Annotated in this window: 44 protein-coding genes and 2 pseudogenes (2 of these 46 cut by a window edge); 34 read left to right on the top strand and 12 right to left on the bottom strand. The window is 70.6% G+C overall.

Translation table 11 applies throughout. From position 1 onward, the window contains the following. The 6 genes and pseudogenes from ACWD4G_RS12695 to ACWD4G_RS12720 all read left to right on the top strand — a co-directional run. A protein-coding gene (locus tag ACWD4G_RS12695; protein WP_451292701.1) for an ABC transporter substrate-binding protein crosses the window boundary here: on the top strand, nt 1-1,616 show its 3' portion. It extends 139 nt beyond the left edge of the window; only the last 1,616 of its 1,755 coding nucleotides appear in the window; the start codon falls outside the window, past its left edge; its stop codon occupies nt 1,614-1,616. A 68-nt stretch (nt 1,617-1,684) separates the two neighbouring features. Then, on the top strand, nt 1,685-2,692 hold the full coding sequence (locus ACWD4G_RS12700; RefSeq protein WP_451292702.1) for an ABC transporter permease: 1,008 nt from the start codon (nt 1,685-1,687) through the stop codon (nt 2,690-2,692). After that, nucleotides 2,689-3,783, top strand: coding sequence for an ABC transporter ATP-binding protein (locus ACWD4G_RS12705; RefSeq protein ID WP_451292703.1), 1,095 nt, complete (start codon nt 2,689-2,691; stop codon nt 3,781-3,783). The genes ACWD4G_RS12700 and ACWD4G_RS12705 overlap by 4 nt, the downstream gene beginning before the upstream one ends. 32 nt (nt 3,784-3,815) lie before the next feature. Further along, nucleotides 3,816-4,904, top strand: coding sequence for an ABC transporter ATP-binding protein (locus ACWD4G_RS12710; RefSeq protein ID WP_451292924.1), 1,089 nt, complete (start codon nt 3,816-3,818; stop codon nt 4,902-4,904). A 39-nt stretch (nt 4,905-4,943) separates the two neighbouring features. Further along, nucleotides 4,944-5,594: pseudogene (locus ACWD4G_RS12715) on the top strand (trimeric intracellular cation channel family protein); the annotation flags it as partial. Between the two features lie 164 nt (nt 5,595-5,758). Next, nucleotides 5,759-6,631, top strand: a complete 873-nt coding sequence (locus ACWD4G_RS12720; protein WP_451292704.1) for a thioesterase family protein — start codon at nt 5,759-5,761, stop codon at nt 6,629-6,631. Between the two features lie 128 nt (nt 6,632-6,759). Here ACWD4G_RS12720 and ACWD4G_RS12725 read toward each other — a convergent pair whose 3' ends face one another. Further along, nucleotides 6,760-7,362 (bottom strand): TIGR03086 family metal-binding protein, encoded by a 603-nt coding sequence (locus tag ACWD4G_RS12725; RefSeq protein ID WP_451292705.1) that lies wholly within the window; start codon nt 7,360-7,362, stop codon nt 6,760-6,762. 342 nt (nt 7,363-7,704) lie between these two features. Here ACWD4G_RS12725 and ACWD4G_RS12730 point away from each other — a divergent pair, with 342 nt between their 5' ends. Then, nucleotides 7,705-8,121, top strand: coding sequence for a hypothetical protein (locus ACWD4G_RS12730; protein WP_451292706.1), 417 nt, complete (start codon nt 7,705-7,707; stop codon nt 8,119-8,121). Between the two features lie 169 nt (nt 8,122-8,290). Here ACWD4G_RS12730 and ACWD4G_RS12735 read toward each other — a convergent pair whose 3' ends face one another. Next, nucleotides 8,291-8,917 carry a TetR family transcriptional regulator gene (locus ACWD4G_RS12735; protein ID WP_451292707.1) on the bottom strand — a complete coding sequence of 209 codons (627 nt, stop codon included), beginning with the start codon at nt 8,915-8,917 and terminating at the stop codon, nt 8,291-8,293. A 132-nt stretch (nt 8,918-9,049) separates the two neighbouring features. On the opposite strand from ACWD4G_RS12735, the gene ACWD4G_RS12740 reads away from it, so the two are divergent. The 3 genes from ACWD4G_RS12740 (at nt 9,050) to ACWD4G_RS12750 (ending at nt 10,953) form a co-directional block, all read left to right on the top strand. Continuing rightward, the gene (locus ACWD4G_RS12740; protein WP_451292708.1) at nt 9,050-9,214 is read left to right on the top strand and encodes a hypothetical protein; all 165 of its coding nucleotides are present in this window, start codon (nt 9,050-9,052) and stop codon (nt 9,212-9,214) included. Nucleotides 9,215-9,248: 34 nt separating this feature from the next. Continuing rightward, a complete protein-coding gene (locus ACWD4G_RS12745; protein WP_451292709.1) occupies nt 9,249-9,530 on the top strand; it encodes a DUF4190 domain-containing protein in 282 nt (93 codons plus the stop codon). A gap of 253 nt (nt 9,531-9,783) precedes the next feature. Next, nucleotides 9,784-10,953 (top strand): cysteine desulfurase family protein, encoded by a 1,170-nt coding sequence (locus ACWD4G_RS12750; RefSeq protein WP_451292710.1) that lies wholly within the window; start codon nt 9,784-9,786, stop codon nt 10,951-10,953. 204 nt (nt 10,954-11,157) lie between these two features. On the opposite strand, the gene ACWD4G_RS12755 is transcribed toward ACWD4G_RS12750, so the two are convergent. The 3 genes from ACWD4G_RS12755 to ACWD4G_RS12765 form a co-directional block, all read right to left on the bottom strand. After that, the gene (locus tag ACWD4G_RS12755) at nt 11,158-12,729 is read right to left on the bottom strand and encodes a multicopper oxidase family protein (protein WP_451292711.1); all 1,572 of its coding nucleotides are present in this window, start codon (nt 12,727-12,729) and stop codon (nt 11,158-11,160) included. Nucleotides 12,730-12,982: 253 nt separating this feature from the next. After that, nucleotides 12,983-14,587 (bottom strand): alpha/beta hydrolase, encoded by a 1,605-nt coding sequence (locus tag ACWD4G_RS12760; protein WP_451292712.1) that lies wholly within the window; start codon nt 14,585-14,587, stop codon nt 12,983-12,985. 140 nt (nt 14,588-14,727) lie between these two features. Further along, entirely contained in the window at nt 14,728-15,444 is a 717-nt protein-coding gene (locus tag ACWD4G_RS12765; RefSeq protein WP_451292713.1) for an N-acetylmuramoyl-L-alanine amidase, read from the bottom strand. A gap of 60 nt (nt 15,445-15,504) precedes the next feature. Here ACWD4G_RS12765 and mnmA point away from each other — a divergent pair, with 60 nt between their 5' ends. From mnmA to ACWD4G_RS12850, 17 genes and pseudogenes are all read left to right on the top strand, one after another. After that, complete coding sequence (gene mnmA, locus ACWD4G_RS12770; protein WP_451292714.1) at nt 15,505-16,644, top strand: tRNA 2-thiouridine(34) synthase MnmA; 1,140 nt, start codon at nt 15,505-15,507, stop codon at nt 16,642-16,644. Nucleotides 16,645-16,814: 170 nt separating this feature from the next. Further along, nucleotides 16,815-17,762: a methyltransferase gene (locus ACWD4G_RS12775; RefSeq protein WP_451292715.1), complete on the top strand. Its 948-nt coding sequence runs from the start codon at nt 16,815-16,817 to the stop codon at nt 17,760-17,762. A gap of 74 nt (nt 17,763-17,836) precedes the next feature. After that, nucleotides 17,837-18,376, top strand: a complete 540-nt coding sequence (locus ACWD4G_RS12780; RefSeq protein ID WP_451292716.1) for an LOG family protein — start codon at nt 17,837-17,839, stop codon at nt 18,374-18,376. A gap of 42 nt (nt 18,377-18,418) precedes the next feature. After that, nucleotides 18,419-19,108 carry an SDR family oxidoreductase gene (locus tag ACWD4G_RS12785; RefSeq protein WP_451292717.1) on the top strand — a complete coding sequence of 230 codons (690 nt, stop codon included), beginning with the start codon at nt 18,419-18,421 and terminating at the stop codon, nt 19,106-19,108. Between the two features lie 313 nt (nt 19,109-19,421). Next, nucleotides 19,422-20,441: a methionine synthase gene (locus ACWD4G_RS12790; protein ID WP_451292718.1), complete on the top strand. Its 1,020-nt coding sequence runs from the start codon at nt 19,422-19,424 to the stop codon at nt 20,439-20,441. 15 nt (nt 20,442-20,456) lie between these two features. Then, on the top strand, nt 20,457-22,673 hold the full coding sequence (ligA, locus tag ACWD4G_RS12795; RefSeq protein ID WP_451292719.1) for an NAD-dependent DNA ligase LigA: 2,217 nt from the start codon (nt 20,457-20,459) through the stop codon (nt 22,671-22,673). Nucleotides 22,674-22,901: 228 nt separating this feature from the next. Next, nucleotides 22,902-25,343, top strand: a complete 2,442-nt coding sequence (locus ACWD4G_RS12800) for an EAL domain-containing protein (RefSeq protein ID WP_451292720.1) — start codon at nt 22,902-22,904, stop codon at nt 25,341-25,343. A 384-nt stretch (nt 25,344-25,727) separates the two neighbouring features. Beyond that, nucleotides 25,728-26,024: an Asp-tRNA(Asn)/Glu-tRNA(Gln) amidotransferase subunit GatC gene (gene gatC / locus ACWD4G_RS12805; RefSeq protein ID WP_007384860.1), complete on the top strand. Its 297-nt coding sequence runs from the start codon at nt 25,728-25,730 to the stop codon at nt 26,022-26,024. 7 nt (nt 26,025-26,031) lie between these two features. Next, nucleotides 26,032-27,528 carry an Asp-tRNA(Asn)/Glu-tRNA(Gln) amidotransferase subunit GatA gene (gene gatA / locus ACWD4G_RS12810; protein WP_451292721.1) on the top strand — a complete coding sequence of 499 codons (1,497 nt, stop codon included), beginning with the start codon at nt 26,032-26,034 and terminating at the stop codon, nt 27,526-27,528. Further along, the gene (locus ACWD4G_RS12815; RefSeq protein ID WP_451292722.1) at nt 27,525-27,764 is read left to right on the top strand and encodes a hypothetical protein; all 240 of its coding nucleotides are present in this window, start codon (nt 27,525-27,527) and stop codon (nt 27,762-27,764) included. The genes gatA and ACWD4G_RS12815 overlap by 4 nt, the downstream gene beginning before the upstream one ends. A gap of 15 nt (nt 27,765-27,779) precedes the next feature. After that, nucleotides 27,780-29,294 (top strand): Asp-tRNA(Asn)/Glu-tRNA(Gln) amidotransferase subunit GatB, encoded by a 1,515-nt coding sequence (gene gatB / locus ACWD4G_RS12820; RefSeq protein ID WP_451292723.1) that lies wholly within the window; start codon nt 27,780-27,782, stop codon nt 29,292-29,294. 393 nt (nt 29,295-29,687) lie between these two features. Next, nucleotides 29,688-31,961, top strand: coding sequence for an MMPL family transporter (locus tag ACWD4G_RS12825; protein WP_451292724.1), 2,274 nt, complete (start codon nt 29,688-29,690; stop codon nt 31,959-31,961). Next, the gene (locus ACWD4G_RS12830) at nt 31,939-32,511 is read left to right on the top strand and encodes a GNAT family N-acetyltransferase (protein ID WP_451292725.1); all 573 of its coding nucleotides are present in this window, start codon (nt 31,939-31,941) and stop codon (nt 32,509-32,511) included. Before ACWD4G_RS12825 ends, ACWD4G_RS12830 begins: the two co-directional genes overlap by 23 nt. A gap of 35 nt (nt 32,512-32,546) precedes the next feature. Continuing rightward, nucleotides 32,547-33,176, top strand: coding sequence for a hypothetical protein (locus tag ACWD4G_RS12835; protein ID WP_451292726.1), 630 nt, complete (start codon nt 32,547-32,549; stop codon nt 33,174-33,176). Nucleotides 33,177-33,368: 192 nt separating this feature from the next. Continuing rightward, on the top strand, nt 33,369-33,647 hold the full coding sequence (locus ACWD4G_RS12840) for a hypothetical protein (RefSeq protein WP_451292727.1): 279 nt from the start codon (nt 33,369-33,371) through the stop codon (nt 33,645-33,647). 95 nt (nt 33,648-33,742) lie between these two features. Continuing rightward, nucleotides 33,743-36,825 (top strand): annotated as a pseudogene (locus tag ACWD4G_RS12845) (helix-turn-helix transcriptional regulator). Nucleotides 36,826-36,888: 63 nt separating this feature from the next. Next, entirely contained in the window at nt 36,889-37,149 is a 261-nt protein-coding gene (locus ACWD4G_RS12850; protein WP_451292728.1) for a type II toxin-antitoxin system RelE family toxin, read from the top strand. Between the two features lie 9 nt (nt 37,150-37,158). Here the strand turns inward: ACWD4G_RS12850 and ACWD4G_RS12855 are convergent, their stop codons facing one another. Both ACWD4G_RS12855 and ACWD4G_RS12860 read right to left on the bottom strand, forming a co-directional pair. Then, complete coding sequence (locus ACWD4G_RS12855) at nt 37,159-38,319, bottom strand: PQQ-dependent sugar dehydrogenase (RefSeq protein ID WP_451292729.1); 1,161 nt, start codon at nt 38,317-38,319, stop codon at nt 37,159-37,161. Nucleotides 38,320-38,670: 351 nt separating this feature from the next. Next, nucleotides 38,671-39,669, bottom strand: coding sequence for an aldo/keto reductase (locus tag ACWD4G_RS12860; protein ID WP_451292730.1), 999 nt, complete (start codon nt 39,667-39,669; stop codon nt 38,671-38,673). Nucleotides 39,670-39,813: 144 nt separating this feature from the next. Between ACWD4G_RS12860 and ACWD4G_RS12865 the strand changes: the two genes are divergently transcribed. The 6 genes from ACWD4G_RS12865 to serA all read left to right on the top strand — a co-directional run bounded on the left by ACWD4G_RS12865 (nt 39,814) and on the right by serA (nt 50,017). Beyond that, nucleotides 39,814-40,767 (top strand): 2-hydroxyacid dehydrogenase, encoded by a 954-nt coding sequence (locus ACWD4G_RS12865; RefSeq protein ID WP_451292925.1) that lies wholly within the window; start codon nt 39,814-39,816, stop codon nt 40,765-40,767. A gap of 424 nt (nt 40,768-41,191) precedes the next feature. After that, nucleotides 41,192-44,230, top strand: a complete 3,039-nt coding sequence (locus tag ACWD4G_RS12870) for a putative bifunctional diguanylate cyclase/phosphodiesterase (RefSeq protein ID WP_451292731.1) — start codon at nt 41,192-41,194, stop codon at nt 44,228-44,230. A 367-nt stretch (nt 44,231-44,597) separates the two neighbouring features. Beyond that, entirely contained in the window at nt 44,598-46,445 is a 1,848-nt protein-coding gene (locus ACWD4G_RS12875) for an acetolactate synthase large subunit (protein ID WP_451292732.1), read from the top strand. A 25-nt stretch (nt 46,446-46,470) separates the two neighbouring features. Continuing rightward, entirely contained in the window at nt 46,471-46,998 is a 528-nt protein-coding gene (ilvN, locus tag ACWD4G_RS12880; protein WP_451292733.1) for an acetolactate synthase small subunit, read from the top strand. A 150-nt stretch (nt 46,999-47,148) separates the two neighbouring features. Next, a complete protein-coding gene (gene ilvC, locus ACWD4G_RS12885) occupies nt 47,149-48,150 on the top strand; it encodes a ketol-acid reductoisomerase (RefSeq protein WP_451292734.1) in 1,002 nt (333 codons plus the stop codon). Nucleotides 48,151-48,427: 277 nt separating this feature from the next. After that, on the top strand, nt 48,428-50,017 hold the full coding sequence (gene serA, locus ACWD4G_RS12890; RefSeq protein ID WP_451292735.1) for a phosphoglycerate dehydrogenase: 1,590 nt from the start codon (nt 48,428-48,430) through the stop codon (nt 50,015-50,017). Nucleotides 50,018-50,322: 305 nt separating this feature from the next. On the opposite strand, the gene ACWD4G_RS12895 is transcribed toward serA, so the two are convergent. Next, nucleotides 50,323-51,879 carry an MFS transporter gene (locus ACWD4G_RS12895; RefSeq protein WP_451292736.1) on the bottom strand — a complete coding sequence of 519 codons (1,557 nt, stop codon included), beginning with the start codon at nt 51,877-51,879 and terminating at the stop codon, nt 50,323-50,325. Nucleotides 51,880-52,008: 129 nt separating this feature from the next. Between ACWD4G_RS12895 and ACWD4G_RS12900 the strand changes: the two genes are divergently transcribed. Next, nucleotides 52,009-52,599, top strand: a complete 591-nt coding sequence (locus ACWD4G_RS12900) for a TetR/AcrR family transcriptional regulator (RefSeq protein WP_451292737.1) — start codon at nt 52,009-52,011, stop codon at nt 52,597-52,599. A 45-nt stretch (nt 52,600-52,644) separates the two neighbouring features. On the opposite strand, the gene ACWD4G_RS12905 is transcribed toward ACWD4G_RS12900, so the two are convergent. From ACWD4G_RS12905 to ACWD4G_RS12920, 4 genes are all read right to left on the bottom strand, one after another. After that, entirely contained in the window at nt 52,645-53,322 is a 678-nt protein-coding gene (locus ACWD4G_RS12905) for an ATP-binding cassette domain-containing protein (protein ID WP_451292738.1), read from the bottom strand. Then, entirely contained in the window at nt 53,319-54,338 is a 1,020-nt protein-coding gene (locus ACWD4G_RS12910; RefSeq protein ID WP_451292926.1) for an ABC transporter ATP-binding protein, read from the bottom strand. The genes ACWD4G_RS12905 and ACWD4G_RS12910 overlap by 4 nt, the downstream gene beginning before the upstream one ends. 76 nt (nt 54,339-54,414) lie before the next feature. Further along, nucleotides 54,415-56,298: an ABC transporter permease subunit gene (locus ACWD4G_RS12915; protein ID WP_451292739.1), complete on the bottom strand. Its 1,884-nt coding sequence runs from the start codon at nt 56,296-56,298 to the stop codon at nt 54,415-54,417. Beyond that, nucleotides 56,295-57,671, bottom strand: partial view of an ABC transporter substrate-binding protein gene (locus ACWD4G_RS12920; RefSeq protein ID WP_451292740.1) — the 3' portion only. The gene runs 117 nt beyond the window's last position; only the last 1,377 of its 1,494 coding nucleotides appear in the window; its start codon lies off the right edge, out of view; the stop codon is at nt 56,295-56,297. The genes ACWD4G_RS12915 and ACWD4G_RS12920 overlap by 4 nt, the downstream gene beginning before the upstream one ends.

Consider the following 57,671-nt stretch of genomic DNA (forward strand, 5'->3'; position numbering starts at 1 on the left):
AGTCCACGACGAAGGGCGGCACGGTCACCTACGCCAGCGCCGACGCCCCCGAGTCCCTCGACCCGGGCAACATGTACTACGCGTACGGCTTCAACTTCAGCCGCCTCTACGCGCGTCCGCTGATGACGTTCAAGCCCGGCGCCGGTGAGGCGGGCAACGAACTCGTCCCGGACCTGGCGGAGAGCGCGGGCACGCCGAGCGACGGCGGCAAGACCTGGACGTACAAGATCCGTCAGGGCGTCAAGTACGAGGACGGCACCGCTGTCACCTCCAAGGACGTCAAGTACGCGGTGGAGCGCTCGAACTTCGCGCGTGACGTGCTCTCCCTCGGCCCCAACTACTTCCAGCAGATGCTGGACGACCCGGACAAGTACAAGGGCCCCTACGAGGACAAGAGCGACGAGGGCATCTCGTCCATCGAGACCCCGGACGACCACACCATCGTCTTCAAGCTGAACAAGCCGTTCGCCGAGTTCGACTACCTGGCGAGCATGCCGCAGACGGCTCCGGTGCCCAAGGCCAAGGACACCGGCGTCGACTACACCAAGAGCGTCGTCTCCAGCGGCTCGTACAAGTTCGAGAAGTACGAGGAGGGCAAGCAGATCGTCCTCGTCCGCAACGACCAGTGGGACGCCAAGACGGACCCGCTGCGCAAGCAGTACCCGGACAAGATCGTGGTGAACCTCAAGGTCAACAAGGCCACCATCGACAAGGACGTGATGGCCGGCGACACCATGATCGACATCCAGGGCACCGGTGTCGACGCCCAGACCCAGGCCCAGGTCCTCAAGGACAAGGACCAGATGGCCAACACCGACAACGCGCTCGGCGGCCGTCTCGTCTACACGGCGATCAACACCAAGGTGGCGCCGTTCGACAACATCGAGTGCCGCAAGGCCGTCGAGTACGCGATCGACAAGACCGCCGTGCAGACCGCCATGGGCGGCCCGATCCGCGGTGACATCGCCTCCACCGTCCTGCCGACCGACGTCTCGGGTTACGAGAAGGCCGACCTGTACGCCACCGAGGGCAACAAGGGTGACATCGCCAAGGCCAAGGAGCACCTGAAGGCCTGTGGCAAGGAGAACGGCTTCAAGACCTCCATCACCGCCCGTACCGACCGTCAGGGCGAGGTCGACGCGGCCACCGCGATCGTCGAGGCGCTGAAGGAGATCGGCATCGACGCCGAGATCAAGCAGTTCCCGTCCGGCAAGTACTTCTCCGACTACGCGGGTGTCCCGGAGTTCAACAAGAAGAACAACGTCGGCCTCATCATGATGCAGTGGGGTGCCGACTGGCCGACCGGCTACGGCTTCCTGCAGCAGATCGTCAATGGCAAGGCCATCGGCCAGTCCGGCAACACCAACCTGTCCGAGCTGGACGACCCCGCGATCAACAAGCTGCTGGACGACGCGATCGGCAACACCGACGAGGCCGCCCGCACCGCCGCGTACACCGAGGTCGACAAGTTGGTCATGGAGCAGGCCGCCATAGTTCCGCTGACCTACTTCAAGGTGCTGCTGTACCGCTCGCCGTACGCCACCAACCTGGTGTCGTCCTCGGCCTTCAGCGGTCAGTACGACTACCTCAACGTCGGCACCACGGAAAAGAAGTAGCCCCGGAAGGCAGGTGAAGGCATTGGCGCCCGCGGGGAGAACACCCGCGGGCGCCGGCGCCGGTCCTCGTGATCTCGTACATCATCCGCCGGACGATCGCGGCGGTGATCCTGCTGCTCGTCGTCACCGCGGTCACCTTCGGCATCTTCTTCATCCTGCCGAAGATCGCCGGACAGACCACCGATCAGCTGGCACAGCAGTACATCGGCAAGAACCCCACGCCCGAGGACATCGCGGCGGTCAAGCGGAACCTCGGCCTGGACCAGCCGGTCTACGAGCAGTACTGGAACTTCCTCAAGGGGATCGTCTCCGGTGCCACGTACGACCTCGGTCCGACCACGATCCGCTGCGACGCGCCCTGCTTCGGCTACTCCTTCAAGGACCACCTGGAGGTCTGGCCGCAGCTCACCAGCCGGCTGCCGGTGACCATCTCGCTCGCCGCCGGTGCCGCCGTGCTGTGGCTGCTGGGCGGTATCACGGCCGGTGTCATCTCGGCCCTGAAGCCCGGCTCGTTCTTCGACCGGGCCGCGATGGGCGTCGCCCTCGCGGGCGTCTCCCTGCCCATGTTCTTCACCGGTCAGCTGGCCCTGCTGCTGTTCAGCTACCAGCTGGAGATCTTCGGCAGAACCTATGTCCCCTTCACCGAGAACCCCTCGCAGTGGGCCAACACCCTCTTCCTGCCCTGGTGTTCACTGGCGCTCCTCTACTCCGCCATCTACGCCCGGCTCACCCGCTCGGGCATGCTGGAGACGATGAACGAGGACTACATCCGCACCGCGCGGGCCAAGGGTCTGCGGGAGCGCAAGGTGGTCGTGAAGCACGGTCTGCGGGCCGCGCTGACGCCGCTGGTGACGGTCTTCGGCATGGACGTCGGTCTGCTCCTCGGCGGTGCCCTCATCACCGAGACCGTGTTCTCCCTGCACGGCATCGGCGAGTACGCGGTCCAGTCGATCAGCGCCAACGACCTGCCCCCGATCCTCGGGGTGACCCTGCTCGCGGCGTTCTTCGTCGTCTTCATGAACCTTCTGGTGGACCTGCTGTACGCCACGATCGACCCGCGGGTGAGGCTCTCGTGACCGAACTGTCCAAGACCGGGGCCGCCGTCGGCGAGCCCGCACGCGCCGGTGACGCCCCCGAGGCGTTCCTCGAAGTACGCGACCTCAAGGTGCACTTCCCCACCGACGACGGCCTGGTCAAGTCCGTCGACGGCCTCTCCTTCCAGCTGGAGAAGGGCAAGACCCTCGGCATCGTCGGCGAGTCCGGCTCCGGCAAGTCCGTGACCTCGCTGGCCATCATGGGTCTGCACCGGCTCGGGGCGCGCGGCAAGAACGTGCGGATGTCCGGTGAGATCTGGCTCGACGGCAAGGAGTTGGTCGGCGCCGACCCCGACGAGGTGCGCCGGCTGCGCGGCCGCGAGATGGCGATGATCTTCCAGGACCCGCTGTCCGCGATGCACCCGTACTACACGGTCGGCAACCAGATCGTCGAGGCGTACCGCGTCCACCACGACGTCAGCAAGAAGGCGGCCCGCACCCGTGCCGTCGAACTCCTCGACCGCGTCGGCATCCCGGAGCCGAACAAGCGGGTCGACATGTACCCGCATGAGTTCTCCGGCGGTATGCGCCAGCGCGCCATGATCGCCATGGCCCTGGTCAACAACCCCGAACTGCTGATCGCCGACGAGCCCACCACCGCCCTGGACGTGACCGTCCAGGCGCAGATCCTCGATCTCATCCGGGATCTGCAGAAGGAGTTCGGCTCCGCCGTCATCATCATCACGCACGACCTCGGCGTGGTCGCCGAGATCGCCGACGACATCCTCGTGATGTACGGCGGCCGCTGTGTGGAGCGCGGACCGGTCGACGACATCTTCTACCAGCCCGGACACCCCTACACCTGGGGCCTGCTGGGCTCGATGCCGCGTATCGACCGCGAGCAGACCGACCGGCTCATCCCGGTCAAGGGCCAGCCGCCCAGCCTCATCAACGTCCCCTCGGGCTGCGCCTTCAACCCGCGCTGCCCCTACGCGGACGTCCCCAAGGACGGGATCACCCGCACCGAGCGCCCCGAGCTGCGCGAGGTCGGCGGCCGGCACTTCACCGCCTGCCACCTGCCGCAGCAGGAGCGCACGCGGATCTGGAACGAAGAGATTGCGCCGAAGCTGTGAGCGAGACCGATACCCAGGACGGGGCGACGGCTGTGAAGAAGGCGTCGGCCGACGACGAGAAACCCCTGCTCAAGGTCGAGGGCCTGGTCAAGCACTTCCCCATCAAGAAGGGCCTGCTCCAGCGGCAGGTCGGGGCGGTCAAGGCCGTGGACGGCATCGACTTCGAGGTCCGCCGGGGCGAGACCCTCGGCGTCGTCGGCGAGTCCGGCTGCGGCAAGTCGACCATGGGCCGGCTCATCACCCGCCTGCTCGAACCCTCCGGCGGGAAGATCGAGTTCGACGGCACGGACATCACCCACCTGGGCACCGCGGGCATGCGCCCGCTGCGCCGCGACGTCCAGATGATCTTCCAGGACCCGTACGGCTCCCTGAACCCCCGGCACACCATCGGCACCATCGTCTCGGCGCCGTTCAAGCTCCAGGGCGTGGAGCCCGAGGGCGGGGTGAAGAAGGAGGTCCAGCGCCTCCTGGAGCTGGTGGGCCTGAGTCCCGAGCACTACAACCGCTACCCGCACGAGTTCTCCGGCGGCCAGCGCCAGCGCATCGGTATCGCCCGCGCGCTCGCCCTCAAGCCCCGCATGGTCGTCGCCGACGAGCCGGTCTCCGCGCTCGACGTGTCCATCCAGGCCCAGGTCGTCAACCTCATGGACGACCTCCAGGACGAGCTGGGCCTGACGTATGTGATCATCGCGCACGACCTGTCGGTGGTGCGCCATGTGTCGGACCGTATCGCGGTGATGTACCTCGGCAAGATCGTCGAACTCGCCGACCGGGACTCCCTGTACGCGTCGCCGATGCACCCGTACACCAAGGCCCTGCTCTCGGCCGTGCCGATCCCGGACCCCCGGCGGCGCGGCGCCAAGAGCGAGCGCATCCTGCTCAAGGGCGATGTCCCCTCGCCGATCGCGCCACCGAGCGGCTGCCGCTTCCACACCCGGTGCTGGAAGGCGACGGAGGTCTGCGGGACCACAGAGCCACCTCTGGCGGAACTGAGGCCGGGCCGGCGGGTCGCCTGCCACCACCCCGAGGCTGCGTCCGAGCCCGCCGGTGAGCGGGACGAGCCCGTCGGTGAGCCGGAGCGGACCGTGGAGAAGTCGGTCGACGAGTCCACGGACAAGTAGCCCTCAGAGCGTGTGCGCCTTGCATTGCAAGGCGCACACGTGTTTGTGGGTGAGAATGTACGAGTGTTCCCGTACGCACTCGATCTGATCGGCATCTTCGTCTTCGCGATATCCGGCGCGCTGCTGGGCGTCCGCAAGAACTTCGACGTCTTCGGCATCGCCGTCCTCGCCGAGGTCACCGCCCTCGGCGGCGGCCTGTTCCGCGACCTGATCATCGGGGCCGTCCCGCCGGCGGCCTTCACCGACCTCGGCTACTTCCTGACCCCGCTGCTCGCCACCCTCCTGGTCTTCTTCCTGCATCCGGAGGTCGAGCGCATCCAACTCGGCGTGAACGTCTTCGACGCGGCCGGCCTCGGCCTCTTCTGTGTCGCGGGCACGATCAAGGCGTACGAGCACGGTCTCGGACTGACCGCCTCCGCCACCCTCGGCCTCGCCACGGCGGTCGGCGGCGGTGTGCTGCGGGACATCCTGGCGGGCGAGGTGCCGTCGCTGCTGCGCTGGGACCGCGATCTGTACGCGGTACCCGCGATGGCCGGCTCCGGACTGGTCGTGCTGTGCGTCCACTTCGACGCCCTGACCACGACGACCGCCACCTTCGCCGCGCTCACCGCCTTCGTCCTGCGACTGATGGCGATGCGCTACCACTGGCGGGCGCCGAGGGCCTGGAACCGCCGCTCCTCGGCCAGCGAGCCGATCGAGCCGATCGAGCCGATCGAGCCGATCGAGGCGACCGGCGGGGTGACCGAGGCGGGTGGGGCCGCCGAGGTGGCCGAGGTGGCCGAGAAGGTGCCCCAGGCTGCCGGGGCAATCCGATAAAGCTACCGCTTAGTAGTTGCCTGTTGTACCGTACCGGCATGTCTCAGGCATCCCAGGCGACCATAGGCGACAGCGAGTTCGACCGTGACACCGCGGTCACGCGACGCGAGGAGGGCGTCTACGACGCCGGCCTCTCCGCCGGCTGGACGATCATCAGCGCGGTCAACGGCGGTTACCTCCTGGCCATCCTGGGCCGCGCCCTCGCCGACGCGCTGCCGCATGGCGACCCGTTCACGATCTCCGCGCACTATCTGACCGCGTCCGTGCCGGGCCCGGCAGTCGTCCGCACCGACGTCGTCCGCACCGGCCGCACCCTGTCGACCGGTCAGGCCTCCCTCTTCCAGTACGACGAGCAGGGCCGCGAGATCGAACGCATCCGTGTCCTCGCCTCCTACGGCGACCTGAACTCCCTCCCCGACGACGTCCGTACGACGGCGAAGCCGCCCGCGATGCCGCCGATCGAGCAGTGCTTCGGCCGCGAGGACGCCCTGAGCCTGAACCCCGGCCACAACGACAACCCCGTCCCCGGCAGCTCCGCGCTCACCGAGCGGCTGATGATCAAGCTGGACCCGGCGACCCTGGGCTGGGCGGTCGGCGCACCCTCCGGCAAGGGGGAGATGCGGGCCTGGTTCGGGCTCGCCGACGGCCGGGACGCCGACCCCTTCTCGCTGCTCCTCGCGGTGGACGCGCTGCCGCCGACCGCCTTCGACCTGGGTATCTCCGGCTGGGTCCCGACCGTCGAACTGACCGTCCACATCCGCTGCCGCCCCGCGCCCGGCCCGCTCCGGGTCGCCGTCACCACCCGTAACCTCGCCGGTGGCTTCCTGGAGGAGGACGCCGAGGTCTGGGACAGCGCCGACCGGCTGGTGGCCCAGTCACGGCAGTTGGCCCGAGTACGGCTGGCGGGCTGAGGTACGGGGCAGGGCCGACGGGGCGCGGGGTCGGCGGGTCGCGGCTCAGGTGGGACCGGGCCGGCTGCGGCTGGGGGAAGGACCGGTCGGCTGCGGCTCGGGTGGGCCGGAGCCGTTGACGGCCGCGCTCACATGGGTGTGCCGTTGAGCGGTCTGCGGCCCAGCCACGCCGCCAACCGGCCGTAGGCGTCGGCTCCCTCGGGCGCCGGCACCGCCCGCTCGAACGGGCGGCCCTCGCGCGGGTCGTCCGGGAGGGCGATCCGGGCCGCGGCGAGCGAGTACTCGGCGAGTTCCGGGTCCAGGGCGAGCGGACGGCCGAGCCCCTCGGAGAGGTCCCAGGTGTGGGCCACGATCTCCATCACATACGCCGGCAGCGCCTCCCGCCCGGGGATCTCACCCCACGGCACCCGTACCGGCCCCGCCATGCGCTCGTCACTCGACCACGCCCGGAGCACCCGGGGTCTGACCTCGTCGTACGCCTCCGACCAACTGTCGTCGGGCACCCCGTCCACGAACATCCGTACGTGCAGCCCGTCCCCCTCCTCACCGCAGACCGCGACCCGGAGGGTGCCCCCGACGATGTGGCTGAGCAGCGTGCGTACGTCGTACTCGGCGCACGGTGTCGGACCGTCCAACTGCTCGGGCCGTACGGTCGCGATGAGCTGGGCGGCCTGGGCGGTGGCCCGGGTGTGGAGGGGGCGGGGGTCGACGGAGTGCGGGGTGGTGGTCATGGCGGGGCCTCGCAAGGGGTGGGGTCGTGGGGCTGTGCTGCTGGGGGTCGTGCGCTGTGCTGCTCGGAGGGTTCCCGCCGGACGGGGTGGACGCCGCTCACGCCGGTACGGACAACCCGCATGAGGGACCGTCTCCTGGCGCCCGGGGGCGCCCTCTGTCACGAAGCTGTACCAGCGCCGACTTGCGGAGGAGGCGTGAAAGTCCAGGTCAGCGGGGGTGGGTTGGTGATCGCTTTGCCGTTCGCACAGGGATGGCACAGCGCGAACTCAAGGAAGGCCCAAGCTGCGTTGGTTCGATTCCCGAGCCTTTGAACTCCCTCATCATTCCTGGAGTTGTTTCTCATGAAGCGTGCACGTCTCGTCCCTGCGGTGGCCCTCCTCGCGGTCGCACCCCTCTTCCTGGTGGCGTGCGGCTCCGGCGACTCCTCGTCGTCCACCTCGGACTCCAACGGCAACTCGGGCCAGCAGTCCTGCCAGGCCCCCTCCGGCGCCCCGTCCGGCGCCCCCTCGGCGGGCGGCGCGGCCCCCTCGGGCGCCCCCTCCGGTGCGCCGTCCGCCAATGGTGAGGCCCCGTCCGGCGCGCCCTCGGGCGCCCCCAGCGGTGCCCCGTCCGGTGCACCCGGCGGTGGCGGCCAGGGTGGCCCCGGCGGCGCCCAGGGTGGCGGCTGCGGTGGCCCCGGCGGTGGCGGCCAGGGCGGCCAGGCCCCGTCCGGCGCCCCCAGCGCGGCGGCCTCGGCGGAGGCCTCCGAGGAGAGCTGACCGGAGAAGGGCCCCTGTTCGGGCCCGTACGTACGCGGAGGGCGCACCCGGAATCCACCGGGTGCGCCCTCCGCGCATGCGAGGCGACGCTGTGGCAGCCGACCGGGAAGGGGTCCCGCCGCGACGGGCAGGGGTCCGGTCGCGACGGGAAGGTGTCCGGCCGCGACGGTCATTCCAGCCAGTTGAGGCGGCCGATGCTGATCAGGCGCATCCGGCGGGTGGCGAGGCGGGTGACCTCGGCGCGTCTCTCCTCCGGCTCGTCCTGGGACTCCAGGAAGAGGGAGGCGGTCATCAGCATCTGGTCGACGTAGAGCCCGGCGAGCATCAGCAGATCGTCGGCGCTCCACCCGTCCGCCTCGGGGTGCTTGGCCAACTCGGCGCTCACCTCCTCGGCGAACCGGACCAGTTGCTCCCGGATGGCGTCCCGTACGGGCTTGACGCCGCCGTGTCGTTCGCGGGCGATGAAGCGGACGTGGGCGGGGTACGCGTCCACGTGGCGGGCGATCAGGTCGACGGCGCGTTCGATGAGTTCGTCGTTGTCGCCGACCGCCGCCATCAGATCCCGGACCACCGGGTGCAGACTGCCCAGCGCCTCTTCGACCAGGGCGACACCGAGGTCGGCGGTCGAGTGGAAGTGCCGGTAGAAGGCGGTGGGGGCGACGCCCACGGCCCGGGTGACCTCGCGCAGACCCAGACTGCTCAGGCTCTGCTCCTCCAGCAGACCGAGCGCGGCGTCCAGGAGCGCCTGCCGGGTCCTCTGCTTCTGGGCCTGCCGGACGCCGAGAGTGTGACTCATGCCATGCAGTTAACAACTGTTCTCCGTCATTGCAAAGCCGGGCGGCGCGCTAGACTCAGAAGTCAGTGAACAACTGTAACCACAATTGTTTACCCAACCGTTCACCCCATCGTCACGAGAGGCGGGCCCACGATGCTGTTCCTCGTCGCCGCACTTCTGCTGCTGGGTGTCGTCATGGGCACCGTGGCCCATGTGCCGCTCGACGTCTCCCTCGCCGCCGCGACCGCCATCGGCGCCTGGCTGGCGATCTTCGCCTACCGCGAGCGCCACCGCCGCGGTACGCGAACCACCGACTGACCGTCCCCGAGAGCCCGCCCGGAGCAGACCGACCATGCAACTCACCGCAGCGCCACAGCCCCGTACGACCATGGCCCGCACCCGGCCCCGGGACGCCGACGGCATGGCCGTCGCCTCCTTCGTCCTCGGCCTTCTCGGCCTCCTGGTCCTCAACCTCTTCCTCGGCCCGATAGCCATAGCCCTGGCCACGATCTCCCTGAAGCGCGGCACGAACAGGCGAGGCCGAGCGTTCCTGGGCCTGGGCCTGGGCATCGCGGACCTGGCGATCCTGGCCGCACTGATCCAGACGACGGGCACGGTGTCCTGGAGCTTCTGAGGCGAGGACGGCGGTGACTCGTTACCGCTACCGCTGTGGGCAATCGTTCCGCAGGGCGATGGGGGTACCTCCCGCGCGAGCGAAGCCGAGCGTGGGGGAGGGTGGGCACAGCCGACAGCGCCGGGTGCGTCGCCCGAGAGCCCAGGCGCACCTCGGGCAAGGCGCAAAACCACCCCCGGGTACCAAGCCCGCGAGAGCCCCACTGAAGCCGACCCCAGGCCAAGGACACCGGCCCCGTAAAATCGGGCCCACTATGGCTTACCTCGACCACGCGGCGACCACCCCCATGCTCCCCGAGGCGGCACACGCCCTGACCGCCCAGCTGAGCATCACCGGCAACGCCTCGTCCCTCCACGCCTCCGGCCGCCGAGCCCGCCGTACCGTCGAGGAGGCCCGCGAAACCCTCGGCGAAGCCCTCGGGGCCCGCCCCAGCGAGGTGGTGTTCACCTCCGGCGGCACCGAGGCCGACAACCTCGCCGTGAAGGGCCTGTACTGGTCCCGCCGCGACGCCGACCCGGCCCGCACCCGCGTCCTGGCCAGCCCCGTCGAGCATCACGCGGTTCTCGACGCCGTCCACTGGCTCGGCGAGCACGAGGGCGCCACCGTCGAGTACCTCCCCGTCGACTCCTACGGCCGGGTCCACCCCGAAGCCCTGCGCGAGGCCATCGCCCGCAACCCCGACGACGTGGCCCTCGCCACCGTGATGTGGGCCAACAACGAGATCGGCACGATCATGCCGGTCCGTGAACTCGCGGACACGGCAAGGGAATTCGACGTTCCCCTGCACGCCGACGCGGTGCAGGCGTTCGGTCAGATTCCGGTCGACTTCGGCGCCTCCGGCCTCGCCGCGATGACGGTGTCCGGCCACAAGATCGGCGGCCCGTACGGCATCGGCGCGCTGCTCCTCGGCCGCGAGTACAGCCCCGTACCGGTGCTGCACGGTGGCGGCCAGGAGCGTCATGTCCGCTCCGGCACCCTCGACGTCCCCGCCATCGCCTCGTTCGCGGTCGCGGGCCGGCTCGCCGCCGAGCAGCGCGAGTGGTTCGCCCGGGAGATCGGCGCCCTGCGGGACGACCTGGTCACGGCGGTCCGTACGGCCGTACCGGACGCGATCCTCGGCGGGGACCCGGCCCCGGAGGGACGCCTCCCGGCCAACGCGCACTTCACGTTCCCCGGCTGTGAGGGCGACTCCCTGCTTCTGCTGCTGGACGCCCAGGGCATCGAGTGCTCCACCGGCTCCGCCTGCACCGCCGGGGTCGCCCAGCCCAGCCATGTCCTGCTCGCCACCGGCACCGATCCCGACCTGGCCCGTGGCACCCTGCGTTTCTCCCTGGGCCACACCTCCACGGAGGCCGATGTCGAGGCGGTCGCCAAGGCCATCGGCCCGGTGGTGGAACGGGCCCGCACCGCCGGCCTGAGCTGAAACCCCTGCCCGGCACGTGAATTGACGGCGGGGCCGGGTAACCGAGTCCGCGGACACCCGACCCCGCCGTCCGTCCCGGGGGCTCTCCGACCGGCAGACGACCGGCCCTGGGCAGCGCCCCAAAGGGGCGCGGGGAACTGCGCGACCAGCCACGACGGCGTCGCAGATGGCGGACGGCCTATCGCGGCACTTCCAGCGGAGCGCCTAGCTCTCCATCACCATCAGGGCGGCCATCATGCCCTCGTCCTCGTGCTGGAGGAGATGGCAGTGGAGCATGTACATGTACGTGTCGTCCGCGAAGTCGGTGAACTCCATGGCGATCTTGATCGAACCGCCACCGACGACCTCGTAGGTGTCGAACCAGCCGAGATCGACGCCGGTCGGCTCCTCGCCGTTGATCTCGATCAGCTGGAACGGCACATCATGCAGATGGAACGAGTGTTCCAACATCGTGTTGTTGGTGATCGTCCAGATCTCCTTGGAGCCCAGCGTCGTCATGATCGTCGCCATGGAGTCCATGGTGGTGCCGACCGCCCCGTTGATCGCCATCTCCAGACCGTCCTGGTCGAGGGTGATCTCGCGCGCAGTGAAGCTCGACGTGTCGTACCGCTCGATCGTGTTGAGCGAGGACGGCAGATCGTCGGGGGTGTCCGAGGCGTCCGGGGTGATGGTGAGGAAGTCGTACGTACCGCTGCCGCCACGGACCCATCCGGTGGTGATGACGGCCTGGAGCGTGACCGCGTCGCTGAGGTCCATGACGAACTCCGCGCGCCCGCCCGCCACCAGCCGGATGGACGCCACCTCGGTGGCCTCGGTGAGATAGCCCTGCTCGGTGGCGATCTGGGTGAGCGTGCCGCCGTCGCTCCGCTGGACGGTGATGATGTCGGACGGTGAGGCGTTGAGGACCCGGAAGCGGGTGCGGGTCTTGGTGGCGGTGAGGGTGAGCGTGGTGTCGTCGACGTTGGTGCCGTTGCACAGCACCGGGTAGCTGAGCGTGTTCTGCAGATAGCCCGTCAGGTTGTACTTGATGTCGCCGGCGCTGTCGGTGGCCAGGCACTGCAGGACGAGCGGGATGTCGTCGACGCCGTACTCGCTGGGCAGCGCGGCGGACGCGTCCGAGTCGTCCTCGACGATGATCAGCCCGGCCAGGCCGTGCACGACCTGCTCGGCCGTGGTGCCGAGCGCGTGCGGGTGGTACCAGAGCGTCTTGGCCTCGTCGAGGATCTCGAAGGTGGGGGACCAGGTCTTTCCGGAGGCGAAGGCGTTCTGCGGGCCGCCGTCCATCTCGGCCGGGATGTGCGCGCCGTGGAAGTGGACGCTGGTGTCGGCGTCGAGGCTGTTGGTGATGTTCAGCAGGACCGTGGAGCCGGTGGTCCACTTCATGGTGGGGCCGAGGTAGGACCCGTTGTAGCCGGCGGAGTCGCTGGTGACGCCGCTGAGCACCTCATGGGTGCCGGTCTGCGCGGCCAGTGTGAACGTGGTGGTGCCGTCGGAGGTGGTGCCCTCCAGGAGCTCCGGGATGTTCAGCGTGGCGGTGTTGGTCGCGGCACCCGCCTTGTTGCCCTTCGCGTCGGTCAGCAGCGAGAACGTCGTACCGGCCGCCGCGACCGCCGCAAGTCCGGCGCCCGCCATCCCGCCGAGGAACTTGCGCCGGTGCAGACCCTTGCCGCCCCGGGAGTTCTTGGCGTGACCGCCTCCGCCGCTGCCGCCGACCTTGCGGTGCTCGCCCTTGTGGTGCCTGCCCGTGCCGGAACCGGAATCCATGTTGTTCGTCATGGGCCGGGAGCTTTGACCTAAGGGCTGTGTGAGGACTGGGGCGAATTTAGGAGCGGACCGAGCGGGCTGTGAGACCGCCGTGCGCCTGTCCGCTCTCCAACTCCCCTTTTATGGCTGAGAGTTGAAGCGTCCGCAGGTCGAGTCCGGGGCGAAGGGCATAACGGGCGGGCGCGGGGCGGGAAGTGCTTACTGAATCCTGTTTCTGTGATGCGCGTCACATTTTCCGGAGGCTGTGCCGGTCCTGTCCCGGCACCTACGCGCCCCTGTGGCCCGACTGTCCGGACAGCGGGTCGACGAGACCGTCCTGCTGCGAGCGCTGCCGCGCCTGACCGTCGCCCGGCCAGATCGCGGGGCAGTGCGCGCCCCTCGCCGGGGTCGCCAGATACGCGTCGGTCGCCTCGCGCATACAGGGGCTCCGCCAGTAGGTGATGTGCCCGACACCGTCGTACGTCAGCAGCCTCGCCTCCCGCCCGATCTGGCGCGCCGCGTTCGCGCCCCAGGCGTGCGGGGTCGCCACGTCGTAGCGGCTGTTGGTCACCAGGATCGGCGCCGCGGTGTGCACCCGGAGCCGGTGCTGGGGGTTGGCTACCTCGTCGGTCCAGTTCTGGCAACTGGTCATGTACGACCGGCCCAGCGAGGACTGCCGGGTGAGCGGCGCCATCCGGGCCAGCTCCGCCTCCATGCGCGCGATCGCCGCGTACGAGGGCACGTCGAGGTCGTAGTCCTGGCACAGGACGAGGTCGTACGCGTACTTCACGGGCCTGGCGGCGGCGCTCACGGCGGCCGAGTCGGCCTCGGCGGTCCCGGTGCTCTCGGCGGTGTCGGTGGCGCCCGTGGCCTCGGCGGTCGTGCTCATGTTGGTGAGGAGCTGGGCGAACTCGGGCCAGTCGGTGTCCGGGTCGTTCATGTGCGAGTAGGTGATGCTCCGGAACGTCCCGACGGTCATGGGGTTGCCGTAGTACCGCAGTCGGCCTTCCTCGGCCGCCGCGTCCAGCGAGGCGTAGAAGGCGCGCACGTCGCGGCCGTGCAGCTCGCAGGTGGACGTACGGTCGCACCAGTCGGCGAACTCACCGAACGCCGCCTCCAGGGTCTCGGTCCGGGTCTTCTGGATGCCCCATGTGTCGAGGCTGTGGTCCATGTTGGAGTCCAGCACCATCGCGCGGATGCGGCGGGGGAAGAGCTCGGCGTACATCTGGCCGATCAGGGTGCCGTACGAGCCGCCCCAGTAGCTGATCTGCCGCTCGCCGAGCCCGGCGCGTATCGCGTCCATGTCGCGGGCGACGCTCACGGAGTCCATGTGCTCGGCGAGCGGTCCGGACAGCGCGCGGCAGCTGTCGGCGTAGGTGCGGTTGGCTGAGCGCAGGACGTCGAGCCCGGCGTCGTCCGCCGGGGCGTTGGCGGCACGCCGGGCGGCGGTCAGGTTGCCGTCGCAGTACGTGGGCGCGCTGCGGTTGGTGCCGCGCGGGTCGAAGCCGACGAAGTCGAAGCGTTCGACCAGTTCGGGGGAGAAGGAGAACGGTGAGCTTAGCGCGAGATCCACCCCGGACATACCAGGTCCGCCCGGGTTGAGCAGCAGTGAACCGATCCGCCGGTCGGGGTCGGTGGCCCGGTGCCGGGCCAGCGCCAGATCGATCGTCCCGCCGTCCGGCCGCGCCCAGTCGACGGGAACCGCGATGGTGGCGCACTCGAAGCTGCCCTCGCCGGAGGGCGAGTCACAGGGCTCCCAGGCGATCGATTCCTGAGGCGGGGTGGGGGCGGCAGGGGCAGAGGCGGCGGTCGAGGTGCCGGTGAGCAACTGGCCGAAGAGCGCGGTGGCGACCGCGGCGACGGCGAGTCTTCCGCGCTTGGGGGATGGCACGGAGCTTCCTCCTGGCTGGAGTTGAGATGCACATGACTATGACGATCGCAGCATGTGCCGAACTCACCTCGCAGCCAAAAGAGTTGATGTCCTGGATGTCCTGTCGGGAGGCCCTGGCGGCCGAGTGTCCTCAGACCGGATCAGGCGCTCGTCGAGTTCCCGGGCGAGGCCTCGGCCGCCGCGCGCACCAGCTTCATGTACCGGTCCCAGTCCCAGCCCTCACCGGGGTCGGTGTGGTCCGTGCCCGGCACTTCGACGTGGCCGATGATGTGCTCCCGGTCGAGGGGGATCTCGTACCGCGCGCATATCCGGGCCGTGAGCTTCGCCGAGGCCTCGTACATCTCGTCGGTGAAGTCCTCGGGCTTCTCCACGAAGCCCTCGTGCTCGATGCCGACACTCCGCTCGTTGTAGTCGCGGTTGCCCGCGTGGTACGCCACGTCCAGCTCGCGGATCATCTGGGTGACATGGCCGTCCTTGCGGACGATGTAGTGCGAGGCGGCGCCGTGGTCGGGGTCCTGGAAGACCTTCACGGCGCTGTCGAAGCTGCCCTGGGTGACATGGATGATCACCATGTCCACCCCGTAGTCGTCCGGCCGGTCCGCCATCCGCCAGTTCGCGTCCGACGCGGCCACCCACCGTGCCCCGGTGTAGTCGACCTCGCCGTCCTTGCGCGGCTTCTTGACGCCGGGGACCCGCCACCACGCCCGCCGCAGCTCGTCCCGGGCCACGACGGCCGTGCCGACGGCGGCCACGGCCGTACCGATCAGCAGGGCCCGCCGCCCGACGCGTCGGCCCCCGTCCTCGCCCCTGCCGCTGCCCTGGGAAGCGCTGTCCCCGGATGCCCTTCTGATGCCCACGAGATCGTCAACGGATACACGCGGGCTCCGGTTCCCGCCGCCCCGTACCCTGGAAGGGCTATGACTGAGACCTCGCCGCGCACCCGCCCCTCCCGCCCCCTCCGTGTCCTCGCCGCCATGTCCGGCGGGGTCGACTCCGCCGTGGCCGCCGCCCGCGCGGTCGAAGCCGGGCACGATGTGACGGGCGTCCATCTGGCGCTGTCCGCGAACCCCCAGTCGTTCCGCACGGGCGCGCGTGGCTGCTGCACCATCGAGGACTCCCGCGACGCCCGCCGCGCCGCCGACGTCATCGGCATCCCGTTCTACGTCTGGGACCTCGCCGAGCGCTTCCGCGAGGACGTCGTCGAGGACTTCATCGCCGAGTACGAGGCCGGCCGCACCCCCAACCCGTGTCTGCGCTGCAACGAGAAGATCAAGTTCGCGGCCCTGCTGGACAAGGCCCTGGCACTCGGCTTCGACGCGGTCTGCACGGGCCACTACGCGCAGGTCGTCCTCAACGACGACGGCACACGCGAACTGCACCGCGCCTCCGACATGGCCAAGGACCAGTCGTACGTCCTCGGTGTCCTGGACGAGCAGCAGCTCGCCCACGCCCTCTTCCCCCTGGGTGACACGGTGACGACGAAGGACGAGATCCGCGCGGAGGCCGAGCGCCGGGGCCTCGCCGTCGCCAAGAAGCCCGACTCCCACGACATCTGCTTCATCGCCGACGGCGACACCCAGGGCTTCCTGGCCGGCCGCCTGGGCAAGGCGGAGGGCGACATCGTCGACGAGTCCGGCACAAAGCTCGGCACCCACGAGGGCGCGTACGGCTACACCATCGGCCAGCGCAAGGGGCTGCGCATCGGCACCCCGGCGCCCGACGGCAAGCCGCGCTACGTCCTGGACATCTCCCCGGTGACGAACACGGTGACGGTCGGCCCGGCCGCCTCCCTGGACGTCAACGGGCTCCGGGCGATCAACCCCCGCTGGTGCGGCCCGGCCCCCACCGGCCCCGGTGTCTACACCGCCCAGCTCCGCGCCCACGGCGGCGAGACGGAGGTCCGGGCGGAACTGATCGACGGCACCCTGGAGGTCACCTTCACCGAGCCCGTACGGGGCGTCGCCCCCGGCCAGGCGATCGTCCTGTACGACGACACACGCGTGGTGGGCTCGGCGACGATCGCGTCCACGCGGAGGGCGGCGGCTCCGGTCGCCTGAGGCCGCCGCCGCCGACGTGGCGGCAGCAGGCGCGGGAAGTGCAGCGAGATCACCCGGTTCACCCGTATGGACGGTGCGTGCGCCAGAAGCCGAACCGCTCACCCACCCTCGGGTAGCCGTTTGTCCCGGATCGGCGCAGGCTGCTCATGAGCTCTCTCCAGGAGGTCGCCATGACAGCCGCAGAGTCGGCCGGACGCCCCGGGGGCCCCGGACGCCCCGTCGGGAACCCGGTCGGGAACGCCGTTGGGAAGCCGTCCGAGGGCGTGGGCGGCCATCAGTCCGAGGGCACGGGCGGTCATCCGTCCGAGGGGCCGTCCGACCATCCGTCCCCGGGGCCGTCCGGTCGGCTGTCCTCCGGGCCGTTCAAGAACCGCCGCAGCCTCACCCACCGGGTGCGGTACGCCGTGCGGTACCCGGAGCGGGTGCCCGCTCATGCGCGGCGGGTGGCGCGGGACGCGTGGCTTCGGCTGAAGCACCGGGATCACATCTCGTACTACCGGGCCGTCATGGCCGCCGACACGGCGCGCAGCCCGCAGGCCGCCGTCGGGCACAACCCGTCCGCCGAGGCGTGGGAGCGCATCGGGCGGATGCAGTTCGACTATCTCGTACGGCACGGTCTGGAGCCCGGGCACCGGATGCTGGAGATCGGCTGCGGGAACCTTCGGGCGGGGCGGCTGTTCATCGAACACCTGGACGCCGGGAACTACTACGGGATCGACATCTCCCCGGCCATCCTCCTGGAGGCCCAGCGGACCCTCGTACGACAGGGTTTGCAATCCAAACTGCCCTACCTCGCGCTCGTCGCCGATCTGTCCTTCGAGTTCCTGCCCGAGGGGTACTTCGACGTCGTCCACGCGCACAGCGTGTTCTCGCACTCACCGGCGCACGTCATAGAGCAGTGCTTCGCCCATGTCGGCCGCGTTCTCGCCCCCGACGGCTTCTTCGACTTCACCTTCGGCCGCACCGAGGGCAAGGAACACCAGGTGCTGCACGAGGACTTCTACTACCGCACGGACACCCTGATAGGCATGGCCCGCGCGCACGGCCTGACGGCTCGCTTCATGGACGACTGGGAGGAGCTGCCGCACCGGCAGTCGAAGATTCGGGTGACTCGATGATGCGGGTGACTCGATGGTGCGGGTGACTTGGTAATTCGGGTTCGGTTGTCAGTGGCGACCCCTAACGTGGCCCCATGAACATCTGCGTCTTCCTCTCCGCCGCCGACCTCGACGACCGCTACACCCGCCCCGCGAAGGAGTTCGCGAAACTGATCGGCAAGGGCGGGCACACGTTGGTGTGGGGTGGCTCGGACGTCGGTCTGATGAAGGTCGTCGCCGACGGTGTGCAGGAGGCGGGCGGCAGACTGCTCGGTGTCTCGGTGGAGTTCCTGTCGGCGAAGGCGCGGCCGGGCACCGACGAGATGGTGGTCGCGCGCGATCTCGCCGAACGCAAGCGGCTGCTGCTGGAGAAGGCCGACGCGGTGGTCGTCATGGTCGGCGGCACCGGCACGCTCGACGAGGCGACCGAGATCCTGGAGCTGAAGAAGCACGGGCACACCGACAAGCCGGTGGTTCTGCTCAACACGGCCGGTTTCTACGACGGGCTGAAGGAACAGTTCCGCCGTATGGAGACCGAGGGCTTTCTGCCTCGGCCCCTCACCGACCTGGTGTTCTTCGCGGAGGAGCCGGTGGGCGCGATGGCGTACCTGGAGGAGAGCCGCGGGGTGGAGTGACAGTGGCCATCACCGCTGCGCGGTGATGCGAGCATGGCGGGCATGGCTACTCATGTGATCACCGGCGCCGGTTCGGGTATCGGCGCGGCCGTCGCCCGCCGTCTGCACGAGCGCGGGGACGAACTCGTCCTGCTCGTGCGCGACGCGGGGCGGGCGAAGGAACTGGCCGCCGAGTTTCCCGGGGCGAAGACGCTGGTGGGGGATCTCGCGGAACCGGATCGGCTGTCGTGGGCGTTCTCCCATCAGTCGCTGCCCGACCGGGTGGACTCGCTGCTGCACATCGCGGGCGTTGTCGACCTAGGGCCGGTCGGTGAGCTGACCCCCAAGACATGGCGTCACCAGCTCAACGTCAACCTCGTCGCTCCCGCCGAGCTGACCCGGCACTTCCTGCCCCAGCTCCGTGCCGCTCGGGGGCATGTGGTGTTCGTCAACTCCGGGGCGGGCCTCAACGCCCATGCGGACTGGTCCGCGTATGCCGCGTCCAAGCATGGGCTCAAGGCCCTCGCGGATTCGCTTCGCTGGGAGGAGCACGGTAATGGGGTGCGGGTCACCACCGTGTATCCGGGGCGTACGGCGAGTCCCATGCAGGCGAAGGTGCATCAGCAGGAGGGGAAGGAATACGACCCCGCGCGGTGGATCACGGCCGAGTCCGTGGCCACGACGATCCTGATGGCGCTGGATCTTCCTCGGGATGCGGAAGTCAACGACCTGACGGTGCGGCCGGGGCAGTGACATCCACGATCCTCGCCCCCGCCGCCCCTACCCGACCCATCCCCAGGGGCTGTGCCCCTTCGACCCCCTGCGCCTGATAGCTCGGGGGTGGGGGTTGGTTGGCGGGTGCGGGTTGTGTGTGGTTGCTCGCGCAGTTCCCCGCGCCCCTGAAGACAAAGACCCGGCCCTGCGGGCCGAAAAGCAAGGGGCGCAGCCCCTGCTTTTCAGGGGCGCGGGGCAGTGACATATGCGGCTCCGCCGCGTGGGCGCGACCAGTCCCCACCTACCCGCACTCGCCCAACCGCCTCCCCGAAGACCTCCGTAGGCTTCCCCCGTGGAAGAAAAACTTCGCTTTGGCGCGGCCACCGGTATCGGCTCCATGCCCGGTGGTGATGCCCGGGAGGCCGCCAAGACCGTGACCGGGACGTTCGAGTGGCCGGAGACGGGGATGGCGTATCTCCCCGAGCTGCCCGCCCGTGGCCCAGGCGCCGACATGATCGGTCGGACGGCGGGCATGCTCGTCGAGCTGTACGCGCGCGTGGAGCCCAGTGGCTGGCGGATCGGGGACCGGCCCGGGCGGGACACCAAGCGGGCGCGGTCGTGGCTCGGGGAGGACCTCGACGCGCTGGAGGAGTTCACACAGGAGTACACGGGCCCGCTCAAGGCGCAGGCGGTGGGCCCCTGGACCCTCGCCGCCGCCCTGGAGCTGAAGAACGGCGAGTCCGCCCTCTCCGACCCGGGGGCGTGTCGTGATCTCGCCGGCTCGCTCGCCGAAGGGCTACGGCTCCATCTCGATGATCTGCGGCGCCGGGTGCCCGGCGCCCAGATCGTCCTTCAACTCGATGAACCCTCCCTCACAGCCGTCCTGCGCGGGCAGGTGAGGACGGCCAGCGGGTACCGGACTTACAGGGCCGTCGACCGGCAGATCGTCGAGGCGGCACTGCGCGACATCATCGGTGTGGTCGGCGGCGACAACAGCCCCGTCATCGTCCACACCTGCGCCCCCGACGTCCCCTTCGCCCTGCTCCGCCGCGCCGGCGCCGCCGGGGTCTCCTTCGACTTCTCGCTGCTCACCGAGCGTGACGACGATGCGATCGGGGAAGCGGTGGAGGGGGGTACGAAGCTGCTCGTCGGTGTCGTGCCGACCGCCGAAGGGGCATTGTCAGACCCTGCCGGTAGCGTCATGGGTGTCAGGACGCTGTGGCGCAGGCTGGGGCTGCGTCCGGGGCTTCTCGCGGACGCGGTGACGGTCACGCCGTCGTGCGGGCTCGCGGGGGTCTCCCCGGCGTACGCCCGCCGGGCGCTCGCCCACTGCGTCAAGGCGGCGAGATCCCTCGCGGACAACCCAGAGTAACGGGAGGACAACACGGTGGCCGGCGACAAGGACGCACAGCCCACTTCAGCACCCGCCGAGGGCCCGGTGCCCGCCGAGGCCCGGGAGAAGCACGCCCGGCTCGCCGAGCAGATCGAGGAGCACCGCTTCCGGTACTACGTGAAGGACGCTCCCGTCGTCAGCGACGCGGAGTTCGACCTGCTTCTGCGCTCCCTGGAGGAGCTTGAGGAGGAGTATCCCGAACTGCGCACGCCGGACTCGCCGACGCAGAAGGTCGCGGGCGCGTACGAGACGGAGTTCACCGCCGTCCAGCACCGCGAGCGCATGCTCTCACTGGACAACGCCTTCACCGACGAGGAGTTGGCGGCCTGGGCCGAGCGCGTCGCCAAGGACGTCGGTACCAGTGACTATCACCTGTTGTGCGAGCTGAAGGTGGACGGTCTCGCCGTCAACCTCACGTACGAGCACGGGCGTCTCACGCGCGCGGCGACCCGCGGTGACGGCCGTACCGGCGAGGACATCACGCCGAACGTCCGCACGATCGCCGAGATCCCGGACCGGCTGACGGGCGACAGCGTCCCGGACCTCGTGGAGATCCGCGGCGAGGTCTACTTCCCGATGGAGAAGTTCGAGGAGCTGAACGCCCGCCTGGTGGAGGCGGGGGACAAGCCCTTCGCCAACCCCCGTAACGCGGCGGCCGGTTCGCTCCGGCAGAAGGACCCGCGGGTCACGGCCACCCGCCCCCTCCACATGGTCGTCCACGGCATCGGCGCCCTGGAGGGCTTCAAGGACGGCCTCAGCCGGCTCTCCCAGGCATACGACCTCCTCAAGTCCTGGGGGCTGCCCACCGCCCGGCACAACCGGGTGGTCGACGACCTCGACGGCGTACGGGAGTTCATCGCCCACTACGGCGAGAACCGGCACTCCGTGGAGCACGAGATCGACGGTGCCGTCGTCAAGTTGGACGAGATTCCTCTTCAGGGCCGCCTCGGCTCCACCTCGCGCGCGCCGCGCTGGGCCATCGCGTACAAGTACGCGCCGGAGGAGGTCAACACCAAGCTCGTCAACATCCGTGTGGGCGTGGGACGTACCGGCCGGGTGACACCGTACGCCCAGGTCGAGCCGGTCACGGTGGCCGGATCGGAGGTCGAGTTCGCCACCCTGCACAACCAGGACATCGTCAAGGCCAAGGGCGTCCTCATCGGGGACACGGTGGTGCTGCGCAAGGCCGGTGACGTCATCCCGGAGATCCTCGGACCCGTCGTCGACCTGCGGGACGGCAGCGAGCGGGAGTTCGTGATGCCCGCCGAGTGCCCCGAGTGCGGTACGGCGCTCAGGCCCATGAAGGAGGGCGACGTAGACCTGCGCTGCCCCAACTCCCGTACCTGCCCGGCCCAGTTGCGGGAGCGGCTGTTCTATCTCGCGGGCCGCAAATGCCTGGACATCGAGCACTTCGGCTATGTCGCCGCCGCCGCGCTCACCAAGCCGCTGGAGCCGTCCGAGCCGCCGCTCCTCGACGAGGGCGATCTGTTCGACCTGACCATCGAGCGGCTGCTGCCCATCAAGGCGTACGTCCTCGACCAGGACAGCGGACTGCCCAAGCGCGACCCGAAGACCGGCGAGGAGAAGACCGCCATGGTCTTCGCCAACCAGGAGGGCGCCCCGAAGAAGAACGCGGTCGCGATGCTGGAGAACATCGCCGCCGCCAAGGAGCGCCCGCTCGCGCGCGTCATCACCGGGCTGTCGATCCGCCATGTCGGGCCGGTCGCCGCCGAGGCGCTGGCCAGGGAGTTTCGCTCCATCGACCGTATCCAGCAGGCCGGTGAGGAGGAGTTGGCGAACACCGACGGCGTCGGTCCGATCATCGCCGCCTCGCTCAAGGAGTGGTTCGCGGTCGACTGGCACCAGGAGATCCTGCGCAAGTGGAAGGCCGCCGGTGTGCGGATGGAGGAGGAGGGCTCCGGTGAGGACGAGGGTCCCCGGCCCCTCGAAGGGCTGACGGTCGTCGTGACGGGCACCCTCGAACACCACACGCGTGACGGAGCCAAGGAGGCCCTGCAGAGCAGAGGCGCGAAAGTGACCGGGTCGGTTTCGAAGAAGACCTCCTTCGTGGTGGTCGGTGAGAACCCCGGTTCCAAGTTCGACAAGGCGATGCAGCTGAAGGTGCCGGTTCTGAACGAGGAAGGGTTCGCGGTTCTGCTCGAACAAGGAGCGGAAGCGGCGGCCGAAGTCGCGCTTCCGACCGAGGAGTAGGGGTTGAAGACCACCCGTTCGGCGCATACCAGATGCATATGGGTGGCTGGTCGCATTCGAGCAACCGCAGTCGACGGCTGCCCGTGAAAGCCTTGTGCGGCCTACTGTTGAGGTTGTGCGCCTGCCGTGCCCAAACGCGTGGTGGGTCGTCGGACGTGGTGCCGCCCCGGACTGTCGGGAGCAATGGGCCGCGTGGCGTGGGCACCGCCGGCTGTGAGAGGGACGGGAATGGAACCGACCGAGAGCGTCGCCCCGGACTCACGGCTGCGTCTGCGCCGGGTGTCCGGGGCCTGGCGATGGGGGCGTTCCCTGTTCATGGGGGGACGCCCGTTCGAGGGAAGCCGAGCACAGGGCGACGCACGGGCAGGCACCACCGACCCCGGCGCAGGGGCCGTACCGCCCCCCACCGGGACGGACCCCGCCGCCGGCGCGGTCCGCCCCCCGGGCCGGACGAGCGCGACCGTACCCGCCGCGCTCCTGCCGGGCCCCGCCCACATCACCCCCGGCACCGTGACCGGCAGCGGCGGCCCGGCCGGGGCCTCACCCGTCACCGGCGCGGTCGACGACGGACGCGGCCATGGACTGCCGGGTCAAGGACTGGCGGGACACGGACTGCCCGGACACGACGCCGACCGGCATCTGTCCTGGCCCGCACTGCCCGCCGCGATCGTCGGCCTCGCCGGAGCCATCCTCGGCGCCGGCTTCTACCGGGCCTTCGCCGGACAGCACGCCCTCTTCCCCTCGGGCACGGTCGGCTGGTCGCTCGCCCTGCTGACCGGCATCATCGTCGGCCATCTGGTCGCCATGGGCCGCGCCCGCTGGTGGGGCGGCACCGGCTCCGGAGCCGCCCTCACCCTCGCCGTGCTGCTCCTCTACGGCTGGCTCGCGGCCGGGATGGTCAGCCTCACCGTCGTCGTGCTCGTGGGCGTCGCCCGCCGGGGCCGCTGGCGGCAGGGAGTGCTGCACGGCGCGGTCGACATCCTCGGCATCGGCGTCGGTGCCCTCGTCCTGCGCGCCTTCGGCCGAGTCCCCTCCGTCGAACACCCGTGGGACCCGGCGAGCTGGAACTTCTACTCGGCCCCCCAGGTGGCCCTGGTCGCCATCGCCTACCTCCTCGTCACCCGCGCCCTGCTCTGGTATCTCGCCTCGCCGCGCGGGGGCCTGCCCACCGTCGCCCGCACGGCCATGGTCAGACAGGGGCTCGTCGCCGTGGCGCTGTTCGGTATCGCGCCCCTCGTCTGTGTGGTCGCCACCGCCCAGCCCCTGCTGCTGCCGCTGTTCGCGATCCCGCTGATCGCCCTCGACTCCACCCTGTGGATCGCGCGCGCCCGCGCCGAGGAACAACTGCGCGACCCGCTCACCGGACTGCCCAACCGCCAGTGGCTGCTCGAACGCACCTGGACCGCACTGGACGACGCCGAACGCATCGGGGCACGTTCCGCACTGATGCTGATCGATCTCGATCGCTTCCGGTCGGTCAACGACACCCTCGGTCATCTCGCGGGCGACCGGCTGCTGCTGCAGATCGCCGACCGGCTGAGGGTCGCGCTGCCGCGCGGCGCGGAGGCGGCACGACTCGGCGGTGACGAGTTCGCCGTACTGCTGCCCGTCGCCGACTCCACCACGTCCGCGTCCCGCGTCGCCCGCAACCTGGTCGCCGCGCTCGGCTCACCGCTCGACCTCGACGGGCTCACCCTCGTCCTGGAGGCCAGCGCCGGGCTCGCCGTCTTCCCCGACCACGCACTCGACGCGGAGGGGCTGCTCAGGCGGGCCGACGTGGCGATGTACCAGGCCAAGCGGGACCGTACGGGCGTGGAGGTGTACGAGTCCAAGCGGGACTCCAACACCCCCGACCGGCTCGGTCTCCTCGGCGACCTCCGCCGGGCCCTCGACGCCCACGAGGTCGAGTTGCACTACCAGCCGAAGGTCCGCTTCGACGGGCAGGTGGCCGGGCTGGAGGCGCTGGTGCGGTGGGTGCATCCCGAGCGGGGGAAGGTGCCGCCGGACGAGTTCATAGCGATCGCCGAGTCCTCCGGGCTGATGCCGCACCTCACCGAGTACGTCCTGGAGACCGCGCTCGGGCAGGTGGCGAAGTGGCGGGCGCAGGGCCTGCACGTACCGGTCGCCGTGAACGTCTCGCCGCGCGACGTCCACACCCCCGGCTTCGCCGGCGCCGTCGCCGCGCGGCTCGCCCGGCACGGGGTTCCCGCCGGGGCGCTCCAGCTGGAGATAACGGAACACGTCCTGCTGGAGGACCCGCAGAAGGCCGCGGACACCCTGGCCGGGCTGACCGGGCACGGGGTGAAGATGTCCCTCGACGACTTCGGGACCGGGTACTCCTCGCTGGTGCATCTGCGGCGGTTGCCGGTCAGTGAGCTGAAGATCGACCGTTCGTTCGTCGCACGGCTCGCCGTCGACAACGAGGACGCCGAGATCGTTCGCTGCACGGTCGACCTCGCGCATTCGCTGGGGCTGCTCGTTGTGGCGGAGGGTGTGGAGGACGACGAGACGTGGGAGCGGTTGCGGGATCTGGGGTGTGACGCCGTCCAGGGGTGGCTGGTCGCTGCGGCCATGCCGCCGGATGAGACGACGGCGTGGTTGCGGGCGAGGGGGTCGCGGGGGTGGCAGCGGCCCGCCGCCGCGTTGCCTGCGGCGACGGCCGACGAGTAGTTCCTCGCCCCCGCTGCGCCTTATAGCTCGGGTGGTGTGGGTTGGTTGGCGGGTGCGGGTTGTGTGTGGTTGCTCGCGCAGTTCCCCGCGCCCCTTGAAGGCAGGGGCCTGCGGCCCTGCGATACGGCCCTGCGGGCCGATGAAAAGCGGGGCGTAGCCCCATGCTTTCAGGGGCGCGGGGAACTGCGCGATCAGCCCCCACCCACCCGCGGTCGCCGAACGAAGAGCCGTTACCGAGCTATGAGGCGCAGGGGGGTCGAAGGGGCGCAGCCCCTGGGGACGGGACGGGAAGGGGCGGCGGGGGCGAAACCCGTGCGCGGGCAACCCACCGCGCCCCATAGGATTGGGCCCAAACCCAACACACTCACCCCAGAGGATCGCTGCATGCCTGGCATCACGCGCGAGGAGGTCGCCCACCTCGCCCGGCTGGCGCGTCTGGAGCTGAAGCCCGAAGAACTCGAACACTTCGCGGGCCAGCTGGACGACATCATCGGCGCGGTCGCCCGCGTCAGCGAGGTCGCCGACCAAGATGTACCGCCGACCTCGCACCCGCTGCCGCTGACGAACGTCATGCGCGCGGACGAGGTCCGTCCGTCGCTCACCCCCGAGCAGGCGCTGTCCGGCGCCCCGGCCCAGGAGCAGCAGCGTTTCAAGGTGCCGCAGATCCTGGGGGAGGACTGATCACGTCATGACCGACGCCATCATCAAGCTCACCGCGGCCGAGATCGCCGCGAAGATCGCCTCCGGCGAACTCACCGCCGTACAGGTGACCGAGGCCCATCTGGCCCGGATCGAGGCCGTCGACGAGAAGGTGCACGCCTTCCTGCACGTCGACCGCGAGGGCGCCCTCGCCCAGGCCCGCGCCGTCGACGAGAAGAAGGCCAGGGGCGAGAAGCTCGGGCCGCTCGCCGGGGTTCCGCTGGCGCTGAAGGACATCTTCACCACCGTCGGCGTTCCCACCACCGTCGGCTCGAAGATCCTCGAAGGCTGGCTGCCGCCCTACGACGCCACCCTCACCAAGAAGCTGAAGGACGCGGACGTCGTCATCCTCGGCAAGACCAACATGGACGAGTTCGCCATGGGGTCCAGCACCGAGAACAGCGCGTACGGGCCTACCGGCAACCCCTGGGACCTCACCCGTATCCCGGGCGGCTCCGGCGGTGGCTCCTCCGCCTCCCTCGCCTCCTACCAGGCACCCCTCGCCATCGGCACCGACACCGGCGGATCGATCCGCCAGCCGGCCGCCGTCACCGGCACGGTCGGTGTGAAGCCGACGTACGGGGCGGTCTCCCGCTACGGCATGGTCGCCTTCTCGTCCTCCCTCGACCAGGGCGGGCCCTGCGCCCGTACGGTTCTGGACGCGGCGCTCCTCCACGAGGTCATCGCCGGGCACGACCCGATGGACTCCACCTCCATCGACGCCCCGGTCCCGCCGGTCGTCGAGGCAGCCCGGGGCGGCAGCGTCGCCGGAATGCGCGTCGGTGTCGTCAAGCAGTTCCGCGGCGAGGGCTACCAGGCCGGTGTGCTGCAGCGGTTCGACGAGTCCGTGGCCCTCCTCAAGGAGCTGGGCGCCGAGATCGTCGAGCTGGACTGCCCCTCGTTCGACCTGGCGCTGGCCGCGTACTACCTGATCGCGCCGAGCGAGTGTTCGAGCAACCTGGCCCGCTTCGACGGTCTGCGCTACGGCCTGCGCACCGGCGACGACGGCTCGAACTCCGCCGAGGCGGTCACCTCGATCACCCGTGAGGCGGGCTTCGGCCCCGAGGTCAAGCGCCGCATCATGCTCGGCACGTACGCGCTCAGCTCCGGCTACTACGACGCGTACTACGGCTCCGCCCAGAAGGTCCGTACGCTCATCACCCGCGACTTCGAGAAGTCGTTCGAGAAGGTGGATGTGATCGTCTCCCCGACGACGCCGACCACCGCCTTCCCGATCGGTGAGCGCGCCGACGACCCGATGGCGATGTACCTCGCCGACCTGTGCACCATCCCGACCAACCTCGCGGGCAACGCCGCGATGTCCCTGCCCTGCGGTCTCGCGCCGGAGGACGGGCTGCCGGTCGGTCTGCAGATCATCGCCCCGGCGCTCAAGGACGACCGTCTTTACAAGGTCGGCGCCGCTGTGGAGGCCGCCTTCGTGGAAAGGTGGGGCCACCCGCTTCTGGAGGAGGCTCCGTCACTGTGAACGCACTGTCCAAGGCCAAGGACTTCAAGAAGTCCAGGACCGGTCTCTATGTATCGATGGCCACGTCGGCGTTCGGCGCCTTCGGTGTCTACAAGCAGATCAAGGCGGCCCGCTCCGACAACGACACGCTGCGGTTGCTCGACGCCGTCCTGACCGGCGCTGCGGTCGTCACCAATCTGGCCATCCTCTACCGCGACCTGAAGCGGCAGGGCGACGACGACATCCTGCTGGGCTGAGAGGGAAGTTTCACCGTGACCACCACGACCGACCTGGTGTCGTACGAGGACGCGCTGGCGTCGTACGACCCCGTCATGGGCCTTGAGGTCCATGTCGAACTCGGCACCAAGACCAAGATGTTCTGCGGATGTTCGACCGCGCTCGGTCAGGACGCCAACACCCAGACCTGCCCGGTCTGCCTCGGCCTGCCCGGCGCCCTCCCGGTCGTCAACGCGACCGGCGTCGAGTCCGCCATCAAGATCGGCCTCGCGCTGAACTGCGAGATCGCCGAATGGTGCCGCTTCGCCCGGAAGAACTACTTCTATCCGGACATGCCGAAGAACTTCCAGACCTCCCAGTACGACGAGCCGATCGCCTTCAACGGCTACCTCGACGTCCAGCTGGAGGACGGCGAGACCTTCCGCGTGGAGATCGAGCGCGCCCACATGGAGGAGGACACCGGCAAGTCCACCCACGTGGGTGGCGCGACCGGTCGTATCCACGGAGCCTCCCACTCACTGCTGGACTACAACCGCGCGGGCATCCCCCTCATCGAGATCGTCACCAAGCCGATCGTCGGGGCCGGGGAGCGCGCACCGGAGGTCGCCAAGGCGTACGTCCGTGAGCTGCGCGAGGTCATCAGAGCGCTCGGTGTCTCCGAGGCCCGGATGGAGATGGGCCAGATGCGCTGCGACGTGAACCTGTCGCTGCGCCCGAACGGCACCGAGAAGTTCGGCACGCGGAGCGAGACCAAGAACGTCAACTCGCTGCGCAGCGTCGAGCGCGCGGCCCGCTTCGAGATCCAGCGGCACGCGGCCGTGCTGTCGTCCGGCGGCACGATCGTGCAGGAGACCCGGCACTTCCACGAGGACACCGGGTCCACCACCTCGGGCCGGGTCAAGGAAGAGGCCGAGGACTACCGGTACTTCCCCGAGCCGGACCTGGTGCCGGTCGCGCCCTCGCGTGAGTGGGTCGAGGAGATCCGGGCCGCGCTGCCCGAGCTGCCGCTGGCCCGGCGTACCCGGCTGCTGGCCGAGTGGGGCATCTCCGCCACCGATATGCAGGCCATCATCAACGCCGGTGCGCTGGACCCGATCGTCGCCACCATCGACGCCGGGGCCGACGCCGCCTCCGCCCGCAAGTGGTGGATGGGTGAACTGGCCCGCAGCGCCAACGAGTCCGGCAAGACGCTGGACGAGCTGGCGATCACCCCGGCGCAGGTCGCCCGGGTCACCGAGCTGGTCGCGAAGGGTGACCTCAACGACAAGCTGGCCCGGCAGGTCATCGAGGGCGTCCTCGCGGGCGAGGGCACCCCGGACGAGGTCGTCGACAAGCGCGGGCTGAAGGTCGTCTCCGACGAGGGCGCCCTGACCACCGCCGTCGAGGAGGCCATCGCCGGCAACCCGGCCATCGCCGACAAGATCCGCGGCGGCAAGGTGGCCGCGGCCGGCGCCCTGGTCGGCGCGGTCATGAAGGCGACCCGGGGCCAGGCCGACGCGGCCCGCGTCAAGGAACTGATCCTGGAGAAGCTGGGCGTCAGCGAGGGGTGATCCGTCCCTCCGGATGCCTTGCCTTGCGGCTGAGGGGTGACCCACCGCACGGATGCCTTCCGACGGAGGTGACCCACCTCTCGCCGTAGCCTCCGGGCGCGGACTGAACACCCCGCGCTCCGGTGCCGTACCCCTGAGGGCGGCGCATCACCACGATGCGCCGCCCTCAGCCGTGTCCATCCGTGTCCACTCCCGTGACACAGGGCGACACACTGGCCCCGACTGCCCTGTGAGGTGCCTCCCATCTCCTGTGAGGAGACCCTCAAAACGGCCCAACGATCACTTTCGGGTGCGAGAGTGGCTGGGCCGTTGCTCATGCGTTCTTTGCGGGCTGTTCAGTTCATTTCGGCTGTTCACGGTCAAAGATCAACACCCCCCCCAGGAGCACGTTCCGTGGCAGCCCTCGCGCGCTGGTGTGTTCGGCACCGCCTTGTCGTCGTCCTGCTGTGGCTACTCGCCCTCGGCGGCACCGCCGCCGGCGCGGCCGCCGCGGGAGCCGCGTACTCGAACGACTACAAGACGCCCGGCACCGAATCCAGCCGCGCAGCCGAACTGCTGAGCGAGGGCTTCCCCAGGATCAGCGGCGACAGCGCCACCGTCGTCTGGCACACCGACCAGGGCACCGTACGGGCCGCCGCCGTCGAGCAGACCATGACGAAGACCCTCGACGAGATCGCCGATCTGCCGGGCGTCGCCGCCGTGACCGACCCGTACGACGGTGCCGGCACCGGCCGGATCAGCGAGGACGGGCACACCGCCTACGCCACCGTGACCTTCGACAAGGCCGCCGAGGACGTCGGTGAGGGCGAGGCCCAGGCCGTCGTCGACACCGCGAAGGCCGCCGAGGGCGACGGGCTCCAGGTGGAGCTGGGCGGTACGTCGATCGGGCTCACCGAGAGCGCCGACGGGCACCTCGCCGAGATCGTGGGCGTGCTGGTCGCCGCCGTGGTCCTCTTCCTCGCCTTCGGCTCGCTCGCCGCGTCCCTGCTGCCGATCGCCACCGCCCTGGTCGGCGTCGGCACCGCCTACGCCGGGATCACGCTGCTCGGGCACGCCATGACGGTCGCCGACTTCGCCCCCATGCTGGGCACGCTGATCGGCCTCGGCGTCGGCATCGACTACGCGCTGTTCATCGTCACCCGCCACCGCCGAGGGCTGAAACGCGGACTGCCGGTCGAGGAGGCCGCGCGCGGCGCCGTCGCCACCACGGGACGGGCCGTGGTGTTCGCGGGCGCCACCGTTTGCATAGCCCTGCTCGGGATGCTGATCCTCAGGCTCGGCTTCCTCAACGGCGTCGCCATCGCCGCCTCCCTCACCGTGCTGCTCACCGTCGCCGCCTCCGTCACCCTGCTGCCCGCGCTGCTCTCGTACACCGGCATGCGCGCCCTCAGCCGCCGTGAGCGCCGGCGGCTGGCCGAGCACGGCCCCGAGCCCGAACTGCCCACCGGGTTCGCGGCCCGCTGGTCCGCGTTCGTCGAGCGGCACCCCAAGAAGCTCGGCGCGATCGCCCTCGTCGTCATGACCCTGCTCGCCCTGCCCACGCTCGGCCTGCGCCTCGGCACCTCCGACCAGGGCAACGACCCGAAGACGGCCACCACCCGCCAGGCCTACGACCTCCTCGCTGGGGGCACCTCCCGCTCAAGCGAAGCCGAGAGTGGGGGAGGCTTCGGCCCCGGCGTCAACGGCCCGCTCACCCTGGTCACCAAGGTCGACGGCGCCGCCGACAAGCTCGCCCTCGACAGCCTCGACGCCACCCTCAGGGCCACCGAAGGCGTCTCATCCGTCACCCCGGTCACGTACAACACCGGCGGCGACACCGCGTACCTCACCGTCGTACCGACCTCCTCCCCGCAGTCCGAGAAGACCAGCCAGCTGGTCGAACGACTGCGCGACGAGGTGCTGCCGCGCGCCCAGACCGACACCTCCCTCGATGTCCATGTGGGCGGGGTGACCGCCGGTTACGACGACTTCGCGGACGTCATCGTCGGCAAACTGCCGCTGTTCGTCGGCGTCGTCATCGGGCTCGGCTGTCTGCTGCTCCTGCTCGCCTTCCGGTCGATCGGGATACCGCTGAAGGCCGCCGCGATGAACGTGGCCGCCGTCGCCGCCGCGTTCGGTGTGGTCGTCGCGATCTTCCAGTGGGGCTGGGGGAGCGAGCTGCTGGGCCTCGGCAGCGCGGGCCCGATCGAACCCTTCCTCCCGGTCATCATGGTGTCCGTCCTCTTCGGCCTGTCCATGGACTACCAGGTCTTCCTGGTCAGCCGGATGTACGAGGAGTGGCTGGAGACCGGCGACAACCGGCGCGCGGTCCGGGTCGGCCTCGCCGAGACCAGCCGGGTCATCAACTCCGCGGCGGTCATCATGATCTCCGTCTTCCTCGCCTTCGTCCTCAGCGGCGACCGCGTGATCGCCATGTTCGGCATCGCCCTCGCCTCCGCCGTCGCCCTCGACGCCTTCGTCCTGCGCACCCTGCTCGTCCCCGCCCTGATGCACCTGCTCGGCGGCGCCAACTGGTGGCTCCCCCGCTGGCTCGACAAGCGCATGCCCCGCATCAGCATCGAGCCTCCCGAGTCCCGTGCCGCCCATGAGAGGCTCGCGGACGTCGTGGTGGAGGAACTGGAGCCGGAGAAGGAGCAGCCGAAGGATGTACGCGATATCCCTGGGTGACGGAGCGGAACTGCGGCCCCTGGAGCCCTGGCACGCCGACGAGTTCCTGGCCCATCTGGAGCGCGGGCGGGACTTCATCAACGAGTACGTCCCCTTCGGGGAGAGGGCCGTCGACACCGCCTCCGCCCGCGAAGTACTCCAGCGGTACGCCGACATGCGCGCCGCCGACACCGGCTCCCTGCACGGACTCTGGCTCGACGGCACACTCGTCGGCGGTGTCCTCTTCCTCAACTTCGACGCGGAGAACGCCAACTGCGAGGTCGGCTGCTGGCTCGAACCCTCCGGTACGGGACGGGGGTTGGTCACCCGCGCGATGCGCGTCCTCATCGACTGGGCGGTCGGCGTCCGCGGCATCCACCGCGTCGAGTGGATCGCGGCCTCCGGGAACCGGCCGAGCATCAACGTGGCCCGGCGGCTGGGGATGAGCCGGGACGGCGTGCAGCGGGAGAGGTATCCCCACCGGGGGGTCCGGCACGACTTGGAGATATGGTCCGTTCTGGCGCCCGAATGGCGTGCCGCACGCGCGCGTACCGCGCACAACGATCATTAAGCGACCTCTCAGACAACATCCGTACGGTGCGAGGCATGGGAACCAAGACAGCTGACGAGACCGGGGCCGGGACGGGCGCCGACGCCACGAAGGGCGAGGAGACGGTGAACGTCACCAAGGAGGACACCACGGCGGACACGGCCACCGAGGCCGCCGAGGAGGTCCAGGAGGTCGGGGAGGCGAGCGGGGCTGCCGAGGGCGGCGAGGGCGCCGACGACATCGGTGGGCCCGACGCGCTCGACGAGGACGGGCTGCCGGTCGCCGCCAAGTCGTCCCCCGGTGTCGGGCAGGGCGCCGCCGCGATCGTCTCCGTCGTACTCGCCCTGGTTTCCCTCACCGGCAGCTGGGTCGGCAATGTGGCGCAGGCCCGCAACCAGATGTTCGGGCAGCTGGAGACCGCGCAGAACGCCGACGTCGCCACGATGCTCCACCAGTACTACGGCGAGTCCTGGAACGCCAACGCCCTTGTCGCGGGCATCTTCGCCCTCGTCGGACTGCTCGTGGGCGTCTTCGTGCTGATGCGGCCCGCGTTCGGCGACCCCGACCAGGTGCAGGCGCCGTGGGTGAAGTCGGCCGCCTGGGCGGGCATCACGGTCGCCTTCATCGGCCTCATCCTGGCCGTCCTCAAGTACACCGACATCCTGCTGAGCGTGCCGAGCACCTGAGTTCCGCGCGGGCCGGCGGCAGGCCGGTTTCTGAGGGGCCTTAGGTCCGCCGTGGGCATTCCCACGGCGGACCTAAGGCCCCTCACGCGTCGAAGATGCGGAACTCTCCCGATGTGGCCGACCCCCCTGGGAGACGAAGGTGGAGCCATCGCGAAACCAGCGATCCGACACCGGACTTCACGGGGGTACGACATGTTCGAGTACGAACTCCACCGCATCCGCTCCGCCGAACTGATCCGTGAGGCGGAACACCACCGCCGTGTACGCGAGGCCCGCCGCGCCCACCGAGAAGCCGCGCGAGAGGCCAGGGCCGCCGCGTCGGGGGCGAGTAGCGGCGGGAGAACCGGTAGGGACTCGGGGGCGAGTACCGAGTCGGGGGCCGCCTCCGAGACAGGGCCCCGGCCAGGGAAGCAGAGCGGCGACGGGACCCCGGACGGCCCCCGACGCTTCCGCTTCACCCGCGCGGCGTGACCACCTCGCCGACACCCGGCCCGGCCTCCCGGCACCCGCACCTGGCGATCCCCCTCCTCCCGATATTCGGTGCCGGGCCGGCGGCCCGGCGTGCGATGCTCGGGGTTGTGGAGAGCAGGTCAGTCAGTCCGGTGTTCGTCGGTCGGGTCGAGGAGTTGGCGGTCCTGCACGACGCGCTGGCCCGTGCGGCCGGTGCGGGTTCCTCGCAGGAGCGCGGTGGGGCAAGCGCGTGCGGTGAGCCGCAGGCGCTGTTGCTCGGCGGTGAGGCCGGGGTCGGGAAGACGCGGCTGGTGGAGGAGTTCGCGGCGGCGGCCGAGCGCGAGGGCGCGGTCGTCGCCCTCGGCGGCTGTGTCGAGATCGGCGCCGACGGACTGCCCTTCGCCCCCTTCTCCACCGCCCTGCGCACCCTCTACCGACGCCTCCCCGAAGAGCTGCCGCCGCAGCCGCCGGCCAGGAGCAGGAACTGGCCCGACTCCTCCCCGAGCTGGGCGAGACCCCGCGCGCCCGCCACGACGAGAACGGCACGGCCCGCCTGTTCGAGCTGACGGCCCGCCTCCTGGAACGCCTCGCCGCCGACCGCACCATCGTCCTCGTCCTGGAGGACCTGCACTGGGCCGACACCTCCACCCGCCACCTCCTCTCCTACCTCCTGCGCACCCTGCGCTCGGGCCGCCTCGTCGTCCTGTCCAGCTATCGCTCCGACGACATCCACCGCCGCCACCCGCTGCGCCCCCTCCTCGCCGAACTCGACCGTCTGCGCACGGTCCGCCGTATCGAACTGCGCCGCTTCAACCGCGCCGAGGTCGGCCACCAACTCGCCGGCATCCTCGCCACCGAACCCGACCCCACCCAGGTCGACGAGATCTTCGAACGCTCCGACGGCAACGCCTTCTTCGTCGAGGAACTCGCCGTCGCCGCCCACGACGGCGGCTGCGTCGGCCTCACCGACTCCCTGCGCGACCTCCTCCTCGTCCGCGTCGAGAAGCTTCCCGAGGACGCCCAGCGGGTCGCCCGTGTCGTCGCCGCGGGCGGCTCCACCGTGGAGTACGCCCTGCTCGCGGCCGTGGCCCGGCTCTCCGAGGACGACCTCATCGAGGCGCTACGGGCCGCCGTCGGCGCCAACATCCTGCTCGCCGCACCCGGCGGCGACGGCTACCGCTTCCGGCACGCCCTCGTCCGCGAGGCCATCGGCGACGACCTGCTCCCCGGCGAGTGCTCCCGCCTCAACCGCCGCTACGCCGAAGCCCTGGAGGCCGACCCCGCGCTCGTCCCCGCCGACGGCCGCGCCACCCGGCTGGCCAGCCACTGGTACCACGCCCACGACGCCGCCAAGGCCCTCCCCGCCGTCCTCGACGCCTCCGTCGAGGCCCGCTCCCGCCATGCCCACGCCGAGCAACTACGGCTGCTGGAGCGGGCGATGGAACTGTGGGACGCCGCCCCCGACGCCGTACGCGCCACCCTGCGCCCCGTCGACTACACCGAGGTCTACCCGCCCTGCGGCTGCGACCCCGCCACCACCCCGCTGCGCTATCTCGACCTCATGGCCGAGGCCGCCGTCGCCGGACGCCTGTGCGGTGAGCGGGAGCGGGCCATGCGGATCACCGCGCGGGCCCTCGATCTGCTCGCCGAAGGGGGCGATCCGCTGCGTACCGCCTGGTTCTGGATTCAGCGCTCCCTGCTGACCGAGAACCTGGCCCGGGGCGACGGCTGGAAGGAGATCGCCACCGCCCAGGAACTGGTACGCGGTCTGCCCCCGTCCGAGGTGCACGCCGAGGTCCTTTCCCGCGCCGCCAACTGGTCCATGCTGCACATTCCCGGCCCCGACGCCTTCACCGACGCCCAGCGCGCCGTCGAGTACGCGCGCATGGTGGGCGCCGAGGACATCGAACTCAACGCCCGCCTCACCCTCGGCGGGCTGATGGTCGAGGCCGGTGACGTGGAGGCCGGTTTCGCGGAGATGGAGGAGGTCCGCCTCCGCTCCCTCGACCGGGGGCCCACCGCCGTCGTGGGCCGCGCCTATGTCAACCTTCCGTCCTGTCTGGAGGGCGTCGGCCGCTCGCAGGAAGCGGTCCGGCTGATGCGCGAGGGCCTTGAAGTCACCCAGCGCATGGGCCTGTTGGTCTCCGAGTCCTGGATCTGGGGCAACCTCGCCGAGTCGCTGCTCTCCCTGGGCCGCTGGGACGAGGCCGCGGAAGCCGCCGAGGAGTCACGCACCAGGGGCGTCAACCCCAAGCCGCGCGGCCTGAACTCCATCTGCCTCGCCACCATGGCCCTCGCCCGCGGCGACCTGACCGAGGCCGGCCGCCAACTCGACTTCGCCCACGGCTACTACGGCACGCACAACCCCATGCCGCAGACCAACCTCCCGCTGTCCACCCTCACCCTCGGCATCGCCGCCGCCGAGAACCGACTCCCCGACGCCCGCGCCGAACTGACCCGAGTCCTCGATGCCGGCTTCCCCGTCGGCACCCAGCGTTACGCCTGGCCGCTGCTGCTCACCGCCACCGTCGCCGAGGCCGACGCCCGGAGCCTGCCCGGCGCCGAACAGGGCCGCGCCGAAGTCCTCGACCGCATCGGCACCGCGGCCAGGAAACTCACCACCGGCGCGCCCATCTGGCTTGCCCATGAACTCTGGGTGCGGGCCGAACTCCAGCGCGCCGAGGGCGTGATGACCCCCGAGAGCTGGTCCGACGTCGTCACCGCCTTCGAGCCCCTGGACCGGCCGTACGACCTCGCCCGCGTCCGGCACCGCCTCGCCGAGGCCCTGCTGACCGACGGTGACGACGAGGCCCGGCAGCGGGCGACGGAACTGCTCCGCCTGTCCGCCGCCGTGGCCGAGCACCTCGGTACCCGCCCGCTCGCCGACCAGGTCACCCACCTGGCCCGCCGGGCCCGTCTCACCCTCGATCACACCCCCGCCCTCGCGCCCACCGACCCCGTGACCGCGCTCGGCCTCACCGTCCGCGAACACGACGTCCTCCGCCTGGTGGCCGCCGGCCACACCAACCGCCAGATAGCCGAGCGACTCTTCATCTCCCCGAAGACCGCCAGCGTCCACGTCTCCAACATCCTCTCCAAGCTGGGCGTCTCGGGCCGGGGAGAGGCGGCGGCGGTGGCACATCGGCTGGGGGTGTTCGGGGAAGAGGCCGGGGCCGGGGAACGGCTCGCGGCGGGATAATGCGGCAGGCCACGCATCGCAGTGGCGGGACAATGCGGGCAGGCCACGCACCGCGGAGGAGCCGTGTTGTACCAGATCGAGTTCACCGAGCGCGCTGCCGCACAGCGTGACGCCCTTCCCGAGGGGCGCCGCAAGCTCCTGGAGCGGGGGCTCCACAAGCTGGCCGATGACCCGTTCACGCCCGTTTCCCAGGCGGTGAGCGGTGAGGACATCCGCGTGGTGTCCGTGGCTCCGGGACTGATCGTCGACTACATGATCCACCGGGCGTTCCTGATCCTGGTCTCCGTGGCGATGCTCGACCAGTCGCTGATCGACGACGAGTAGCCTCGCGTCCTACCTCACCTCCAGCTCCAGGATCTTGTCGTCCCCGCCCTCGGGGCTGCCCCGGCCGTCCGTCTCGCTGGTGACCAGCCACAGTTTGTCGCCGCCGGCCGCCACGACCGTGCGGAGGCGGCCGTAGTCGCCCTCCAGGAACGGCTGGGGGTCGGCGGAGGCCTTGGTGCCGTCCAGCGGGATGCGCCACAGGCGCTGTCCGCGCAGCCCCGCCATCCAGACGGAGCCCTCGGCCATCGCGATGCCGCTGGGGGAGGCCTCGTCCGTGCTCCACACGGCCACCGGGTCGACGAAGCCGGACTCGTCGCCCCGGCCCTCGACCTCGGGCCAGCCGTAGTTGCCGCCCGGCTCGATCAGGTTCAGCTCGTCCCAGGTGTCCTGGCCGAACTCCGAGGCCCACAGACGCTGCTTGCCGTCCCAGGCGAGCCCCTGGACGTTGCGGTGGCCGTAGGAGTACACGACGGAGTCGTCGAAGGGGTTGCCCGGGGCCGGTTGTCCGTCCGGGGTCATCCGGAGGATCTTGCCGCCGAGGGAGTCCTTGTCCTGGGCCAGCGGGCCCTCGTACCGCTCGCCCGTGCCGGCGTACAGCATGCCGTCGGGGCCGAAGGCGATACGGCCGCCGTTGTGGTTGGTGCCCTTGGGGATGCCGCGCAGGACGGTGTCCGGGGCGCCGAGCTGTTCGCCCTCGGGCTTCTCGGGGTCGTAGATCATTCGTACGATCCTGTTGTCGGACTCCGAGGTGAAGTACGCGTAGATCAGGTGGTCCGAGGCGTACTCGGGGGAGAGGGCCAGGCCCATGAGGCCGCCCTCGCCGGCGGCGGCGACGCCGGGGACCTCGCCCAGCTCGGTCTTCTCGCCGGTCTTCTCGTCGATTCTGGTGATCGTGCCCTGGTCGCGGGACGACACCAGCAGGCCGCCCTCGGGGAGTGGGGCCAGGCCCCAGGGGGAGTCGAGGTCTTCGGCCACGGTGCGGATCACTGTGACCGAGCCCTTGGCCGGGGGTGGTGTTTCCGTCTGCTCGGAGGGGGCGGCCGAGGCCGTGCTGCTGGGGGGTGGGCTTCCGGCTTCGTTCGGTCGCTCTCCGTCGTCGGAGGAACAGGCGGTTGTCACCGCCAGGACGGCTGCCGCCAACACGGCCGTCACCGCTCGCTGTTGCACCATCACGATCCCTTCGGGCCCTTCGGTGTGGAGCTTCTACTGTTCATACACCGCGAGTGCCCCGCAGGTTCCGGCTCGGACCTTTTTCGCCCCCGCCGCCCCTACCCGTCCCGTCCCCAGGGGCTGCGCCCCTTCGACCCCCTGCGCCTGATAGCTCGGGGGTGGGGGTTGGTTTGGCGGGTGCGGGTGGTGTGTGGTTGCTCGCGCAGTTCCCCGCGCCCCTAAAAGCTTGGGGCTGCGCCCCGCTTTTGATCGGCCCGCAGGGCCATCAAGGGGCGCGGGGAACTGCGCGACCAGCCCCCTCCCACCCGCACCCGCCACACAACCCCTACCCCCGAGCTCTCAGGCGGTCTCTCAATCCCACGAGCCCTGGGCCGGAGGCAACGCGGCCACCTCGGAGAGGTCCGCGGGGGTCAGCCGGAGGCTCGCCGCCGCCGCGTTCTCCGCCACGCAGTGCTCCCGCTTGGTGCCCGGGACAGGGACCACGTGGGGGCCCTGGGAGAGGAGCCAGGCCAGGGCGACCTGCGCCGGGGTCACGGCGTCGCCATGGCGGGCGGCCACCCGGCGGAGGCCGGCGACGATCGGCTGGTTCGCGGCCATCATCTCGGCGGTGAAGCGGGGGTGCCGGGCCCGCATGTCGTCCGGTTCGAAACCCTCGCCCGGGGTCAGGGTCCCGGTGAGGAAACCGTTGCCGAGGGGCATGGCGGCGAGGAAGCCGATGCCACGGGCCGAGCACCAGGGGAGCAGGGAGGTCAGCGCCTCCCGGGACCAGACCGACAGCTCCGCCTGCACCGCGCCGACCGGGAACACCTGCTGGACACGGCTCAGCCGGCGGATCGTCGCGTCGTACATGCCCTCGCCCGGACGGCGGCCGGCCCGCGCGCCGACCGCGCTGAGCCCCAACGACCGTACCTTTCCCGCCTGTACGAGCTCCGCCATCGCACCCCAGGTCTCCTCGACGGGCACCTCGGGGTCCTCGCGGTGCAGCTGGTAGAGGTCGATGACATCGGTCTGCAGCCGGCGCAGCGAGGCGTCGCAGGCGCGTTTCACATAGCCGGGGCGGCCGTTGGCCACGATGTGCTGCTCGCCCACCAGCAGGCCCACCTTGGTGGAGACGAACGCCTCCCGGCGGCGCTCCTTCAACACCCGCCCCACCAGCAGCTCGTTGGTGAACGGGCCGTACATGTCGGCGGTGTCCAGCAGCGTGACACCGAGGTCGAGCGCCCGGTGCACCGCCCGCATCGACTCGTCGCCGCGTTGCCGCGACCCTGTGTACGCCCAGCTCATCGGCATGCATCCGAGTCCGACGGCCCCCACTTCGAGCGTCGCCGCGCCGATCGTCCTGCGCTCCACCTGGTCGTGACCCTCCCTCTCCTGGCCCCCCAACCTAACCTCTGCCGTCACGGGCACCTGACATAGCCTCCGAGCATGACTGCCGACCGCGCCCCAGACAGCACCCCGGACACCACCGGCACCACCCCGGACGTGACCGCCGACGTGTGGCTGCCCATCCCGCCGGACGACATCGACGGGCTCCCCGAGGGGCCCAACTACCTGTTCTGGGACGGAGGTGAAGACGGAAACCAGCCGTATCCCGGTGACCCGTCCGCATGTGTCCTGTACGTGGTGCCGTACATGAAGCCCTGGGCGGTGCGGGGCAACCCCCTGGAACGCATGCGGAACCTGAGCGTCATTCAGACGCTCACGGCGGGTGTCGACGACGTCATGGCGCGACTGTCCGTGGTCGCACCGGGCGTCCGGCTCTGCAACGCGCGAGGAGTGCACGAGGCCAGTACGGCCGAACTCGCCCTCACGCTCACCCTCGCCTCACTACGCGGAGTACCCGACTTCGTACGCGCCCAGCAACGGGGCCACTGGCAGGGCGGTTTCCGTCCGGCGCTGGCGGACAGGAACGTGCTGATCGTCGGCTACGGCGCGATCGGCGCCGCCATCGAGGACCGGCTCGTGCCCTTCGAGGTGGCGCGGGTGGCGCGCGTCGCGCGCTCCGAGCGCACCACGGAGCGCGGACCCGTGCACCCGCTCACCGACCTGCCCGCCCTGCTGCCCGAGGCGGATGTCGTGATCCTCTCCACCCCGCTCACAGAACAGACGAAAGGCCTGGTGGACGGCGCATTCCTGGCCCGGATGAAGGACGGGGCACTGCTGGTGAACGTCGCCCGCGGCGGAGTCGTCGACACCAAGGCGCTCCTCGCCGAACTGGACACGGGGCGCATCACGGCGGCGCTCGACGTGACCGATCCCGAGCCCTTGCCACCGGCCCACCCCCTGTGGCAGGCGCCCGGCGTGCTGATCAGCCCCCATGTCGGCGGGCCCACCTCGGCCTTTCTGCCGCGCGCCAAAAGGCTGTTGGTGGACCAGTTGGAACGTTTCGTGAACCACCGGCCGCTGCGCAACGTGGTCCTTATGACGGGCGCGACCACGCGCGCGTAATCCACTTCGGGCACCCTCCGCATCTCTTCGGAAGCGGTGAGTGCTCGTTTTGCCGCAGGTGGTCACGGAGCGTATGGGTGCACTGTCCCTGAGTGACGAGGCTGGTGTATCGTCCCGACAGGGGCTGCGCCGCGCACCGTTCGGCGCCGGGGACGGACTTGAGACTGCGAGGGGGGCGACGGGCGATGCACGGCCTATGGGCGAACGATCCGACGCGGCGGAGCCGACTCAGGCCCTGGCGAGCCGCGACGCGCAGACACCCGAACGGGAGTCACGGCGTCCACAGCGGTCACAGCCGGCTCCGCGGGCACGGCAGCCGCAGAGAACTCATCCATCCCGCGCACCGGCACCGGCGGGACACGCTCACCCATCCCGCCCGGCGGAACCGGCGCGGCGCGGGACCGGTACGGATCGGAGCGATCCGGTGAGCCCCCGCCCGTCCTCCGCGCCCACGCTGAGCCCCCGGCTCAGGGCCGCGGGGCCGGTGCCCGGACCCCTGCCGCCTGGCGGGCCGCCGCCCGAGCGCGGCGGCGCGAGCCTACGGGCCCAGATCGTCCTCGCCCTGCTGTGCGCGGCCTACGCCCTCGGCGCCGCGCTCGGCTGGGGCAACCACCAAGTCGCCCTCGTCATGGGCGACTTCGGGCTCGCCGCGGCCGCCGCCGCGGCCGCCGTCTCCTGCTTCCGCTACGCGCGCAGCCGCCACAGCCGCTTTCGACCCGCCTGGCTGCTGTTCGCCCTCTCCTCGGCGATGGCCGCGCTGGGCAACGGCGTATGGGGCTGGTACGAGGTCGTCCTGGCCCAGGACGTCCCCAACCCCAGCTACGCCGACCTGTTCTTCCTCTGCTTCGCGCCCCCCGCCATCGTCGGACTGCTGGTGCTGGCCAAGAGGCCCGTGACCAAGGCCGGCTGGGTCTGTCTGGCGCTGGACTCCTGGCTCATCGGCGGCTCCCTGGTCACCCTCTCCTGGAGCCTGGCGCTCGCCCAGACCGCCCACCGGGGCGGCTCCACCACCGCGCACACCGCGCTGTCGCTGGCCTACCCGCTGCTCGACATCGCCCTGGTCAGCATGGTGCTCGCGCTGCACTTCCGCCGCACCTCGGTGCACCGCACCGCCGTCAACACCGCGATCGGCGCGCTCGCGCTCACCGTGATGTGCGACGCCCTGTTCACCTCGCCCCTGCTCAACACCAGCTACCGCTCGGGCCAACTGCTCGACGCCGGCTGGTTCGCGGGCTCCCTGCTCCTCGCCTACGCCCCCTGGGCCGGCCAGCGGCAGAGCCGCCCCGAGGACGAGACGCACACGCGCGTGGTGCACGAGCACATCCCGGGACAGCGCCATGACGCCCTCCGGTACGACGGCCCCCACGCGGGGCACGTCCATGTGCCCCTCCAGGGCGACGGGCCCAGCCGGTATCCGGCCACCCGCCCCATCGCCGGCTCCCTGGCCGCGCTCACCCCGTACCTGGCCGCCGCCGTCTGCACGCTGGGCATCCTCTACAACGTGCTCAACGGCCGCAGCGTCGACCGCGTGGTACTCATCACCGCCTGCACGGTCGTGCTCGCCCTCGTCGTACGCCAGGGCATCATGCTCCTCGACAACATCACCCTCACCCAGGAGCTGGCCCAGAAGGAGAACCACTTCCGCTCCCTGGTGCAGGGCTCCAGCGACGTCATCATGATCGCCGCGCCCAACGGCATCCTCCGCTATGTCAGCCCGGCCGCCGCAGGGGTCTACGGACGCCCCGCGGAGGATCTCGTCGGCAAGGAGCTGGCCTCGATCATCCACCCCGAGGACCTGGGCTGCGTCGTCCACGAGGTGCGCCGCTTCCTCGCCGCCAGCCCCGCCGAGGAACCCACCACCCGGATCGAGTGCCGCTTCAAATCCGGCGACGGCGGCTGGCTGAATGTGGAGTCCACGGTCAACAGGCACCACGGCGGCCTCATCTTCAACAGCCGTGACGTCACCGAGCGGGTGCGTCTGCAGGCCCAGCTCCAGCACAACGCCGAGCACGATCCGCTCACCGACCTGCCCAACCGCGCCCTGTTCACCAAGCGCGTCCAGCAGGCGCTGTCCGGCCGCCGCTCCTCCGACCGGGGCATCGCCCTGCGCAACACCGCCGTCCTCTTCATCGACCTCGACGGCTTCAAGGCCGTCAACGACACCATCGGCCACCAGGCCGGGGACGAACTGCTCGTCCAGGCCGCCCGCAGACTCCAGGAAGCCGTCCGCCAGGGCGACACCGCCGCCCGGCTCGGCGGCGACGAGTTCGCGGCGCTCATCGTCGGCGACGGCTCACGCGACCGGGCCGCCCGTGAGCAGCACATCTTCGAGCTGGCCGACCGGCTCAGGGTCACGCTCTCCCAGCCGTACACCATCGACGGCAACGACGTCAGGGTGGCCGCCTCCATCGGCGTCGCCTTCGCCGAGTCCGGTCTCGGCGCCGGTGAGCTGCTGCGCAACGCCGACCTCGCCATGTACCGCGCCAAGGCGTCCGGCAAGGGCCGGGTCGAGTTGTACCAGCCGCAGATGCAGCAGGACGTCGTACGCAAGGCCGAGCTGGCCACCCGTCTGCGGGCCGCGCTGCACGACGGCGAGTTCCTGCTGCTGCACCAGCCCGTCGTCGAGTTGGACACCGGGCGGATCTCGTCGGTCGCGTCCCATGCCCGCTGGTGCTCGTCCCAGGGGGTGCTGTTCACCCCGGCCGAGTTCCTGCGGGTCTCCGAGGACAACGACAAGACCGCCGAGCTGGGCCGCTGGATGCTGGAGCAGGCCGTCGAGCACGCCTCCGACCGCCTGGCGAACGGCCTGCACGTCCCGGTGTCGGTCCGGATGAGCGCCCGGCGGCTGCTGGACCGCTCACTGCCCCCGGCCTCCCTGGAGACGCTGCTCACCCGTCATGGGCTGCCCTCCGGCTCCCTGGTCATCGAGTTGTCCGACACCGAGCTGAAGGGCTCCATGGACGATCTGGAGCGCCGGCTGACCCATCTGCGGCGTCTCGGTGTCCGGGTCGCCCTGGACGGCCTCGGCAGCGGCCAGGCGGCCATCACGGCGCTGCGCCGCCTTCCCGTCGACGTGCTGAAGCTGGACCGCGGTCTCGTCGAGGGCGTCGTGGAGTCCACCCGGCTGCACAAGATCACCAGTGGGCTGCTGCGTATCGCGGGCGACCTCGGTCTGCAGTCGGTGGCCGAGGGGGTGGATCTGCCCGAGCAGGTCATCGCCCTGCGCGCCATGGGCTGCACCCATGGCCAGGGCGCCGCCTTCTCCGGGCCGCTGGACGAGTACCGGCTCCGCCGGGCCCTGTCCACGGGCCACTATCCGGTGCCTCACGGTCCGGTCGAACCCGCGTTCGCGGGCGGCCCGAGGGAACCGCAGGGGCGCGTCGCCGTCGAGGGTGCGACCAGGCGGCCCGAGGGGTTGAGTACGGTCGTGGTCTCGACTCCGACCGGGGCGCCCGGGAGGTGAGTGTGAAATGACAGGCGCGGAGGTGTACACAAGGGGGTGTGCCCGCTGTTCCCGGAGGCGGAAGTGCTCCTAGAAGTGCCCCTCGCTCACATAATGAGACTCCTGTCCCACCCGCTTGACACGTGGTGCGCGCGAGGGGGAGGGTCAGTGCCATGCGCACCCGAATCCTCGTACTTGGAAAGCGCGTCGGCTGAAGCTGGGACCCACCGGACGACGATCCGTCAGTCCCCAGCGACCGTACCCGGCGCGCTCCCCTCGCTTGCCTCGTGGCAAGGAGGGGTTTTTTGTTGCACGGGCACCAGTCGGGCGCCAGCCCCACACCGCACGAACCTCGCAAAACACCCTCAGCATCGAGAAGAGAATGCCGATGACCGAGCAGGCCACCGGGGCCCACCATCCGCAGCCGCGGCCCCGATCCGGAGGACAGACCACCCCCGTCGAGCACGTCACGGGTGCGCAGTCCCTCATCCGCTCTCTTGAGGAGGTCGGGGCCGAGACGGTATTCGGCATCCCCGGAGGCACCATCCTGCCGGCGTACGACCCCCTGATGGACTCCACCCGCGTGCGCCATGTGCTCGTCCGCCATGAGCAGGGCGCCGGTCACGCGGCCACCGGCTACGCGCAGGCCACCGGCAAGGTCGGCGTCTGCATGGCCACCTCCGGCCCCGGCGCCACCAACCTGGTCACCCCGATCGCGGACGCGCACATGGACTCCGTGCCGCTGGTCGCGATCACCGGGCAGGTCGTGTCCAAGGCGATCGGTACGGACGCCTTCCAGGAGGCGGACATCGTCGGCATCACCATGCCGATCACCAAGCACAGCTTCCTGGTCACCAAGGCCGAGGACATCCCCCGGGCGATCGCGCAGGCGTTCCACATCGCCTCCACCGGCCGCCCGGGACCGGTCCTGGTCGACATCCCCAAGGACATCCTCCAGGCCAAGACCACCTTCTCCTGGCCGCCGGTCATGGACCTGCCCGGCTACCGCCCGGTGACCAAGCCGCACGCCAAGCAGATCCGCGAGGCCGCCAAGCTGATCGCCGCCGCCAAGCGCCCGATCCTCTACGTCGGCGGCGGTGTCATCAAGGCCCGCGCGACCGCCGAGCTGAAGGTGCTCGCCGAGCTGACCGGCGCCCCCGTCACCACCACCCTGATGGCGCTCGGCGCGTTCCCCGACGGCCACCGGCAGCACCTGGGCATGCCCGGTATGCACGGCTCCGTCGCCGCCGTCACCGGACTGCAGAAGGCCGACCTGATCGTCGCCCTCGGCGCCCGCTTCGACGACCGTGTCACCGGCAAGCTCGACAGCTTCGCCCCCCACGCCAAGATCGTCCACGCGGACATCGACCCGGCGGAGATCGGCAAGAACCGCGCCGCCGACGTGCCGATCGTCGGTGACGCCCGCGAGGTCATCGCCGACCTCATCCAGGCCGTGCAGAAGGAGCACAGCGAGGGTAACCAGGGCGATTACACCGCGTGGTGGAAGGACCTCGACCGCTGGCGCGAGACCTACCCGCTCGGCTACGACCTGCCCGCCGACGGCTCGCTCTCCCCGCAGCAGGTCATCGAGCGCATCGGTCAACTCGCCCCCGAGGGCACGATCTTCGCGGCGGGCGTCGGCCAGCACCAGATGTGGGCCGCCCACTTCATCCAGTACGACAAGCCCGCCACCTGGCTGAACTCCGGTGGCGCCGGAACGATGGGGTACGCGGTCCCGGCCGCCATGGGCGCCAAGGCCGGAGCCCCGGACAAGGCGGTCTGGGCGATCGACGGCGACGGCTGCTTCCAGATGACCAACCAGGAACTCACCACCTGCGCCCTGAACGGCATCCCGATCAAGATCGCGGTCATCAACAACGGCGCCCTCGGCATGGTCCGCCAGTGGCAGACGCTGTTCTACAACCAGCGCTACTCCAACACCGTGCTGCACTCCGGCCCCGACGACGTCAACCCGGACGCCCGCGGCACCCGCGTCCCCGACTTCGTCAAGCTGTCGGAGGCCATGGGCTGCTACGCCATCCGCTGTGAGCGCCCCGAGGACCTGGACAAGGCCATCGAGGAGGCGAACTCGATCAACGACCGCCCCGTCGTGGTCGACTTCATCGTCCACGAGGACGCGATGGTGTGGCCGATGGTCGCCGCCGGCACCTCCAACGACGAGATCATGGCCGCCCGGGACGTCCGCCCCGACTTCGGCGACAACGAAGACGACTGAGAGCCGTAGGTAAAGGAAGCAGACCATGTCCAAGCACACGCTCTCCGTCCTGGTGGAGAACACCCCCGGCATCCTCGCCCGGATCGCCGCCCTGTTCTCCCGCCGAGGCTTCAACATCGACTCACTCGCCGTCGGCGTCACCGAGCACCCGGAGATCTCCCGCATCACCATCGTGGTGAACGTGATCGAGGAGCTTCCCCTGGAGCAGGTGACCAAGCAGCTCAACAAGCTCGTCAACGTTCTGAAGATCGTCGAGCTGGAGCCCGCCTCCGCCGTCCAGCGGGAACTCGTTCTGGTGAAGGTGCGCGCCGACAACGAGACGCGTTCCCAGATCATCGAGATCGTCCAGCTCTTCCGAGCCAAGACCGTCGACGTCTCCCCGGAGGCCGTCACCATCGAGGCCACCGGTTCGAGCGACAAGCTGTCCGCCATGCTGAAGATGCTGGAGCCGTACGGCATCAAGGAGCTGGTCCAGTCCGGCACGATCGCGATCGGCCGCGGCGCCCGCTCGATCACGGACCGGTCGCTGCGCGCACTGGACCGGTCGGCGTAAGGATGGGTCAGGGCGGCCGGGGAAAGCCGGCCGCCCGTACCGCCTGCCGTACCGGCGCCGTACCGCCCGTATACCGAGACCCCGAGACTTCACATCCCCCCGCCGTCATACGGTGGGACGCAACACCTGCACTCAAGGAGAGAACCCAAAGTGGCCGAGCTGTTCTACGACGCTGACGCCGACCTGTCCATCATCCAGGGCCGCAAGGTCGCGGTCATCGGCTACGGCAGCCAGGGCCACGCCCACGCCCTGTCCCTGCGCGACTCCGGTGTCGACGTCCGCGTCGGTCTGCACGAGGGCTCCAAGTCCAAGGCCAAGGCCGAGGAGCAGGGCCTGCGCGTGGTGACCCCGTCGGAGGCCGCCGCCGAGGCCGACGTCATCATGATCCTCGTCCCGGACCCGATCCAGGCCCAGGTCTACGAGGAGCACATCGCCCCGAACCTGAGCGACGGCGACGCCCTGTTCTTCGGCCACGGCCTGAACATCCGCTTCGGCTTCATCAAGCCCCCGGCCGGCGTCGACGTCTGCATGGTCGCCCCCAAGGGCCCGGGCCACCTGGTCCGCCGCCAGTACGAGGAGGGCCGCGGCGTTCCGTGTATCGCCGCCGTCGAGCAGGACGCCACCGGCAACGCGTTCGCGCTGGCCCTGTCGTACGCCAAGGGCATCGGCGGCACCCGCGCCGGTGTCATCAAGACGACCTTCACCGAGGAGACGGAGACCGACCTGTTCGGTGAGCAGGCCGTTCTCTGCGGTGGTACGGCCGCGCTGGTCAAGGCCGGTTTCGAGACGCTGACCGAGGCCGGTTACCAGCCGGAGATCGCGTACTTCGAGTGCCTGCACGAGCTGAAGCTGATCGTCGACCTCATGTACGAGGGCGGCCTGGAGAAGATGCGCTGGTCGATCTCCGAGACCGCCGAGTGGGGCGACTACGTCACCGGCCCGCGGATCATCACGGACGCCACCAAGGCCGAGATGAAGAAGGTCCTCGCCGAGATCCAGGACGGCACCTTCGCCCAGGCGTGGATGGACGAGTACCACGGCGGCCTGAAGAAGTACAACGAGTACAAGACCCAGGACTCCGAGCACCTGCTGGAGACCACGGGCAAGGAGCTGCGCAAGCTGATGTCCTGGGTGAACGACGACGAGGCGTGAGCCTTTGCTCCGCGACGGTGCCGCCTGTTCGGGGTGCCGTCGCGGGGCTCCGCCCCGGACCCCGCTCCTCAAACGCCGGAGGGGCTTTTTTGATCTGTGGTTCCCTTCCGGGTGACCTTTCCACAGCGGCGTGAGACGAAGCCCCCGGCGCCACTACACTGCCGTACTACATACGCGTCAGGCCCACAGCGTCGTGCGTCTTCCACGCGGCCACCACCCTCCACCGCCTGCGGCCGTCGGGACGGCCGTCCGCAGCATTGGACTTGTGAGGACTCACGTGAGCTCGAAACCAGTCGTACTGATCGCTGAAGAGCTGTCGCCCGCCACGGTGGACGCGCTCGGCCCGGACTTCGAGATCCGGCAGTGCAACGGAGCGGACCGAGCCGAACTGCTCCCGGCCATCGCCGACGTCGACGCGATCCTGATCCGCTCCGCCACCAAGGTCGACGCCGAGGCGATCGCCGCCGCGAAGAAGCTGAAGGTCGTCGCCCGCGCGGGTGTCGGTCTGGACAACGTGGACGTCTCCGCCGCCACCAAGGCCGGCGTGATGGTCGTCAACGCCCCCACCTCGAACATCGTGACCGCCGCCGAGCTGGCCTGCGGTCTCATCCTCGCCACCGCCCGCCACATCCCGCAGGCCAACACCGCCCTGAAGAACGGCGAGTGGAAGCGCAGCAAGTACACGGGTGTGGAGCTGGCCGAGAAGACCCTCGGTGTCGTCGGCCTCGGCCGTATCGGCGCGCTCGTCGCGCAGCGCATGTCCGCCTTCGGGATGAAGGTCGTCGCCTACGACCCCTACGTCCAGCCCGCGCGCGCCGCCCAGATGGGTGTGAAGGTCCTGTCGCTGGACGAGCTGCTGGAGGTCTCCGACTTCATCACCGTCCACCTGCCGAAGACCCCGGAGACGGTCGGTCTCATCGGCGCCGAGGCGCTGACCAAGGTCAAGCCGTCGGTGCGGATCGTCAACGCCGCGCGTGGTGGCATCGTCGACGAGGCCGCCCTGTACTCCGCGCTCAAGGAGGGCCGCGTCGCCGGCGCCGGTCTCGACGTGTACGCCAAGGAGCCGTGCACCGACTCGCCGCTGTTCGAGCTGGACCAGGTCGTGTGCACGCCGCACCTCGGCGCCTCCACCGACGAGGCCCAGGAGAAGGCCGGTATCGCCGTCGCCCGCTCGGTCCGTCTCGCCCTCGCCGGTGAGCTGGTCCCGGACGCCGTCAATGTCCAGGGCGGTGTCATCGCGGAGGACGTCAAGCCGGGTCTCCCGCTCGCCGAGCGCCTCGGCCGGATCTTCACCGCGCTCGCCGGGGAGGTCGCCGTCCGCCTCGATGTCGAGGTCTACGGCGAGATCACCCAGCACGATGTGAAGGTGCTGGAGCTGTCCGCCCTCAAGGGTGTCTTCGAGGACGTCGTCGACGAGACGGTCTCGTACGTCAACGCTCCGCTGTTCGCCCAGGAGCGCGGTGTCGAGGTGCGGCTGACCACCTCGTCCGAGTCGCCGGACCACCGCAATGTCGTCACCGTGCGCGGCACGCTCGGCAGTGGTGAGGAGGTGTCGGTGTCCGGGACGCTCGCCGGGCCGAAGCACCACCAGAAGATCGTGGCCGTGGGTGAGTACGACGTGGATCTCGCCCTTGCCGATCACATGGTCGTCTTCCGTTACGTCGACCGTCCGGGTGTGGTGGGGACGGTCGGTCGGATCTTCGGTGAGGCCGGGATCAACATCGCGGGTATGCAGGTGGCTCGGTCCGCTGCGGGTGGGGAGGCGCTGGCTGTGCTGACCGTGGACGACACGGTTTCGCAGGGCGTTCTGACCGAGGTGGCCGGGGAGATCGGTGCCACGTCGGCTCGGTCGGTGAATCTCGTCTGAGGTTGTTTGCGGGTAGTACGGGAGGGTCCGGCCGCCGGTGGGTGGTCGGGCCCTTTCGTTCGCCCCCGCCGCCCCTACCCGTCCCATCCTCCAGGGGTGGCGCCGCCCCTTCGACCCCGCGTTTCTGGGGGCTGCCGCCCCCAGGCCCCCGATGGGGCGGCGGAGTTGTGGGTATCCGCGCGTTCGTTGTGGCTGGTCGCGCAGTTCCCCGCGCCCCTGAAAGCCTGGGGGCGCCCCCTGCCTTTCAGAGGCGCGGGGAACTGCGCGAGCAACCCCCACGCACCCGCAGTCGCCCGCTCGGTCCCTCAGGCCACTGCCCGGTCCCTCTGCGGTGGCTGCTCGCAGGTCTCCCGGACCCGTACCGTTCGCAGCGCCGCCACCGCCACCGCCGCGGCCACCAGTAGTGTCGTGGCCCCCGCGACCGCGGCCCACTGCATTCCGTTGGTGAACGCTTCCCGGGCCGCCGCGGCCAAGGAGGTGCCGGTGGGGGCGGGCAGTTGTTCGGCCACGGCCAGGGCTCCGCCCAAGGTCTCGCGGGCCGGGATCGGCGCCGTCGCCGGGATGTCGTGGTGGTAGACGGCCGTGCCGATCGAGCCCAGGACGGCCATGCCCAGGGCCCCGCCGAACTCCTGGCCGGTTTCGAGGAGGGACGAAGCCGTGCCGGCCTTCTCGACGGGGGCGGCACCCAGGGCCAGATCGGTCATCTGGGACATGACGGTGACGATGCCGGCGGCCAGCACACCCGCGCCGATCAGGACCGTCCAGAGGGCGGATATGTTCACCGTGGCCAGTACGACGTAGCCGCTCGCGGCGGTGGCGAAGCCCGACGCGACCACATACGCCCGGTTCACGCCCCGCTGCACCAGCCGCGTCGTGACCGGCGCCGTGACGCCGATGAGGACCGATGGCAGCAGCGCCCACAGGGCGGCTTCCAGCGCGCTCTTGCCGAGGGCGGACTGCAGGTACTGGGTGGTGAAGTACGCCGAGCCCATCATTCCGAAACCGGCGACGAGATTCAGGGCGACGGCCGGGGTGAAGCCCGGGGCGCGGAACAGCGCCGGGGGGATCATCGGGGCGGGCGCGGTGCGCTGGCGGCGGAGGAAGAGGGCCGTGAAGAGGGCGCCCACGGCGAGGGAGAGCGCGTTCCGCGGCGTCCAGCCCTCCGACGGGATCTCCTTGAGGGCGTAGACCACGGGCAGCACGGCCGCCATCGACAGCGGGACGCTCAGCAGGTCGAAGCGGCCCGGCGTGGGCGTCCTCGACTCGGGGAGCAGGACCGGGCCCAGGATCAGGAGCAGGGCCATCGCGGGCAGGTTCACCAGGAAGACCGAGCCCCACCAGAAGAACTCCACCAGGACGCCGCTGAGCACCGAGCCGAGGGCGACGCCCGCTGTCAGGACACCGGACCAGATGGCGAGCGCCGTCGCCCGCTGGCCGGAGTCCGTGAACATCGTGCGGACCAGCGCCAGGGTCGACGGCATCAGGGTCGCGCCACCGATGCCGAGCACCGCGCGGGCCGCGATCAGGGTCTCGGCACTGTGCGCGTACGCGGCCACGAGCGAGGCCGCGCCGAACGCCGCCGCGCCGATCAGCAGCAGCCGACGGCGGCCGACGCGGTCGCCCAGCGAGCCCATCGTCATCAGCAGCCCGGCCAGCACGAACGCGTAGATGTCGAAGATCCACAGCTGTTGCGCGCCGGTCGGTTCCAGATCCGCGCTGATCGCGGGCACCGCGAAGTAGAGGACCGACACATCCATCGAGACCAGCAGCAGCGGAAGCATCAGCACGGCCAGGGCGGTCCATTCGCGCCGCCCGGCCCGCGCTGTGGAGAGGGGTGGGTTCTGTTCGGGGTTCGTCGTCATGGGCTGGACTGTACGGGTGTCTTATACGTGTGTCTAGTACGCTTGTTTAATACGAATGTTTAATACGGTTGTTCAGTTGGTTTGCGGGCGTCTGGGGTGGTCGTATGGCCTGCGGTTACGCTGACCGGCATGGGACACCGTGAGGATCTGCTCGAAGGCGCCAAGCGCTGCCTGCTGGAGAAGGGCTTCGTCCGGACGACGGCGCGCGACATCGTCAAGGAGTCGGGGACGAATCTGGCGTCGATCGGCTACCACTACGGTTCGAAGGACGCGTTGCTGGCGCAGGCGTATGTGGCCCTGGTCGGGGAGGCCTCGGAGGCGTTCGACTCGGGGGAGGCGGTGACGACCGGTACCGCGCCGGGGTCGGTCGAACGGTTCCGGGAGGTGTGGGCGAACGTCATCGACACCATGCGGGAACCCGGTTCGATGTGGCGGCTCAGCATGGAGATCATCGTCATCGGGGACCGGCTGCCCGAGTTGCGGGACCATTTGGCGCTGGCCCAGCGGGAGGCGGGGCGCGGGCTGATCCCGATGTTCATGGACGGCCGGGAGGAGGACGTCTCGGAGAAGGACGCCGACACCCTCGGCAAGTTCCTCGTCACCCTGATGACCGGGCTCATCGCCCAGTGGACCTTCGACCCGCCGACCGCACCCGAGGCGGACGAACTCGCCGAGGGGCTGCGGCGGTTCATCGAGACGGCGGCGGCAGCGGGTGGGTGAGGGCCCGGCGTGCCCCTACGCCGGCACAAGCTGTCCGGCGTGCCCCTACGCCGGCACGAGCCGTCCGGCACGCATCTCGATCTCGCGGTCCGCGAAGTGCCGTACGACCGCTCGGTCGTGGCAGATGAACAGGTAGGCGAGGCCCAGGTCGTCCTGGAGGTCCATGAGGAGGTTCAGGACGCCCGCGCGGATGGAGGGGTCGAGGGCGGAGACCGGCTCGTCCAGGACCAGGAGACGGGGGTCGGAGGCCAGGGCGCGGGCGATGCCGACGCGTTGGCACTGGCCGCCGGAGAGTTCATGGGGGAAGCGGTCGCCGTAGACGGGGTCCAGGCCCACGCGGTCGAGGAGTTCGGCGACCCGGGCGGGGCCCGTACCGTCCCAGCGGCCCTGGACGCGCAGCGGTTCCGCGACCGCGTCACGGATGCGGTGGCGGGGGCTGAGGGAGCCGTACGGGTCCTGGAAGACCGGCTGCATCCGGGGGCGGACGGGGCGTAGTTCGCTTTCGGTCAGTGTCGTCAACTCGCGGCCCTCGAAGCGGACTCGGCCTTCCTGAGGGCGGCGCAGTTGGAGGACCGCCGCGACCGTGGAGGACTTGCCGCAGCCCGAGGGGCCGTTCAGGGCCAGGGTCTCGCCCGCGTCCACCGTGAAGGAGACGTGGTCGACGGCGGTCACGCCGCCGTAGCGGACGACCAGGTCGCGCACATCCAGCAGGGCGTCACTCATACGTGTTGCTCCAGGAACAACTCGGTCGCCGGGTACGGTACTTCGTCCCAGCGGTGGCAGGAGACCTCGTGGTCGGCGTCCGCCGCCCAGGGCCGCGGTTCCTCCCGGTGACAGCGGTCCTCCGCGAGCGGACAGCGGGGCGCGAACGCGCAGCCGGGCGGAAGGGCGTCGGGGGTGGGCGGCGAGCCGGGGATCGAGGGCAGCCGTCGGCGACGGGCGTCGGCACGGGGGCCGCGCTCGTCGTCCCGGCCGGGGACATCGGCGTCGCCCGGCGGCAGGGAGGCCAGCAGGCCCGCCGTGTACGGGGCCCTGGGGCGGGCCAGCACCGCTGCCGTCGGCCCCTGTTCGACCTGGCGGCCCGCGTACATGACCAGGACGCGGTCGGTGTGTTCGCGGACCACCGACAGGTCGTGGGTGACCAGGACCAGCGCGGCGCCCACCGCCTCGCGCTGTTCGCCCAGGACCCTCAGGACCTGGTCCTGGAGCTCGGCGTCCAGGGCGGTCGTGGGCTCGTCGGCGACGACCACATCCGGTTCGTTGATCGTGGCCATGGCGATCACGGCCCGTTGGCGCATACCGCCGGAGTACTCGTGGGGGTACGCCCGCGCCCTGCGTACGGCGTCGGGGATGCCCACCCGGTCGAGCGCGGCGACCGCCCGGGCGCGGGCCTCCTTGCGGGAGACACGGGCCACCGACCGTACGGCCGCGGCGAGTTGGTCGCCGACGGGGTGCACGGGGGAGAGGGCGGCGAGGGCGTCCTGGGGGACCAGGGCGATACGGCGGCCGCGCTGGGCGGCGATGTCGGTGGCGCCGCGCAGCCGTACCGTCCCGCTCGTGCTCGCGCCCCGGGGCAGCATGCCCAGCAGGGCCCGCGCCGTCAGGGACTTGCCCGCGCCGGACTCACCGACCAGGGCCAGCACCTCGCGCTCACGGACGTCGAAGCTCAGCCCGCGCACCGCCTCCACCCCGTCGAACGCGATCCGCAGCCCGCGCACCGACAGCAGCACGTCGTCGATGGAGTCCTTGGGGTTTTTGGGGTCATGGGAGCCATGGGGGTCATGGGCATCGTTGGATTCACGGGGCTCATGGGATTCAGACCTCAACGGGGTCTCCCTCCTCATGCTTCGCGGGCACGGCCCGTACGGGGTCACGGTCGGACGTCGACGCGGCGTCACGGGCGGTGCGAGCCGTGCGAGCCGTGCGTACGGGCCAGAACGAGCGCCCGGCGCGTCCCTGTTTCTTCGCGCGAGGCGTACGCCCCCGGCCCGTACGCCCCTCCGCGTACGCCGCCCCCGACACGGCCAGTCCGGCCAGCAGGGCCAGGGCGACCGCCGGGGCCAGGGCCGCCCAGGGGGCGCGTTCCACATAGGCGCGGGACTCGTCGAGGAGGAGGCCCCATTCGGGGGTGGGGGGTTGGGCGCCGAGGCCGAGGAAGCCGAGGGAGGCGAGGGCCAGGGCGATGCCGGGCAGGCGCAGGAGGGCGTGGCGGGCGACCGGGGCGGCCACGGAGGGCAGGACATGCCGGGTGAGAATCCAGGCCGGGCTCGCGCCGATGGCCCGTTGGGCGGTGAGGAACGTGGACGCGCGGACCTCCTGGACCAGGGCCGCCGCGTGCGCCGACAGCGCGGGCCAGGACAGCAGGGCCACGGCGAGGGCCGCGCCGCCCGTGCCGGGGCCGACGACCGCCGCGACCAGGATGCCCGCGATCACCGGGGGCAGCGCGTTGGCGATGTCGGAGGCGCCGGACGCGAGGGAGGGGAGGAAACCCAGGGCGAGCGAGAGGAGCAGTCCGGCCAGGCAGACCGCTGCCGCCGTGCCGATCGTCGAGGCCGCCCCGTGGCCCAGCCGGGCCAGTACGTCACGGCCGAGGCCGTCGGTGCCGAGGGGGTGCGCCCAGGAGGGGGCGAGGAGCCGGGCGGTGGAGTCCACCGTGTACGGGTCGCGCAGCAGGCCCCAGCCGATGGTGGCCAGGAGCAGGGTCGCCAGGGTCAGCGGGATCGCCGGGTGGGAGCGGACCGGGCGGGCGGCCGGGAGGGTCAGGCCCGCGTCGCGCAGGGCGGGGCCGAGGAGCCGGCGGCGGGCGAGCGCGGCCAGGGCGCCCACGACCAGGCCCAGCGCGAGCAGCGCCAGGATCGAGCCCTGGAGGAGGGGGAGGTCCTGGGACTTGGCCGCGCCGAGGGCGCCGCGGCCGATGCCGGGCACGGCGAACACCGTCTCCACGGCGACCGCGCCACCCGTCAGGCCCACGGCGGCCATGCCGAACTGCGGGACGAGGGGCGGCAGTACACGCCGTAGGGCCGCCGCCGAGATCCGTGTCCGGCTCACACCCGCGCCCCGCCACAATTCGACCCAGCGTTCGTCGAGAACGGCGGGCAGGGCGTCCGCGACGAGCCGGCCGAGGAGGCCGCCGGCCGGGACGCCGAGGGCGAGCGCGGGCAGCACCATGTACGCGGGGCCCACCCAGCCGGAGGTGGGCAGCCAGCCCAGCCACACCCCGAACACCAGCAACGCCACGGTGGCCAGCAGGAATTCGGGTACGGCGGCCAGCATCGCGGCGAACGCGCCGGTCGTGCCCCGGCCCCGTACGAGCACGGGTGCGACCAGCGCGCAGGCCAGCAGCACGGCCATCGCGAAGGAGGCGCCCATGAGCCCCAGGGAGACCTGGAGGCCCGAGACCACCGAGGGCAGGACGTCCGTGCCGGACACCCAGGACGTACCGAGGTCGCCGTGCGGCAGCCCGGACAGCCACTTCCCCAGTAGGGAGAGCGGGCCCGCGTCCAGGCCGAGGTCCTCGCGGATCGCGGCCAGCGCCTCCGGTGTCGCCTCCTGCTCGGCCGACCGGGCGCGCAGCACCGTCAGCGCCGGGTCCTTGCCGGAGAGCCAGGGCAGGAGACCGACGGTGGTCAGGACGGCGAGGAGGCACAGGGCGCGGGTGAGCCCGGCCGGGCCGATCAACTTGCGTGTCAAAGGCTTCACTTGACGTAGGTGTTCACCGTGACGAGTTCGCGTTCGCGCGGGTCGTGGGCCGCGTCGACCACCCCGGCGGCGTCGCCCTGGATGACCCGCTCGTGGAGCATCGGGACGGCGGCGTCCGTGGCGAGGACGGTGGCCTCGGCCTCGATGACGGCCTTGCGGCGGGCGTCACCGGCGGCGGTGTCGGAGGCCTTGTCGAGCGCGGCGTCGACGGTCTTGTCGGCGAGCTGGGAGATGTTGAAGGAGCCGTCGGAGCCGAAGTCGCTGTAGAGGTACGCGGCCGGGTCGCCGGAGTCGAGGACGGTCGCGCGGGAGAGGATGAACGCGTCGAACTCGCCCGCCAGCGCGTCCGATTCGATGTTGGCGTACTCGCGCACGTCGAGCTTCACCTTGAACCCGGCCTTCTGGAGCTGCTGTTGCAGCGTGGCAGCGACCTCGGGCAGCTCGGCGCGGTCGGTGAACGTGCCGATGGTGATGGTCTGCCCGGACGGCTTGCCCGCCTCGGTGTGCTTCACCGCGGAGCGGAGTCCGGCGGCCCAGGGGAGCGCGGGCCCGAGCAGCCCCTTCGCCACATCGGCGCGCCCCTCGTACACGCCCTCGACGATCGACTCGGCGTCTACGGCCTCACGGGCGGCGGCGCGCAGGGCGGGGTCCTTGAAGACGCCCTTCTCGGTGTTGAGGTAGAGGGTGTTGGTGCGGGGCATGGGGACCTCGGTGATCAGGTCCTGGTCGAGCACGGCGGCCTGCGACACCGGGACCGCCTCGACGATGTCCGCCTCGCCGCTGCGCAGGGAGGCCGCCCGGGCGGTGCCGTCCGGCACGAACTTCACGTCGATACCGGGGGACTTGGCCTTGCCGCCCCAGTAGTCGTCGTAGCGGTCGAGGGTGGCGGAGGAGGTGCCGTTCACCTTCGTCAGCTCGAAGGGGCCGGTGCCGGCGCCGACCGGGTTCACCGTCTTCCCCTTGTACGCCTTCGCTGCGAGGATCGACAGCTGCGGGGAGCTGAGGCGCTGCGGGACCAGGGGGTCCTCGGTGGCCGTGGTGACGGTGACCTTGTCGCCGTCGGCCTTCGCGGTCAGCTCGACGCCGTCGAGGATGCGGGGCTTGGGGGCGGCGGTCGCGGCCGTGGTGAGGGACTTGACCACGGCGTCGCCGGTGAGCTTCGTACCGTCGTGGAAGGTGACCCCGTCGCGGATCGTGAACGTCCAGCTCTTCCCGGACTGTTCCCACTTCGTCGCCAGCGCGGGCTCGGCATCGCCCTCCGCGTCCAGCTTCACCAGGGTTTCGGCGGTCGACCAGCGGGACAGCTTGAAGGCGTCGTCGGACAGCGGCGACAGCCCCGAGCGCGGCGGCTGCATCATGGCCAGCCGTATGCG

The sequence above is a fragment of the Streptomyces sp. NPDC002643 genome (assembly GCF_053592555.1).

Excerpts from the sequence above, each read along its gene's own strand:
- ACWD4G_RS12720 (WP_451292704.1), top strand. The coding sequence starts at position 5,759 with ATGTCTCAGGCATCCCAGGCGACCATAGGCGACAGCGAGTTCGACCGT.
- ACWD4G_RS12725 (WP_451292705.1), bottom strand. The coding sequence starts at position 7,362 with ATGACCACCACCCCGCACTCCGTCGACCCCCGCCCCCTCCACACCCGG.
- ACWD4G_RS12730 (WP_451292706.1), top strand. The coding sequence starts at position 7,705 with ATGAAGCGTGCACGTCTCGTCCCTGCGGTGGCCCTCCTCGCGGTCGCA.
- ACWD4G_RS12735 (WP_451292707.1), bottom strand. The coding sequence starts at position 8,917 with ATGAGTCACACTCTCGGCGTCCGGCAGGCCCAGAAGCAGAGGACCCGG.
- ACWD4G_RS12740 (WP_451292708.1), top strand. The coding sequence starts at position 9,050 with ATGCTGTTCCTCGTCGCCGCACTTCTGCTGCTGGGTGTCGTCATGGGC.
- ACWD4G_RS12745 (WP_451292709.1), top strand. The coding sequence starts at position 9,249 with ATGCAACTCACCGCAGCGCCACAGCCCCGTACGACCATGGCCCGCACC.
- ACWD4G_RS12750 (WP_451292710.1), top strand. The coding sequence starts at position 9,784 with ATGGCTTACCTCGACCACGCGGCGACCACCCCCATGCTCCCCGAGGCG.
- ACWD4G_RS12755 (WP_451292711.1), bottom strand. The coding sequence starts at position 12,729 with ATGACGAACAACATGGATTCCGGTTCCGGCACGGGCAGGCACCACAAG.
- mnmA (WP_451292714.1), top strand. The coding sequence starts at position 15,505 with ATGACTGAGACCTCGCCGCGCACCCGCCCCTCCCGCCCCCTCCGTGTC.
- ACWD4G_RS12775 (WP_451292715.1), top strand. The coding sequence starts at position 16,815 with ATGACAGCCGCAGAGTCGGCCGGACGCCCCGGGGGCCCCGGACGCCCC.
- ACWD4G_RS12780 (WP_451292716.1), top strand. The coding sequence starts at position 17,837 with ATGAACATCTGCGTCTTCCTCTCCGCCGCCGACCTCGACGACCGCTAC.
- ACWD4G_RS12785 (WP_451292717.1), top strand. The coding sequence starts at position 18,419 with ATGGCTACTCATGTGATCACCGGCGCCGGTTCGGGTATCGGCGCGGCC.
- ACWD4G_RS12800 (WP_451292720.1), top strand. The coding sequence starts at position 22,902 with ATGGAACCGACCGAGAGCGTCGCCCCGGACTCACGGCTGCGTCTGCGC.
- gatC (WP_007384860.1), top strand. The coding sequence starts at position 25,728 with ATGCCTGGCATCACGCGCGAGGAGGTCGCCCACCTCGCCCGGCTGGCG.
- gatA (WP_451292721.1), top strand. The coding sequence starts at position 26,032 with ATGACCGACGCCATCATCAAGCTCACCGCGGCCGAGATCGCCGCGAAG.
- ACWD4G_RS12830 (WP_451292725.1), top strand. The coding sequence starts at position 31,939 with ATGTACGCGATATCCCTGGGTGACGGAGCGGAACTGCGGCCCCTGGAG.
- ACWD4G_RS12835 (WP_451292726.1), top strand. The coding sequence starts at position 32,547 with ATGGGAACCAAGACAGCTGACGAGACCGGGGCCGGGACGGGCGCCGAC.
- ACWD4G_RS12840 (WP_451292727.1), top strand. The coding sequence starts at position 33,369 with ATGTTCGAGTACGAACTCCACCGCATCCGCTCCGCCGAACTGATCCGT.
- ACWD4G_RS12855 (WP_451292729.1), bottom strand. The coding sequence starts at position 38,319 with ATGGTGCAACAGCGAGCGGTGACGGCCGTGTTGGCGGCAGCCGTCCTG.
- ACWD4G_RS12875 (WP_451292732.1), top strand. The coding sequence starts at position 44,598 with ATGACCGAGCAGGCCACCGGGGCCCACCATCCGCAGCCGCGGCCCCGA.
- ilvN (WP_451292733.1), top strand. The coding sequence starts at position 46,471 with ATGTCCAAGCACACGCTCTCCGTCCTGGTGGAGAACACCCCCGGCATC.
- ACWD4G_RS12895 (WP_451292736.1), bottom strand. The coding sequence starts at position 51,879 with ATGACGACGAACCCCGAACAGAACCCACCCCTCTCCACAGCGCGGGCC.
- ACWD4G_RS12900 (WP_451292737.1), top strand. The coding sequence starts at position 52,009 with ATGGGACACCGTGAGGATCTGCTCGAAGGCGCCAAGCGCTGCCTGCTG.
- ACWD4G_RS12905 (WP_451292738.1), bottom strand. The coding sequence starts at position 53,322 with ATGAGTGACGCCCTGCTGGATGTGCGCGACCTGGTCGTCCGCTACGGC.